This window comes from Vibrio sp. 970 (assembly GCF_033339075.1).
In genome coordinates, this window is the sequence record NZ_JAWOTW010000010.1 from 57,672 (window position 1) to 115,342 (window position 57,671).

The 57,671-nt window shown below is 44.8% G+C and carries 54 protein-coding genes and 1 tRNA gene (2 of these 55 cut by a window edge); 22 read left to right on the forward strand and 33 right to left on the reverse strand.

All coding sequences use genetic code 11. The features are described from left to right. The 6 genes in view from R7Q11_RS15565 to R7Q11_RS15590 are tightly spaced (at most 20 nt apart) and all read left to right on the forward strand, a layout consistent with a single transcriptional unit that may run on beyond the window. A protein-coding gene (locus R7Q11_RS15565) for an MMPL family transporter (protein ID WP_225466562.1) crosses the window boundary here: on the forward strand, positions 1-309 show its final stretch. The gene continues 2,034 nt to the left of window position 1, outside the view; 309 of the gene's 2,343 nt are visible here — the last part of the coding sequence; its start codon lies off the left edge, out of view; its stop codon occupies positions 307-309. Beyond that, positions 306-917: a DUF3261 domain-containing protein gene (locus R7Q11_RS15570; protein WP_054575211.1), complete on the forward strand. Its 612-nt coding sequence runs from the start codon at positions 306-308 to the stop codon at positions 915-917. Before R7Q11_RS15565 ends, R7Q11_RS15570 begins: the two co-directional genes overlap by 4 nt. 20 nt (positions 918-937) lie before the next feature. Continuing rightward, complete coding sequence (locus tag R7Q11_RS15575; protein ID WP_033906900.1) at positions 938-2,125, forward strand: beta-ketoacyl-[acyl-carrier-protein] synthase family protein; 1,188 nt, start codon at positions 938-940, stop codon at positions 2,123-2,125. Beyond that, positions 2,118-2,582 carry a hotdog family protein gene (locus R7Q11_RS15580; protein ID WP_033906901.1) on the forward strand — a complete coding sequence of 155 codons (465 nt, stop codon included), beginning with the start codon at positions 2,118-2,120 and terminating at the stop codon, positions 2,580-2,582. The genes R7Q11_RS15575 and R7Q11_RS15580 overlap by 8 nt, the downstream gene beginning before the upstream one ends. Next, positions 2,579-3,304, forward strand: a complete 726-nt coding sequence (gene fabG / locus R7Q11_RS15585; RefSeq protein WP_033906902.1) for a 3-oxoacyl-ACP reductase FabG — start codon at positions 2,579-2,581, stop codon at positions 3,302-3,304. The genes R7Q11_RS15580 and fabG overlap by 4 nt, the downstream gene beginning before the upstream one ends. Next, positions 3,301-4,524 carry a beta-ketoacyl-ACP synthase gene (locus tag R7Q11_RS15590; protein WP_033906903.1) on the forward strand — a complete coding sequence of 408 codons (1,224 nt, stop codon included), beginning with the start codon at positions 3,301-3,303 and terminating at the stop codon, positions 4,522-4,524. Before fabG ends, R7Q11_RS15590 begins: the two co-directional genes overlap by 4 nt. Positions 4,525-4,618: 94 nt before the next feature. On the opposite strand, the gene R7Q11_RS15595 is transcribed toward R7Q11_RS15590, so the two are convergent. After that, entirely contained in the window at positions 4,619-6,310 is a 1,692-nt protein-coding gene (locus R7Q11_RS15595; protein WP_225466563.1) for a class I SAM-dependent methyltransferase, read from the reverse strand. A gap of 163 nt (positions 6,311-6,473) precedes the next feature. Continuing rightward, a tRNA-Arg gene (locus tag R7Q11_RS15600) sits at positions 6,474-6,550 on the reverse strand. Between the two features lie 203 nt (positions 6,551-6,753). On the opposite strand from R7Q11_RS15600, the gene folD reads away from it, so the two are divergent. Further along, a complete protein-coding gene (folD, locus tag R7Q11_RS15605) occupies positions 6,754-7,614 on the forward strand; it encodes a bifunctional methylenetetrahydrofolate dehydrogenase/methenyltetrahydrofolate cyclohydrolase FolD (protein WP_005382297.1) in 861 nt (286 codons plus the stop codon). 67 nt (positions 7,615-7,681) lie between these two features. Here folD and R7Q11_RS15610 read toward each other — a convergent pair whose 3' ends face one another. From R7Q11_RS15610 to R7Q11_RS15625, 4 genes are all read right to left on the reverse strand, one after another. Continuing rightward, complete coding sequence (locus tag R7Q11_RS15610) at positions 7,682-8,881, reverse strand: NupC/NupG family nucleoside CNT transporter (RefSeq protein ID WP_005382298.1); 1,200 nt, start codon at positions 8,879-8,881, stop codon at positions 7,682-7,684. Positions 8,882-9,138: 257 nt separating this feature from the next. Beyond that, positions 9,139-10,083, reverse strand: a complete 945-nt coding sequence (locus tag R7Q11_RS15615; RefSeq protein WP_172563347.1) for a LysR family transcriptional regulator — start codon at positions 10,081-10,083, stop codon at positions 9,139-9,141. Positions 10,084-10,171: 88 nt separating this feature from the next. Next, positions 10,172-11,143 (reverse strand): lytic transglycosylase domain-containing protein, encoded by a 972-nt coding sequence (locus tag R7Q11_RS15620; protein WP_054578015.1) that lies wholly within the window; start codon positions 11,141-11,143, stop codon positions 10,172-10,174. Between the two features lie 48 nt (positions 11,144-11,191). After that, on the reverse strand, positions 11,192-11,473 hold the full coding sequence (locus tag R7Q11_RS15625; protein ID WP_005382303.1) for a YcgL domain-containing protein: 282 nt from the start codon (positions 11,471-11,473) through the stop codon (positions 11,192-11,194). A 197-nt stretch (positions 11,474-11,670) separates the two neighbouring features. Between R7Q11_RS15625 and minC the strand changes: the two genes are divergently transcribed. Genes minC through minE form a run of 3 tightly spaced genes read left to right on the forward strand, consistent with a single transcriptional unit; the run spans position 11,671 to position 13,429 of the window. Continuing rightward, positions 11,671-12,333 carry a septum site-determining protein MinC gene (minC, locus tag R7Q11_RS15630; protein ID WP_005382304.1) on the forward strand — a complete coding sequence of 221 codons (663 nt, stop codon included), beginning with the start codon at positions 11,671-11,673 and terminating at the stop codon, positions 12,331-12,333. Between the two features lie 17 nt (positions 12,334-12,350). Next, positions 12,351-13,163: a septum site-determining protein MinD gene (minD, locus tag R7Q11_RS15635; protein WP_005388331.1), complete on the forward strand. Its 813-nt coding sequence runs from the start codon at positions 12,351-12,353 to the stop codon at positions 13,161-13,163. 2 nt (positions 13,164-13,165) lie between these two features. Next, entirely contained in the window at positions 13,166-13,429 is a 264-nt protein-coding gene (gene minE, locus R7Q11_RS15640; protein ID WP_005388332.1) for a cell division topological specificity factor MinE, read from the forward strand. A gap of 77 nt (positions 13,430-13,506) precedes the next feature. Here the strand turns inward: minE and rnd are convergent, their stop codons facing one another. From rnd to R7Q11_RS15675, 7 genes are all read right to left on the reverse strand, one after another. After that, positions 13,507-14,625, reverse strand: a complete 1,119-nt coding sequence (gene rnd, locus R7Q11_RS15645) for a ribonuclease D (protein WP_031777213.1) — start codon at positions 14,623-14,625, stop codon at positions 13,507-13,509. A gap of 79 nt (positions 14,626-14,704) precedes the next feature. Then, a complete protein-coding gene (fadD, locus tag R7Q11_RS15650; RefSeq protein WP_005382216.1) occupies positions 14,705-16,396 on the reverse strand; it encodes a long-chain-fatty-acid--CoA ligase FadD in 1,692 nt (563 codons plus the stop codon). A gap of 106 nt (positions 16,397-16,502) precedes the next feature. Next, positions 16,503-17,357, reverse strand: coding sequence for an alpha/beta fold hydrolase (locus R7Q11_RS15655; RefSeq protein ID WP_064376303.1), 855 nt, complete (start codon positions 17,355-17,357; stop codon positions 16,503-16,505). 6 nt (positions 17,358-17,363) lie between these two features. Next, entirely contained in the window at positions 17,364-17,921 is a 558-nt protein-coding gene (locus R7Q11_RS15660) for a Slp family lipoprotein (protein WP_005382214.1), read from the reverse strand. 41 nt (positions 17,922-17,962) lie between these two features. Next, positions 17,963-18,268, reverse strand: a complete 306-nt coding sequence (locus R7Q11_RS15665) for a hypothetical protein (RefSeq protein WP_017819942.1) — start codon at positions 18,266-18,268, stop codon at positions 17,963-17,965. A 60-nt stretch (positions 18,269-18,328) separates the two neighbouring features. After that, positions 18,329-19,030, reverse strand: a complete 702-nt coding sequence (gene tsaB / locus R7Q11_RS15670; protein WP_064376304.1) for a tRNA (adenosine(37)-N6)-threonylcarbamoyltransferase complex dimerization subunit type 1 TsaB — start codon at positions 19,028-19,030, stop codon at positions 18,329-18,331. 29 nt (positions 19,031-19,059) lie between these two features. Then, positions 19,060-21,000, reverse strand: a complete 1,941-nt coding sequence (locus R7Q11_RS15675; protein ID WP_053303287.1) for an ATP-dependent DNA helicase — start codon at positions 20,998-21,000, stop codon at positions 19,060-19,062. Between the two features lie 218 nt (positions 21,001-21,218). Between R7Q11_RS15675 and purU the strand changes: the two genes are divergently transcribed. Continuing rightward, the gene (purU, locus tag R7Q11_RS15680) at positions 21,219-22,052 is read left to right on the forward strand and encodes a formyltetrahydrofolate deformylase (RefSeq protein ID WP_005382206.1); all 834 of its coding nucleotides are present in this window, start codon (positions 21,219-21,221) and stop codon (positions 22,050-22,052) included. 74 nt (positions 22,053-22,126) lie between these two features. Here purU and R7Q11_RS15685 read toward each other — a convergent pair whose 3' ends face one another. Beyond that, positions 22,127-22,726, reverse strand: coding sequence for a VOC family protein (locus tag R7Q11_RS15685; RefSeq protein ID WP_017634806.1), 600 nt, complete (start codon positions 22,724-22,726; stop codon positions 22,127-22,129). Between the two features lie 220 nt (positions 22,727-22,946). Between R7Q11_RS15685 and argS the strand changes: the two genes are divergently transcribed. The 3 genes from argS to R7Q11_RS15700 all read left to right on the forward strand — a co-directional run bounded on the left by argS (position 22,947) and on the right by R7Q11_RS15700 (position 25,905). Beyond that, complete coding sequence (gene argS, locus R7Q11_RS15690; RefSeq protein ID WP_025517318.1) at positions 22,947-24,680, forward strand: arginine--tRNA ligase; 1,734 nt, start codon at positions 22,947-22,949, stop codon at positions 24,678-24,680. Between the two features lie 124 nt (positions 24,681-24,804). Then, on the forward strand, positions 24,805-25,233 hold the full coding sequence (locus R7Q11_RS15695) for an HIT family protein (RefSeq protein WP_005382194.1): 429 nt from the start codon (positions 24,805-24,807) through the stop codon (positions 25,231-25,233). A 150-nt stretch (positions 25,234-25,383) separates the two neighbouring features. Beyond that, positions 25,384-25,905, forward strand: a complete 522-nt coding sequence (locus tag R7Q11_RS15700) for a YqhA family protein (RefSeq protein ID WP_005382193.1) — start codon at positions 25,384-25,386, stop codon at positions 25,903-25,905. Between the two features lie 108 nt (positions 25,906-26,013). Here R7Q11_RS15700 and R7Q11_RS15705 read toward each other — a convergent pair whose 3' ends face one another. The 5 genes from R7Q11_RS15705 to znuA all read right to left on the reverse strand — a co-directional run bounded on the left by R7Q11_RS15705 (position 26,014) and on the right by znuA (position 34,044). Continuing rightward, the gene (locus R7Q11_RS15705) at positions 26,014-26,244 is read right to left on the reverse strand and encodes a FeoC-like transcriptional regulator (RefSeq protein ID WP_005382192.1); all 231 of its coding nucleotides are present in this window, start codon (positions 26,242-26,244) and stop codon (positions 26,014-26,016) included. Continuing rightward, positions 26,241-28,517, reverse strand: coding sequence for a Fe(2+) transporter permease subunit FeoB (gene feoB, locus R7Q11_RS15710; RefSeq protein ID WP_033906911.1), 2,277 nt, complete (start codon positions 28,515-28,517; stop codon positions 26,241-26,243). The genes R7Q11_RS15705 and feoB overlap by 4 nt, the downstream gene beginning before the upstream one ends. After that, on the reverse strand, positions 28,517-28,744 hold the full coding sequence (locus tag R7Q11_RS15715) for a ferrous iron transport protein A (protein ID WP_005382190.1): 228 nt from the start codon (positions 28,742-28,744) through the stop codon (positions 28,517-28,519). Before R7Q11_RS15715 ends, feoB begins: the two co-directional genes overlap by 1 nt. 832 nt (positions 28,745-29,576) lie before the next feature. Continuing rightward, a complete protein-coding gene (locus R7Q11_RS15720; RefSeq protein WP_225466564.1) occupies positions 29,577-32,954 on the reverse strand; it encodes an AraC family transcriptional regulator in 3,378 nt (1,125 codons plus the stop codon). A 202-nt stretch (positions 32,955-33,156) separates the two neighbouring features. Beyond that, positions 33,157-34,044, reverse strand: coding sequence for a zinc ABC transporter substrate-binding protein ZnuA (gene znuA, locus R7Q11_RS15725; RefSeq protein WP_033906913.1), 888 nt, complete (start codon positions 34,042-34,044; stop codon positions 33,157-33,159). A 78-nt stretch (positions 34,045-34,122) separates the two neighbouring features. On the opposite strand from znuA, the gene znuC reads away from it, so the two are divergent. Further along, on the forward strand, positions 34,123-34,911 hold the full coding sequence (gene znuC / locus R7Q11_RS15730; RefSeq protein ID WP_017634809.1) for a zinc ABC transporter ATP-binding protein ZnuC: 789 nt from the start codon (positions 34,123-34,125) through the stop codon (positions 34,909-34,911). After that, the gene (znuB, locus tag R7Q11_RS15735; RefSeq protein WP_005382183.1) at positions 34,904-35,689 is read left to right on the forward strand and encodes a zinc ABC transporter permease subunit ZnuB; all 786 of its coding nucleotides are present in this window, start codon (positions 34,904-34,906) and stop codon (positions 35,687-35,689) included. The genes znuC and znuB overlap by 8 nt, the downstream gene beginning before the upstream one ends. A gap of 119 nt (positions 35,690-35,808) precedes the next feature. Here the strand turns inward: znuB and sucD are convergent, their stop codons facing one another. From sucD to sdhC, 8 genes are all read right to left on the reverse strand, one after another. Continuing rightward, positions 35,809-36,681: a succinate--CoA ligase subunit alpha gene (gene sucD / locus R7Q11_RS15740; protein WP_005382181.1), complete on the reverse strand. Its 873-nt coding sequence runs from the start codon at positions 36,679-36,681 to the stop codon at positions 35,809-35,811. Next, positions 36,681-37,847, reverse strand: coding sequence for an ADP-forming succinate--CoA ligase subunit beta (sucC, locus tag R7Q11_RS15745; RefSeq protein WP_005382179.1), 1,167 nt, complete (start codon positions 37,845-37,847; stop codon positions 36,681-36,683). The genes sucD and sucC overlap by 1 nt, the downstream gene beginning before the upstream one ends. Before the next feature lie 213 nt (positions 37,848-38,060). Further along, complete coding sequence (gene odhB, locus R7Q11_RS15750; protein WP_005382177.1) at positions 38,061-39,269, reverse strand: 2-oxoglutarate dehydrogenase complex dihydrolipoyllysine-residue succinyltransferase; 1,209 nt, start codon at positions 39,267-39,269, stop codon at positions 38,061-38,063. 28 nt (positions 39,270-39,297) lie between these two features. After that, the gene (gene sucA / locus R7Q11_RS15755; protein WP_005382176.1) at positions 39,298-42,123 is read right to left on the reverse strand and encodes a 2-oxoglutarate dehydrogenase E1 component; all 2,826 of its coding nucleotides are present in this window, start codon (positions 42,121-42,123) and stop codon (positions 39,298-39,300) included. Positions 42,124-42,294: 171 nt separating this feature from the next. After that, positions 42,295-43,005 carry a succinate dehydrogenase iron-sulfur subunit gene (locus R7Q11_RS15760; protein WP_005382174.1) on the reverse strand — a complete coding sequence of 237 codons (711 nt, stop codon included), beginning with the start codon at positions 43,003-43,005 and terminating at the stop codon, positions 42,295-42,297. A 15-nt stretch (positions 43,006-43,020) separates the two neighbouring features. Then, on the reverse strand, positions 43,021-44,787 hold the full coding sequence (gene sdhA / locus R7Q11_RS15765) for a succinate dehydrogenase flavoprotein subunit (RefSeq protein ID WP_005382172.1): 1,767 nt from the start codon (positions 44,785-44,787) through the stop codon (positions 43,021-43,023). Then, the gene (gene sdhD / locus R7Q11_RS15770; protein ID WP_005382169.1) at positions 44,788-45,132 is read right to left on the reverse strand and encodes a succinate dehydrogenase, hydrophobic membrane anchor protein; all 345 of its coding nucleotides are present in this window, start codon (positions 45,130-45,132) and stop codon (positions 44,788-44,790) included. Next, a complete protein-coding gene (gene sdhC / locus R7Q11_RS15775) occupies positions 45,126-45,518 on the reverse strand; it encodes a succinate dehydrogenase cytochrome b556 subunit (RefSeq protein WP_017634811.1) in 393 nt (130 codons plus the stop codon). Before sdhC ends, sdhD begins: the two co-directional genes overlap by 7 nt. Before the next feature lie 396 nt (positions 45,519-45,914). On the opposite strand from sdhC, the gene R7Q11_RS15780 reads away from it, so the two are divergent. Next, a complete protein-coding gene (locus R7Q11_RS15780; protein WP_005382163.1) occupies positions 45,915-47,204 on the forward strand; it encodes a citrate synthase in 1,290 nt (429 codons plus the stop codon). Between the two features lie 91 nt (positions 47,205-47,295). On the opposite strand, the gene R7Q11_RS15785 is transcribed toward R7Q11_RS15780, so the two are convergent. Then, complete coding sequence (locus tag R7Q11_RS15785; RefSeq protein WP_225466565.1) at positions 47,296-48,054, reverse strand: Nif3-like dinuclear metal center hexameric protein; 759 nt, start codon at positions 48,052-48,054, stop codon at positions 47,296-47,298. Between the two features lie 231 nt (positions 48,055-48,285). Here R7Q11_RS15785 and R7Q11_RS15790 point away from each other — a divergent pair, with 231 nt between their 5' ends. Beyond that, the gene (locus R7Q11_RS15790) at positions 48,286-49,059 is read left to right on the forward strand and encodes a DUF1853 family protein (protein ID WP_213915115.1); all 774 of its coding nucleotides are present in this window, start codon (positions 48,286-48,288) and stop codon (positions 49,057-49,059) included. Positions 49,060-49,120: 61 nt separating this feature from the next. Here R7Q11_RS15790 and pgm read toward each other — a convergent pair whose 3' ends face one another. Both pgm and seqA read right to left on the reverse strand, forming a co-directional pair. Beyond that, positions 49,121-50,767: a phosphoglucomutase (alpha-D-glucose-1,6-bisphosphate-dependent) gene (pgm, locus tag R7Q11_RS15795; protein ID WP_025766986.1), complete on the reverse strand. Its 1,647-nt coding sequence runs from the start codon at positions 50,765-50,767 to the stop codon at positions 49,121-49,123. A gap of 92 nt (positions 50,768-50,859) precedes the next feature. Beyond that, positions 50,860-51,402, reverse strand: a complete 543-nt coding sequence (gene seqA / locus R7Q11_RS15800) for a replication initiation negative regulator SeqA (protein ID WP_005382149.1) — start codon at positions 51,400-51,402, stop codon at positions 50,860-50,862. A 92-nt stretch (positions 51,403-51,494) separates the two neighbouring features. Here seqA and R7Q11_RS15805 point away from each other — a divergent pair, with 92 nt between their 5' ends. The 3 genes from R7Q11_RS15805 to fldA all read left to right on the forward strand — a co-directional run bounded on the left by R7Q11_RS15805 (position 51,495) and on the right by fldA (position 53,178). After that, a complete protein-coding gene (locus tag R7Q11_RS15805; RefSeq protein WP_017819953.1) occupies positions 51,495-52,262 on the forward strand; it encodes an alpha/beta fold hydrolase in 768 nt (255 codons plus the stop codon). A 112-nt stretch (positions 52,263-52,374) separates the two neighbouring features. Continuing rightward, positions 52,375-52,596: a DUF2788 domain-containing protein gene (locus R7Q11_RS15810; protein WP_005393038.1), complete on the forward strand. Its 222-nt coding sequence runs from the start codon at positions 52,375-52,377 to the stop codon at positions 52,594-52,596. 48 nt (positions 52,597-52,644) lie between these two features. Continuing rightward, the gene (gene fldA / locus R7Q11_RS15815) at positions 52,645-53,178 is read left to right on the forward strand and encodes a flavodoxin FldA (protein ID WP_005382146.1); all 534 of its coding nucleotides are present in this window, start codon (positions 52,645-52,647) and stop codon (positions 53,176-53,178) included. A gap of 52 nt (positions 53,179-53,230) precedes the next feature. Here the strand turns inward: fldA and R7Q11_RS15820 are convergent, their stop codons facing one another. Then, positions 53,231-53,734: a DUF4442 domain-containing protein gene (locus R7Q11_RS15820; protein ID WP_005382144.1), complete on the reverse strand. Its 504-nt coding sequence runs from the start codon at positions 53,732-53,734 to the stop codon at positions 53,231-53,233. A gap of 200 nt (positions 53,735-53,934) precedes the next feature. Here R7Q11_RS15820 and fcrX point away from each other — a divergent pair, with 200 nt between their 5' ends. Continuing rightward, complete coding sequence (gene fcrX / locus R7Q11_RS15825; RefSeq protein WP_005382141.1) at positions 53,935-54,384, forward strand: ferric iron uptake transcriptional regulator FcrX; 450 nt, start codon at positions 53,935-53,937, stop codon at positions 54,382-54,384. A gap of 222 nt (positions 54,385-54,606) precedes the next feature. Here fcrX and glnS read toward each other — a convergent pair whose 3' ends face one another. Together glnS and nagE are read right to left on the reverse strand one after the other, a co-directional pair. Then, positions 54,607-56,277: a glutamine--tRNA ligase gene (gene glnS, locus R7Q11_RS15830; protein WP_005382124.1), complete on the reverse strand. Its 1,671-nt coding sequence runs from the start codon at positions 56,275-56,277 to the stop codon at positions 54,607-54,609. Between the two features lie 276 nt (positions 56,278-56,553). Continuing rightward, a protein-coding gene (gene nagE / locus R7Q11_RS15835; protein WP_005384985.1) for an N-acetylglucosamine-specific PTS transporter subunit IIBC crosses the window boundary here: on the reverse strand, positions 56,554-57,671 show its 3' portion. It continues 376 nt past the right edge of the window; only the last 1,118 of its 1,494 coding nucleotides appear in the window; its start codon lies off the right edge, out of view — the gene reads right to left on this strand; the stop codon is at positions 56,554-56,556.

Here is a 57,671-nt window from a genome sequence, read left to right on the forward strand (position 1 = left end):
GCTTGCGCCTGCGGTCTGGCAACTGCTGTCGCGATGGGAACAACATTAAACCTGTTCAACTTGCTTGGCTTGGTGCTCATTCTTGGTATAGGGATCGATTACACTCTGTTCTTTGCCGAGAAAGCCCGCAGTGTGAGCACACTATTGGCGATCACCCTTTCGGCAATGACCACTGTGTTGTCATTTGGATTGCTGTCACTCAGCCAAACTCACGCGATTCACAGTTTTGGCATTACGGTGTTAAGTGGTATTTTTGTCGCTTGGCTGCTCTCTCCGATTGCAATTAAAACAGAGGAAACGACGTCATGATTTTCAATCACGCCTTTCGCTGCGCGACGTTATTCGCACTGAGCCTGTTTTTAAGTGCATGCAGCTTGGTCCCTCACCAATCGACGCCTCAGGTCGACATTGCCGAGCACACCCAAGTTAGCTTGCCCACTCCCGCAAGCTTGGGCTATCAGTTGTCTGCCAGTCAGTTAATTACGGCTTCTTGGGCAATAGATGGTAAAACCACATCTGAGCAACTTCCGGTACAACTGCAAGTGACCAACAACGAAGTGGTGCTGGCAGGCTTCTCATCCTGGGGGACAAGAGTACTCTCACTGTCTTACGATGGAGAACAAATTCAAACCGAAGTGCTCAACGGTTTACAAGGTTCGCTACCGCAGCCAGAACAGGTATTATTTAACCTGATGATCACGCTCTGGCCGAGTTCCGCTTGGGAAGGATCGTTAAATGAGGTAAGGTGGCGAATTATTGATAAAAATAATTCTCGCGCCATCTTTGATAGCGACGGTGAAAAGATCATTGAGATTCAATACAGCTCTTCTAACAAGTTAGAGGGTAAGATTGATTTTCATCACCTCAAACATCAGTTTTCAATTTCTATTCAAACACTGCAACATCAGATTAATTAAGAAAAATTTAGAATAACAATATGCCTATTCGCTCTTCTCAACCTTTGTATATTCAGGCCTGTGGCTTTCACTCTGCCATGGGACAAGATGATGCGCTCATCCACCAGTGTTTATCGGGAGCGAAGCCATCCAACATGGTGGTTGACCGAGATATTTTAAATTCAGGCCGCCAAACAGTAATCGGTCGAATCGCACAGACGTTACCGCAATTACCACCCGCACTCAGCCAGTTTGATACGAGAAACAACCGCCTCGCACTTTCGGCTTTGCAGCAAATCGAAGGCGACGTGCGTAACGCCATTGCTAAATATGGTCGTGACCGTATCGCGGTCGTGATCGGCACCAGCACATCTGGCATTTCAGATGGCGAAATCGCATTTGGTGAAAAGCTGGCAAACGGTAATTTTCCTGTCGACTACCATTACACCAAACAAGAGCTTGGAAACTGCAGCGATTTTATTGCCGCCTACTTTGATTTGAGCGGCCCACATTACTCAGTTTCAACCGCCTGTTCTTCTAGTGGTCGTGTCTTTTTAACCGCACAACGCCTGATTCGCTCTGGCATTGTTGATGCGGTTATTGTGGGTGGTGTAGATACCATTTGTCGCCTAACACTAAACGGCTTTAACGGTTTAGAAGCTCTATCCGATACTCTTTGCAAACCGTTTGACCAACATCGCAACGGCATCAATATCGGCGAAGCCGCAGCATTAATGTTGCTAAGCAAAACACCTGCGCCCGTTGCTCTTCTCGGAGCTGGCGACAGCTCAGACGCACACCATATTTCCGCACCACATCCAGAAGGGTTAGGCGCAGAAGAAGCGATGAAAAAAGCGTTGGCCAATGCAGGACTTACAGCGCAAGACATTGGTTACATCAACGCGCATGGCACAGCAACGCCGTTAAACGATGCGATGGAAAGCAAAGCCATTCATCGCTGCTTTGGAGACTACGTTCCCGTAAGCTCGACAAAGCCACTTACCGGACACACATTAGGTGCAGCAAGTGCTACGGAAGCCGCGATCGCTTGGCATATTCTCAAGTACAACCTTGATTTGCCAATACAACACTGCGAAACCAAAGCAGACGATATCCATATATCGTTAGTTGAGACGCCAACCAAACTGGGTAACAAAGCGATTCTCAGCAACTCTTTTGCTTTTGGTGGCAATAATATTAGTCTTATTTTTGGTTACGCTCATGACTAAATTTCCTCCCATCGAACAACTTTTGCCACACGACAAACCAATGATCTTGGTTGATCGTGCTTTGGATGTTCAACAAGATACGATTCACTGCCAGGTTGATATCGCAGAACACAACCCGTTCTTCGACTCGGCCTCTCAAACTGTGCCAGCTTACGTTGGCATTGAGTTTATGGCGCAATCTGTCGCGGCGTGGTCTGGTTACCACGCATTAATGAAAGAACAAGCGCCACCGATTGGCTTTTTACTTGGTAGCCGTCGATACACGTCTGAATGCGATACGTTTTCTCGCGGACAGGTGCTCGATGTGTATGCTGAAAAAGTTATGGAAGATAACGGTATGGCGGTTTTTTCAGCCCGTATTGAGCTACAAGGAACTGTTGTAGCGACTTGCCAATTGAACGTTTACGTTCCATCAGAAGAAAAATTACAAGAAATGAAAATCAGGAGTCAACAATGACCCGACAAGTCCTCGTTACAGGTGCCAGCAAAGGCATCGGTAAAGCCATTGCCGTTCAATTAGCCAAAGATGGTTTCCAAGTCATTGTCCATTACATGGGCGATCAACAAGGCGCGCAAGACACCCTAAACACCATCGAACAGCATGGTGGTAGCGGTCGTCTTATCCAATTCGACATCAGTGACCGTACAGATTGTCGTGAGAAGCTAGAAGCCGATATCGCCGAACACGGCGCTTACTATGGCGTCGTAAACAACGCTGGCATCACAAAAGATACCGCTTTCCCTGCGATGACCGAAGAAGAATGGGATGGTGTGATTCATACCAACTTAGATAGCTTCTACAACGTTCTTCACCCTTGTGTTATGCCAATGGTGCAAAAGCGCAAAGGCGGCCGAATTGTTACGCTTGCATCAGTCTCTGGCCTAATGGGGAATCGTGGTCAAACTAACTACAGCGCAGCGAAAGCGGGCGTAATTGGTGCAACAAAATCACTCGCGCTTGAACTGGCAAAACGCAAAATCACCGTCAACTGCGTTGCACCGGGACTTATCGACACAGGCATGGTAGACGAACACGTGAAAGAACATGCGATGCCGCAAATTCCTTTGCGCCGCATGGGAGAGCCAGAAGAAGTTGCTGGTTTAGTCAGTTACCTTATGTCTGACATCGCAGGCTATGTAACTCGCCAAGTCATTTCGGTAAACGGAGGCCTAGTATGAGCCGTCGAGTTGTTGTAACCGGAATGTCAGGCGTGACTGCGTTTGGTAACGATTGGCAATCTGTCGAACCAAAACTGCGTGACTGCCAGAACGCGACGCAATACATGCCTTCTTACGAACAGTATGATGGTTTGAACACCAAGCTCGCGGCACCAATTTTAGATTTTGAACTGCCAAAGCACTACAAGCGCAAGCAAGTACGCGGCATGGGGCGTGTTTCCAAATTGGCGACCGTCGCAACAGAAAACGCACTAAGCCAAGCAGGTTTGATTGGTAACGACGTACTCACCAATGGTCAAACGGGTATCGCATACGGCTCATCAACAGGCAGTACTGACGCAATCGGCGCATTTGGTGTCATGCTGAATGAGAAAACCACTAAAGCGATCACCGCAACGACTTACGTGCAAATGATGCCGCATACCACGGCAGTGAACGTTGGTCTATTTTTCGGTTTGAAAGGCCGAGTGATCCCAACCAGCAGTGCATGTACCTCTGGCAGCCAAGCAATCGGCTACGCCTACGAAGCGATCAAGCACGGCTACCAAACGGTCATGGTTGCTGGTGGCGCTGAAGAATTGTGCCCAACGGAATCCGCTGTCTTCGATACCCTTTTTGCCACCAGTCTGAAGAATGAAGACCCGAAAAGCACACCAAGACCTTATGACTCCGATCGCGATGGTTTGGTGATTGGTGAAGGTGCGGGAACGCTAGTTCTGGAAGAGTACGAACACGCCGTCGCTCGTGGCGCGAAAATCTATGCAGAAATCATCGGTTTTGCCAGCAACTGTGATGCCGCACACGTCACTCAACCACAGATGGAAACCATGCAAATCTGTATGGAAATGGCTTTGCAAAACGCGAGCATTCCTGCTGAGAAGATCGACTATGTATCTGCTCACGGCACAGCCACCGACCGCGGCGATATTGCAGAAAGTAACGCAACAGCGAATGCTCTGGGCAAAGTGCCAATAAGTTCACTCAAGAGCTACTTTGGCCACACACTAGGCGCGTGTGGCGCGATTGAAGCGTGGCTAGGTTTAGAAATGATGCACACGGGTTGGTTCAACCCAACGCTCAACCTAGAAAACCTCGACGAGCAATGTGGCGATTTAGACTACATCGCCGGACAAGGCCGAGAACTGGACGTGAAATATTTGATGAGTAACAACTTCGCCTTTGGCGGCATCAACACCTCCATCATCTTTAAAAAGATGTAATGCCCTTAGTAAATGCAAAAGCGCTGGTTAACCAGCGCTTTTTTGTTGGTTGCCTATCAGGTTCATATATCACGCTGTAACGGCAAACAAGACATTACCATTCCGCGATACAAAGGCGACTTTTAACACCACGAATTTGTAATCCCATCGCTTCAAAGACATGCTCAAAATCTTGACAAGATGCAGGCACATTAGGTAGCGACAATGAAGCCTCGGTAAAAAACGTCCGACTCAAATTATCCGTCTCTCCCCAAGCTAACTGCCACCAATCCAAAATTCGCGGCTTGGATGCGTTTAATCGATAGCTAGCAGGAATACGATCACGCTTGTTTAGGTTTTCAACCTTAGATGTTGGTAGTAAGTTCCACTTATCATTGTTGGGCCAATAAGCAAATGGCAAACAGTGATCAACGTGATACTCATTTCGTAATTTGCTTCCACTCCATGCACTGACAATGTCGCAATGGCTGAGCTTCAACTGTTCAATTCTCTTTCGCACGACTCGCGTATCATGGTCTTTATCAATCCAGACCAAACAATCATGATACGTTTGCAGTGGAATACCCCGCTCTTGATTAGACCGAAATCGTTGCATTTCCATAATCCATTGGTTGACCACCAGCGGCTCAATCCAAGAGTTATACAATCGAAAACAATCCCAAAGGCTTTCATCCAACACAAACAGCCCATAACCTTCGAGGAACTCGCTATCCACAACAATTGAACGTTTTGGCTTCTTAGCTGAACGAATCATTTCAAAGTAAGGGTTTGATTTATCACCTTGATAGGTAAAAGTGACGGGACCATCTTTTATGGTTTTTAAGCTGTCTTTTATCGCTTTATCAAGCGCCACTGCATCTTCACCAAAAAATGTCGTGCCTATAGCAAGATCATCAGGACTTAAATGGGAAAGTCTGCCCCAGCCATCGGGCTTTATAAAACCTAGCCCTTTAGACGAGTTCGAGCTTTGCTGGATGTTCTCTTTATCGATTAAACGCTTAAATTGACGAATCCAATATAAGCCAACTAATCCTAATGGGATTGCAACTTTACCTTCGCTGCGATCAACCACTGCACCAGAATGAGCGTCTGCAATACGTAGTAAAGTACGTAGTAGTGCGAGCTTATAGGTAGCCGATTTGGAATCATTGACGATAATGTGGCGAACCTTATTCAGATCACCGGAACCATCATCAGGCAAAGACATCACTACAGTTTGCCAAGATACACCCGTTCGCTTTAACTGATCGTCATCGAGAGATACGTTTCTCACCATTAAAGCGCTATTCTTTGCAAACTTTTCGAGCTCTTCAACCGATACGGGATAAGCTTTACGACCGTCAGAAAAGTCACCGTGACGAAGGCTAATCACCAATCGACCATTAGGCGCTAACAAATTTGCAAGTTTGCGAAATGCACGTTCACGGTGCGTAGGCGCAAGATGCATCCATACCGCACTGACAAGAATTAAATCGAAGCGAAAGCCAAGATTAATGGTTTTCTCAAGCTTAGGTAATGCATCTTCAAGCCAAGTAACGGAATCGCCACAGTAAGACTTACCAAGCCTTAGAAGTGCTTGAGCAGGCTCAATCGCAACAACTTCACACCCATGCTCAGCCATCCATTTCGCGTCTCGACCAGAGCCCGCGCCAACATCTAACACACGATCTCCAGCCTGGGGCCAGAAGACTCTCCAACTCGCGTGGACATCCTCAAACTGAATCGATGTGTATTGCTTCGCGAAAGAGTCGGCGTGTCGGTCATAAAAGTTAGAAGTGGCAGGCATAAAGGTTAACGAAAGGTAATTAATATGCGTCCATATTAATTGCTAGAAATTGCAATGGCTAGAATGCCATTCAAAAGTTGTAGATAGAGTGGCAATTACAGCCAAAAACCTAAAAACGACAAAGCCCCGACAACTCAAAGAGTTATCGAGGCTTTTGAATATATGGCACGCCCTGTAGGATTCGAACCTACGACCACATCCTTAGAAGGGACGTGCTCTATCCAGCTGAGCTAAGGGCGCGCTACAGGGACAGGATTATACGAGTTCAAACGGGTAAATCAACGGGTTTTCATAACATTCTGATCTGAATGCCTAAAAAAAGTCCATTAAAACGCTTAATGTTCAAAAACACCACAAAGCAAACGTTTGCGTATGGATGTTGATAAGAAATTCTGCGACAATGCGCCGCAGATAATCTGCCTTCTTAATTTATAAGGAAAGTCATGACTGCTCAAAATATAGACGGAACTCTCATTTCCCAAACTGTTCGATCCGAAGTGGCTGCACGTGTTAAAGCACGTGTTGAAGCTGGGCTACGTGCTCCTGGTTTAGCAGTGGTTCTAGTTGGTGAAGATCCTGCCTCTCAGGTTTATGTCGGTAGCAAACGCCGCGCATGTGAAGAAGTTGGGTTTGTTTCTAAGTCTTTTGACCTTCCTGCGTCTAGCTCAGAAGAAGAGTTACTAGCGCTGATTGATGAATTAAACAATGATGATGAAATTGACGGCATTCTAGTGCAATTACCCCTTCCTGCGGGCATAGACACAACACATGTTTTAGAGCGCATTCACCCAGAGAAGGACGTGGATGGCTTCCACCCTTATAACGTTGGCCGTCTTGCGCAACGTATTCCAAAGCTTCGCTCTTGCACGCCAAAGGGCATCATTACCCTACTCGACCGTTACAACATTGAGCTACGTGGTAAGCATGCGGTTGTGGTTGGCGCATCAAACATTGTTGGTCGTCCAATGACACTTGAGCTGCTGCTTGCGGGCTGCACAACAACAACATGTCACCGTTTTACCAAAGACCTAGAGAGTCATGTGCGTCAAGCTGACGTTGTCGTGGTTGCGGTTGGTAAACCTAACTTCATCCCTGGTGAGTGGATTAAAAAAGGCGCAGTGGTGGTCGATGTCGGTATTAACCGTCTTGATTCAGGCAAACTAGTTGGCGACGTGGAATACGACAAAGCACGTGAAAGTGCGAGCTTTATTACTCCTGTTCCTGGTGGCGTTGGCCCAATGACCGTCGCAAGTTTAATTGAGAACACGATGCTCGCTTGCGAACAGTTCCACACAGACAAATAACGTAAATTTCAGATACGAAAAAGGCTCCGCAAGGAGCCTTTTTGCTAATTGTTGATATCTATTTCAATTACAGACTTAAAATCACGCCCGCAATAGAAGCGCTCATTAAGTTCGCCATGACACCAGCGATAATCGCACGGAAACCATGCTTAGAAACAAATGCACGCTTTTCTGGTACCAAAGAGCCCAACCCACCAATCAGCATCGCCATGCTTGAGATATTTGCAAAGCCACACAAAGCAAACGTCACGATTGCTTGTGAGTGTTCACTAAGTTGAGACTTCACTTCTGCAAGCTGGATGAAAGCGACGAACTCATTCACCACAATCTTGTTACCAATCAGCGAGCCTGCTGTGGTTGCTTCTTGCCATGGTATACCCAACAACCAAGCGACTGGCGCAAACACAAAACCTAGGATGAGCTCAAAACTTAATGGTGTCCCAATCAGATCACCTATCCAGCCTAACATGCCGTTTAGCATTGCAATGACACTAATAAACGCCAGTAACGTACCACCGACCGATACAGCAATGCGTACACCCGCCATGGCACCATCGGCTAATGCTTCTACTACGTTGGTTGCACGTGGAATTTCAACTTGGCTAATGTCGATATCTGCTGCTTTATCCGTATCTTCTGGCATTAAAATTTTTGCCATCAACAAGCCGGCAGGTGCCGACATAAATGCAGCAGCAATAAGATAGTTGAGGTCGACACCCAGTGATGCGTAACCAACCAACGTTCCGCCAGCAACTGACGCTAAACCACCTGTCATAACTGCAAAGAACTGCGAGTCAGTCATGTGCTTTAGGTAAGGCTTTACCATTAATGGTGCTTCAATGGTGCCAACAAAGATATTCGCCGTAGCAGACAAAGACTCAGCACGACCGATACCTAGCAGCTTTTGAATACCACCACCGATAAAGTTAATGATTTTTGGCATCACACCAATGTGATAAAGACCTGAGATAAGAGAGGAGAAGAAAACGATGATACCCAGAACATTGATCGCAAAGGTGAAGCCCCCTGTCGCCAAATTACCGAATAAAAACGCAATGCCCTCTTGACCATAGTTGATCAAATTCGACACAACACTGCTCACTGAATTCAGCGCATCTCGTCCTGCTGGTACATATAAAACCAACAACGCAAACAGTACCTGCAAAGCAAACGCAAACGACACTGTTCTCAGCTTTATATTTTTTCTATTTGTAGAAAGTAGCCATGCTAGGAATAGTATGGCTACGATACCAATAATTGAGTTCATAAAATGAATCCGACAGAAGGGGGATATGGAAGGCACCGGATTGTATAGCGGACTCAAAATGCTGCAAGTTGAGGATGTTAACAGTGTGAAAAGTTTAAGCGACCAATAACTGACCAACAAAATAACCAATTGAATTTATTAAAGATAAACGTTTGCTTATTTTAATTATTTCCATATGGAAAATATGTTTCTGGTTCAGGAAAAATTTTTGTGAAGTGAATCACCTTATGTGTCGTTCTACAACGTCATTGATCCTGTTATTTAGGAATAGAGATGTAAGGCGCCAAACGTTGGTCCCAATGACAAGGGTTGCCGATCTTCTGTTTGATAAAGTTAATCACTGCGGATATTTTTTTTGGCATATGCTGGCGGCTTGGGTATACCGCATAAAACGGCATCGACTGGCTGGCTTTCCAGTCAGGTAACAGCTGTATTAACTTACCCGTTCTAAACTCATCCCCCAGCAAGTAAGTGGCAAGGTAGGCAATACCCCAACCTGCAGTAGCCGCATCCCGAACGGCTTCTGCCAGATCCACTGAATAGTTACCCGAGACTTTTACGTTCAATTCTTGCTGATCTTTGGTAAACGCCCACCCCGTATAGTCACGCTCCCAGCTTCTGTATATGAGGCAGTTGTGAGCAGATAGGTCATCCGGTTCTGCTGGCGTGTCATGTTTCAATAAGTAATCTGGCGATGCCGCAACAACAAACTGGCAATCCGTCAAACGCTGCGCAATGTAACCTTCAGGCAAATGCTCGTTGTTGGTTACCCATAAATCGAGCCCTTCGGCTAACATATCGACCTTATAGTCAAACAGATGTACTTCCACTTGAAGTTGAGGATATAGTTCGCGTAACTCTTGAATCGCTGGAATAATGTGTAAGGTACCAAATGATTGCGACAACCCAAGACGTACCAAACCTGCTACTTCATCCCGCTGGGTTTCCATCTCTAATGTGGCGCTGCTCACCGCTTGTACCACTTGCTCACAGTGATGAAAAAAGGTTTTCCCTGCCTCAGTCGGCGTAAAGCTTCGCGTAGTGCGTTGAACAAGCTTGATACCAAGAGACGCTTCTAACTGACTCAACTGTTTACTCACATGAGACACCGACACGCCTAAGCTCTTTGCAGCAGCTGTGAAGCTTTTGTGTTTAAGAAGAGCGGAGAAAATCACCATTTGTGCGGCACGTTCAGATAACACGCTTTACCTCGATTTGGTTATAGAAAAAACAAAGGGCTCCGAAGAGCCCTTGTATTGAAGACTGAATGCCAAATTGTTTGATGGCAGATCAGTATTTAATGCGGTCAGCCAAGTGACTCACAGCAAGTGCGAAGTAGTAAGAGCGGTTCCACTTCATCAATACGTTGTAGTTATTGTAAACCAGATACGTACGACCATTCTCGTCGTCCGGCATGATCAACCATGCTTTGATGTCTTCATCCAGTTTTGGCAACGGGCTACCGTCATATTTTGTGATACCTAATTGGCTCCACTCTTGAAGGTATTTGCCTTTTTCAGCCGTGCGCCCTTCCAGGCTGCGATCAATATTTTTAGGAACCTTAACTTGGCGACCCCAAGTATATTTATCATCCCAACCAGACTTGCTCAAATAGTTAGCGGTTGATGCAAACACGTCCGCTTCAGATTGCCATATGTCTTTTTTACCATCACCGTTGCCGTCAGCAGCAAAACGAAGGAAAGAGCTTGGCATAAACTGGCATTGACCCATCGCACCAGCCCATGAGCCTTTAAAGTTCTCTAGCTCAATATGGCCTTGATCGAGGATCTGCAGTGCCGACATGGCCTCTTTACGGAAAAACTCTTCACGACGGCCTTCAAATGCCATTGTGGATAGTGCATCAATCACTTTAAAGTTGCCGGTAAACTTACCAAAGTTACTTTCAACTCCCCAAAGTGCCACAATAAAGCGCGGGTGGACACCGTACTCATCGCCTATACGCTTTAGCTCAGTGTAATGCTCTTTGTAGAGTTGTCTGGCTTGCTTCACCTTCCATTCAGGCACCGCGCGAGGAATGTACTCATCCAATGTCAGTTTCTTTTCTGGTTGGTTTCGGTCCGCTTTTACTGCTCGCGGCTTGTACTCAACATTAGCAAAAGCAGCACTAATGACCTGCTCTGAGATACCTTTATCACGAGCTTCAGCACGCAGCTTATTCAAGTATTCATCAAAACCCTCGCTACTTGCAAAAGCCGAGGTACACATACCAACGCTAAGCATGGTAGCCAGTATCTTTTTCATATTGCCCTCCTTGAGCAAGGCAGAAATCCCAGATGAAAAACGATGACGTTATTCGCCTTTCTGCTGGGCTTTTTGTTCTTTGTACTTTTCTAATAGGTTCTCCGGCGGCGGTGGAACCTGAAGAAAGAAGCCATCATTTTGTAATGAAGCCTTCACTTTTTCGATATCAACTTGTGCCAATTTACGGCCATCAAGTTTAATCGTCATGACAGCGATAGGCTTACCGAACATCTGCATTAAGGTGTCAGGAACCTGTGAAAAATCATCCTTTTTCGGAATATAGAGATAAGTACCTTCTTTTTTCGAGCTTTTATAAATAGAACAAAGCATGACACGCCTTTTATGCTGATTTAGCCGCGTTGAGTGCGGATTAGGTTGAAAACGTCAAATTCTCGCAAACTTAATAGCAAATTTGAGATTAATTCACCTATTTGCCCACGAGAGAACTTGCTGCGTCAAAGGATGAAATATAACATGACATACCTAGTTTAAGGCAACGCTCTTTCAATAAAGGCAAGAAGTCCACGATGACCCATTCACCAGACCTTAAAGGTAGCAGTTTTACATTGTCAGTTTTACACCTTTCTGACAATGAGATCGCAAAGACTGTCGAATTTTTGCAAGAAAAAGTTTCTCAAGCACCTTCTTTTTTTGCATCCGCGCCTTTGGTAATCAATATAGCAAAAGTACAAGGCGACATTGATTTCCCTAAGCTTAAACAAGGCATCTCAGATGCCGGTTTTATTCCGGTCGGTGTAACGGGCTGTAAAGACAAGCGTGTACAAAACCTTGCTTCCGAAGCTGGCTTCGCCATTATGTCGGCGAGCAAATCGCCAAGCCAAGCACCTGCCAAAATGGCACCAACGAAAGTAGTTCGTACGCCTGTCCGCTCAGGACAACAGATCTACGCAAAAGATGGTGATTTGGTGGTGCTAGCGCACGTAAGTGCAGGTGCTGAAGTCATTGCTGACGGCTCTATTCATATCCATGGCACACTTCGAGGTCGTGCGATTGCAGGAGCAAGTGGTCAGCAGGAAGCGCGTATTATTTGCCACGATTTACAAGCAGAACTGGTATCCATTGCGGGTGACTACTGGTTAAGCGATCAAATTGAAAGCGAGTACTGGCAAAAGAAAGTAATGATCAGTAAAGCCGATGAATCATTACATTTAGAAGTTCTCGCGATTTAATCTAAAAAGGAAAAAAAATGGCACGCATTATTGTAGTAACGTCTGGTAAAGGTGGCGTTGGTAAAACCACTTCAAGCGCAGCCATCGCCTCTGGTCTAGCTCTTAAGGGAAAAAAGACCGCGGTGATCGATTTTGACATCGGTTTGCGTAACCTCGATCTAATCATGGGCTGTGAGCGCCGCGTCGTGTATGACTTTGTGAACGTCATTAACGGCGAAGCGACATTAAACCAAGCGCTGATCAAAGATAAGCGCACGGACAACCTATTTATTCTTCCTGCTTCTCAAACTCGTGATAAAGACGCACTGACAAAAGATGGTGTTCAGCGCGTATTCGGCGAACTTGATGAAATGGGCTTTGATTTCATTATTTGTGATTCACCAGCAGGTATCGAGCAAGGCGCGTTAATGGCCTTGTACTATGCCGATGAAGCCATTGTCACAACGAACCCAGAAGTCTCTTCTGTACGTGACTCTGACCGCATTCTCGGTATTTTAGATTCTAAGTCACTGCGTGCAGAGCAAGGGCTAGAGCCAGTAAAACAGCACCTGTTACTGACTCGCTACAACCCATCTCGCGTCACTCAAGGCGAAATGCTAAGCGTTGAAGACGTAGAGGAGATCTTACATATTCCACTACTGGGCGTGATTCCAGAAAGCCAAGCCGTGCTTAACGCGTCAAACAAAGGTGTGCCAGTCACTTTTGACGATAACACCGATGCGGGTATGGCTTATTCTGACACCGTTGATCGCTTATTAGGCAATCAGGTTGAATTTCGTTTCCTTACTGAGGAGAAGAAAGGACTCTTTAAACGACTCTTTGGAGGCTAGACATGTCATTATTAGAATTTTTCCGTCCACAGAAGAAAACTTCTGCGAATCTAGCTAAAGAGCGTTTGCAAATCATTGTCGCAGAGCGCCGCAGCCAAAATGATCCTGCGCCGTCTTACTTGCCTCAATTAAAAGAAGACATCTTGAAGGTGATCAGCAAGTACGTGGCAATTGATCCAAATATGGTTGACTTAACATTTGAGCACAAAGACGACGATATCTCAGTTCTTGAGCTGAATGTGAAGCTACCAGACGAAGAAAAGTAATCAGTTTCTCTCGCCAGACGAATGCTCTAATTAGAACGAAAAAGGTTGGCATCGAGGCCAACCTTTTTCATCTTTCATTACTTTAATGCTTTATTCATCTTGTCGCCGAGTAAATCCAAACGCCACCCTTGCATCAAATCAGGCAATACTTCTGGGTCACGATCTTTTTTCCAAACCCAACTGATCAACTGATTGATCTGCTTTTTAGAGGCAAGGAACTCCGTGGCTAAACCTGACTTCTGCGAAGCCGATTTCACCAAGTCTTTCATATTTTTGAAGACCTGCTTGTAACCCGGATAGTCCATTAAACGCTCAATTTTCGCAGGATACTCTTCAGAAGGTGTTTGCTTCGCTTGCTTAACAATCGCGGCAATCTTCGCGCCATGGCGGTTAATCGCTCGGATATCAATATCTTCTGCTTCCATCTTCTTAAAGTTCGTTAAACCAAGACGAGCGACCGTTAATAGATCACCTTCTTTGAAGATAAAGTTCAGCGCTAAATCTCGTTTGATTGCTTCACGATAACGCCACGTCGCCAATGGCTTTAAAATAGCCAGCTCAGAAGGTTTTAATTGCCAAGCGCCCTTAATATCAAGGTAGGCATTCTCTTCATTGGTTACGCGAATACGTTTCGAAACGAGTAAATCACTTTCTTGCTGTACAGCTTCCCACCAACCTGCTTGCGTCACCTTATCGAACAGCTTTTCGTATAACGGTAACAAGTAATGAACATCTGCGGCAGCATAATCTAATTGCTTTTGTGTCAGTGGACGAGCCATCCAGTCGGTACGTGATTCACTTTTGTCGAGCTCTACGCCTAAATATTCTTCCACCAGCGATGCGAAGCCTGTCGATAGGCCGTGACCGAGAAAAGCGGCCATCAGCTGCGTATCCACCATAGGGAATGGTGTACAACCAAAAGCGTTTTGGAAAACTTCTAAATCTTCACCACATGCGTGCAGCACTTTTAGCACAGAAGTATCTTTTAATAGCGCTACAAACGGCGTCATATCCGTTAATTCAGTCGGATCAATCAGCGAGAGGCGATTACCATCGAAAAGCTGAATCAGACCTAACTGCGGGTAGAAAGTGCGAATACGAACGAATTCGGTATCCAGCATCACTACGTCTGCCTCTCGGGCATGAGTGCAAACCTCTTCTAGGTCTTTGTTTTTAGTAATAATTTGATAGTTCACATACTTCTCGCTATAAAAAATGCCAGCAAAACGCTGGCATTCTATCATTTTTTAAATCTCTCGACTCGACGAAATCGGCTTATGCGCTTTTCTTCGCAAGTTCAGCGTCATTCTCTTCGCGTAAAACACGACGCAAGATCTTACCGACATTGGTTTTAGGTAAGTCTTCGCGGAACTCAACCAACTTCGGAACTTTGTAGCCAGTTAGGTGTTCTCGACAATGCGCGATCACTTCGTCTTTGGTCAAGCTCGGATCGCGTTTCACGACATAAATCTTCACTAATTCACCAGACACTTCATGCGGCTGACCAATAGCAGCAACTTCAAGTACTTTGCCGTGAAGTGCTACAACGTCTTCGATTTCGTTCGGGTAAACATTAAAGCCTGATACTAAGATCATGTCTTTCTTACGGTCAACGATATGCAGGAAGCCTTCGTCATCGAACTTAACGATGTCGCCAGTTGATAGCCAGCCGTCTTCGTTAATCGTATCTTTCGTTGCTTCAGGTCGTTGCCAGTAACCTTGCATAACCTGAGGACCACGAACTTGAAGTTCACCAGTTTCAGTATTCGCAAGAGCGTTGCCTTCTTCATCCACGATACGAACTTCTGTTGATGGTACCGGCAGACCAATAGAGCCATTGTATTCAACAAGATCATGCGGATATGCCGCCACCAACGGAGAACACTCTGTTAGACCGTAACCTTCGAGCAAATAGCAACCCGTGGTCTTTTGCCATCTTTCTGCCACTGAGCGCTGCACTGCCATGCCGCCGCCAACGGCTAAACGTAGATTACTGAAATCCAACTCGTGGAAATCTTCATTATTGACCAATGCATTAAATAAGGTATTCACGCCCGTAATCGCAGTAAACGGATGCTTTTGTAGCTCTTTCACGAACCCTGGAATATCTCTTGGGTTGGTAATAAGTAAGTTACGACCACCCATTTCAACAAACAGCAGACAGTTTACGGTAAGAGCAAATACGTGGTACAGCGGTAACGCTGTCACGACTAATTCACGCCCCGGAGATAAAACCGGTCCGTACGCGCCTTTTGCCTGTAGAACGTTCGCAATCATGTTGCGGTGAGTCAGAATCGCGCCTTTCGCGACACCTGTCGTCCCCCCCGTATATTGCAGGAATGCAATGTCATCCCCAGACATAAACGGTTTAACGTATTGTAGACGACGACCTTTACGTAGAGCCTGACGCATTGAGATTGCACCAGGTAAATCGTACTTAGGCACCATGCCCTTAACGTACTTCACGACAAAATCGACAATCGTACCTTTCGCTCGTGGCAGCATTTGACCAAGACTGGTTAACACTACGTGTTTGACTGGTGTTTTATCGACAATTTGTTCTAGCGTGTTCGCAAAGTTAGACACAATCACAATCGTCGTCGCACCTGAGTCATTCAATTGGTGTTCAAGTTCACGAGGAGTGTAAAGTGGGTTAACGTTTACGGCGATACAACCTGCACGCAAAATACCAAATAATGCTACTGGGTATTGCAGTAAGTTTGGCATCATCAGAGCAACGCGGTCACCCTTTTGCAGTTTTAACTCGTTTTGCAGATACGCTGCGAATGCGCGACTACGCTCTTCCAATTTACGGAAGGTCATAACCGAGCCCATGTTCATGAATGCTGGTTGGTCTGCATATTTTTGTACAGACTGTTCAAACATTTCTACCAAAGACTCATATTGCTCTGGATTAATGGTTTCAGGTACGTCACTTGGATAACGTGAAAGCCATGGTTTATCCACGATGTTACTCCTCGTTTATAACTGGCTAAAAAATAGCGTCCTTTTTATTTTGAAAGCTATTACAGCACAGCGAACGTGCTTGAGCACGCAACTCTCAAACACTTGTTTAAATTTTGTTAACTACACCAAGAATTCGCGTTGCGACCTCGAGTATTTGCTCTAAATGACAGTGATGACCACCCTTGACAGAAACCACTTGCGGTGGGCTCTCTCCCCAATCAGCTTGGTTAGATGGTAAATTCTGAAATCCTTGATCGCCTAATACAATCAAATGAGGACAACGTATTTGGCTGGTAATCGAGTTAGCATGCGCTTGCGCCATTCGGTAAAGCGACGCACATTTTAACTTGGCGTCATGCCGCCAATACCATTTATCTCCTCGCTGCTCTGTTCCACGCTCGACTATCGGTAGAAGCTGCTCAGCGGTTAATTGGTTGGCTTGCATGCGTAATTTTAACGCCAGATCGAAGGAGGCAATGGCTCGCTCTGGCTTGTTTTGCTGTCTTATTCGACTTAAAACGCCATCGCGAAGACGAGGCAAACTGTTAATAGGCTCTTCAGTAAGAGGTCCTGCTCCCTCAATTTGCACAAGACCTTCGACCTGCTCTGGAAACGCAGCACTATAGCAACTTGCGATTAAAGCACCAAGTGAATGCCCTACTAATATCAGTCTGTTTGGTGATAATTCGTCCAAAAACTGATACAAATCGGCAATATAGTCGTGAAAGGGGTAATAATTATCGTGAGATTTATGACTCGATAAACCGTGACCAAAATGATCGATGGCGAGGAGGTGTAAGTGAGGATTAAGTTGATTCAACTGCTCCATGAGCGCTTTAAAGCTGCCCGCATTATCTAACCACCCATGAAGAAAAACGACTGACAAGTCAGCCGTTTTCTCGTTCCCTATCTCAAGGGCTGCCATTTTGCCGGCAGGAAGCTCGAATTGACGCTCATGCATCGCAGATTATTTGACCTGTTTTATCACTTTACCGTCTTGTGGGAAATCATTACGCCACATGCGGCAGTTAATCGAGTAACATGGGTAAAAGTAGGTTGGCGAGTCATACATGCGTACACGTTCTTCAATTTTCCATAAACGGTACCCTTCCCCCTTTATTACCGGGAAGATGTAACCGTGCTCACCGATCTTTCCTTCTTCTTCCCCTGCTCCTTTGCCTACAACCGTCACCAAACGGCCTTCACTAAAGGCGACAGGCTCTAAATAGCCATCAAAATAGGCGACAAAACGTCCCGTAGGCTCTTCATCGATATCAGGTTTACCAGACTTACTGATAGGAAGGTTTACAATCTCTAGACGCGTTTTATCTTTAAAGTTATCCACTTTAGCGATGATTCCACCAAGGCGAACATCTTCACTCACTTGCCCCTGAGACTCAGCAAAAGCTTTATAGTCTGTAACGACCAATTCTGTGCTTGCATTTAGCTCCTCAGGCAACGAGCTACACGCAGACAAACCAACCGTAGCAAATAATGCGAGAAAAAACCGTCCAAAAACCTTCATAAACCACCTTTCAATATTAGTAACCCCAAGCTGGGGAGATCTCACACGTAAATATCGACACCAAGTAATTGAGCCAGTTCCTCTTTTTTAGCTCGATTCATGACATCCATGTACTGCTCCATTGCTTTACGTGCGCCCCCTTCAGGAAGGTCATATTGCACTTGAGCTCGGTGAATTTGGGACTCATCCACGTGTTTTATGGAGTGCGCCACGGCGTTAGCAACCTTTGAAGGCTGACCTACAGGCTGCTTTGTTTGTGATTTATTTACCTGCTTCTTTTGACTGGCTTTATGAGTGCGATTTGCACCGGGAATCAAAGAAGGAGGCAAGCCATTAATCGACGCCATAGCACTCCATAAAAATACAGGGCAAACGCCCTGCTTTTTGTCAGGTTAATGAAAAACGGACTATTCGCGACCAGGAAGTTTTTTCCATGTCACATTATCACGTAAATAAACAGGGCTCGAATCTTCGACCGGCACGGTATTACCCTTTTTAAATTCTTGTTCAGCAAGAATCACGATGTCTTGTGAATCAGGGTACAGAACGTCACCATGCGTCAAATTAAACGGTAGGCCTGCTAATACTTCTTGGTAAGCATCCCAACCAGTACCTGCTGTCGTCCACGTTTTGTCGTCTGCTTGTGCTTCTTCAACGAGACGTGCTGGTGGAATTACGCACTCTGCATCCACCCCTGCCCACTCACCGTTTGCTTGGCGAGTGTAACGTGCCCAGTAAACTTCACCCATACGTGCATCAATGGCCACAGCGACATCGGTCACACCATGTAAGCGATAGCTACCTTGAGCCATTGCAGCCAGCGTTGAAACGCCGATCATAGGTAAGTCAGCACCGAACGCCAAACCTTGTGCGATACCAATACCGATACGAACGCCAGTAAAGCTACCTGGACCACGTCCAAACGCTAACGCATCCAGCTCTTGTAGAGTCAGGCCAGCTTCTTTGAGTACTTCATCAACCATTGGCAGTACTTTTTTGGTGTGATCGCGTGGTGCAACCGCGCTACGTGAAATCACTTGATCATTAGCCAACAACGCAACTGAACAGTTTTCAGTCGCTGTATCGATAGCAAGAATTTTTGCGCTCATTTAACTCTCTACAACTCTCATTTATTGGGTTATGCCTCAGCACTTGCGTCTGTGACAGATTGTTCTGCTTTCAGGAATGCTTTGATTCCATCTAAGTCTCGCGTCCTTGGGATAGGTGGTAGACTTCCGAGGAAAATACCACCATAGTCTCGCGTGACAAGGCGATTATCACAAATGATCAACGCACCGTGATCCTTCTGATCTCGAATTAATCGCCCGACTCCCTGCTTTAACGTAATCACTGCATCCGGGATTTGTACTTCAGCAAATGGTTCACCGCCACGTAATCGACAATCCTCGATACGGGCTTTGAGTAACGGATCGTCAGGGGCGGTAAACGGTAATTTGTCGATAATAACACAGCTCAGCGCATCACCTCTAACATCAATCCCTTCCCAGAAAGCGCCCGTCGCCACGAGTAAAGCGTTACCCAGTTCCATAAACTCCGCCAAGGTTTTCTGCTTACTCATCTCCCCTTGCATTAACACAGGCAGCTCAAGTACTTCTCGGAACTTCTCACCTAGTTCACGCATCATGCTGTGCGAGGTACATAAAAAGAAGCAGCGACCATCATTTTCTTCAATCACCGGAGCAAGCATTCGGACTAACTTATCCGCTAAGCCGTTACTGTTTGGCTCTGGCAAATACCTTGGCACACAAAGGCGCGCTTGTTTTTGATAATCAAAGGGGGACGGCAGAGAAAATTGCTTTGTAGGCTTGAGGCCAAGGCGCTCAGTAAAGTGCTTGAAGTCGCCCGATACAGCTAGGGTTGCTGACGTGAAAATCCACGCGCCTTGTTTAATCTCTATTTGCTCATGGAACTTGTCCGCGACAGAAAGAGGCGTAATGTGCAGAGCGAAATGACGAGGCGAGGTATCGTACCAGTATGAGTAACCGGTAATATCGACATCACAGACGCGGTCGATGCGGCCTTTGATCAAATTGGCTCGTTCAAAAGCGGTATCCAGTAATTGACTGCGCCCTAAAGCTATTTTGAGTACATCAATCGCCAATTCGAGGCTGTCAGTTAAGCGCAATAATTCTCGCTTAATAGAACCTGATTGCAACGCCTCACGCCAGTTGCCACGAAAGCCTGGCTCACCTAATACAATCCGCATGTCCATTGCGCTTTGCATGAGTTTGTCGCCCACTTTTTGCAATTGACGCATATCTTTGGCTTCGGTGCGGTAGGCTATTTCAATGTCTTTGGCAAGATCGTGAATTTGGCGGCTTGAAACTGACTGGCCGAAATATTCGCTCGCAATATCTGGCAACTGATGAGCTTCATCAAAAACAAACACATCGGCTTCTGGAATCAGTTCACCGAATCCTGTTTCTTTGATCGCTAAATCAGCAAGAAACAAGTGATGGTTCACTACAACAATGTCGGAATCCATGGCTCGCTTACGCGCTTTCAATACAAAGCAATCGGTGTAGCTCGGACACTCTTTACCTAAACAGTTATCATTGGTTGAGGTGATGGTCGGAATGATCATGCTGTCTTCTGGCAGATCATCACAATCACCAAGGTCACCTGTTTTGGTTTCTGATGACCAAGCACGCACTTTAACCAGTTGAGTTAATAACGTCGGGTCAGATTCATTAGTGTGGCTTTCGACCATTTGGCGGCTCAAACGATCCAAACACAGATAATTAGAACGCCCTTTTAATAATGCCACTTGACCATAAAAACCAAGCGCATTGACCATGAGCGGTAAGTCCCGATGGTACAACTGCTCTTGCAAGTTTTTCGAGCCTGTACTGATAATCACTTTTTTACCGCTCAACAGCGCAGGGACTAGGTATGCGAAGGTCTTACCGGTTCCGGTTCCTGCCTCCACCACCAACTGGGTTTGATCTTTGATCGCACTGCTGACGGCTTCCGCCATATCGATTTGTGGCTGACGAGCTTGAAAGCCAGGAATGGCCTTACCTAACGCGCCATCAGAGGAAAAAGTTTTTGCGATCATGCTTGGTATTGAGTTTGAAAAATTATCGAGAGTATATCAGAGGAATAGGAGTGACATCAGCCCACAATCTGACCAGCTTGCGGCGACACAAGGATATTTTGTTGAAACCAACGTAAGAATAGATTATTTATGGTGAAACATGGCAGTACAGTTACACCCGCCAGGGAATAATAACAAATTCGTACGCTAAAATATTAATGCATGGAAGTACCTGATTTATGGAAAAGAAAACACTGTTGACCCACTGTTCTGACGCCCCGGGTCTCATCTCGAAAATTACTAATATCTGTTACAAGCACCAACTCAACATCGTTCACAATAACGAATTTGTTGATAATACCAGTGGCCACTTTTTCATGAGAACGGAGCTAGAGGGATACTTCAACGATCAAACGTTTCTTGCCGACTTGGACCAAGCTCTCCCGCAAGGTGCTAAGCGTAAATTGGTTGGCTCTCGCCGTAAGCGCATCGTCATTCTCGTCACAAAAGAAGCGCATTGTTTAGGCGATATTCTGATGAAAACCTACGATGGAAGCCTAGATGTTGAGATCGCCGCTGTGGTGGGGAATTACGACAAACTGCAAACTCTCACTGAACGCTTCGACATTCCTTACCACCATGTGACCCATGAAAACCTTAGCCGTGAAGAACACGAGCAGAAGATGCTAGAAGTGATCGATCAATACGATGCTGACTTTTTGGTGCTAGCTAAATACATGCGCGTATTAACGCCGACGTTTGTTGAGAAATATCACCACAAAATCATTAATATTCATCACAGCTTCTTACCTGCTTTTATTGGCGCGAAGCCATATCAACAAGCTTACGATCGCGGTGTGAAAATCATCGGTGCAACAGCACACTTCGTGACTAATGATTTAGATGAAGGGCCGATCATCAAGCAAGACGTAATTCCTGTCGACCATACATTCAATGCCCAAGATATGGCGCAAGCGGGACGCGATGTAGAGAAGAACGTATTGAGTAAGGCTTTGAATAAAGTGATCAATGACCACGTCTTTGTTTATGGGAATAAGACAGTGATCCTTTAAGTTCATCGCTTTTGAATGAAAGAAAGGGTTGCTCATTTGCAAACCTTTCTTCTTTCTAGTCGTTCAAAACTTGCTTATTCAGCCTGCTCAGACTCCACAATACGCTTAAGTGAATGCGGGTGCAGTTTGATACAAATGTCTTGGTACTTAAACGCCACCGTTGGGTTGTTCAAGCGTTCGCCATCCCCTTTCGGGCTCGACAGTTTGATCTTCACACCCAGCTCTTCCAACTCATTAAAACGCGCCCCAAACGCTGGGTAAGTGTGTTTCAAATCAGCAAGAAACTCGTCTGCAGTTTCGGCATGAGACGGAATAACAAACTCCACATGTTCCCAGCTTTCAGTTGAGTAGATTTTGCCTTCCGCAGGGTATGGCAGTTCCAGACACTCAATCTTCCAGCCACGACTTTCCAACGCTTTATCGAATTCGATAACGATGATTGGGCGACCGTTGATTTTCGCTTGTGAAATCACCTTACCGTATTGATTCCATGCTTCATGCGCGGCTTTTGCTGTTTCAGTATCATTAATTCGCAGCGCAATATGGTCAGCTTGAGCAAAGCTCAGATCCAGTTTTAACAGGGATGCAAGCTCTTCAATCTTCGCCATAAATGCATCCAGATCTTGGATCATCAATTTAGGCGCTAGGCGTTTTTCAACTAGTTGAGTCGTCATTGTGGCTCTCTTTTGGGGCGATTTATCTCATTACTCTGAGCGCAATAGTAAACTCAAACCAAACCACATTTCCATTCAATCGAAAAAGTATAAATTTCCCCAATTCCTCTCTGTATGAAAAGCAATAAAGTTGTTATCATTAGCCCCATTTTTGTGAACTCCAACAGAACTCGGCACTTACTTCGCCGAGTTCTTCGTCCTTGAATTGAAGGAAACGCGTGTGAATATCCAAGCACTTATTAATGACAAAGTATCTCAGGCTCTAGAAGCCGCTGGCGCACCTGCAGGCAGTCCTGCGGCAGTACGCCAATCAGCAAAGCCACAATTTGGTGACTACCAAGCAAACGGCGTAATGGGCGTTGCTAAAAAACTGGGTACTAACCCACGAGAATTTGCACAGAAAGTACTGGATGTTCTAGACCTAGATGGTATTGCAAGCAAGACAGAAATCGCTGGTCCTGGTTTCATCAACATTTTCCTAAGCGAAGAGTTCCTAGCAAAACAAGCGGAAGCAGCACTGGCTGACTCACGTCTTGGCGTTGCAGCAGACGAAGCTCAAACTATCGTTGCCGACTACTCTGCACCAAACGTTGCTAAAGAAATGCACGTTGGTCACCTACGTTCAACCATCATCGGTGATGCGGTAGTACGTACTCTTGAGTTCCTAGGTCACAAAGTGATCCGTGCGAACCACATCGGCGACTGGGGTACTCAGTTCGGTATGCTTATCGCAAACCTTGAGCGTGTACAACAAGAGTCTGGCGAAGTTTCTATGGAACTTGCGGACCTTGAAGGCTTCTACCGCGAATCGAAAAAGCTGTACGATGAAGATGAAGAGTTCGCAGTAAAGGCGCGAAACTACGTGGTAAAACTGCAAAGCGGTGACGAGTACTGTGCAGAAATGTGGAAAAAACTCGTTGATGTAACCATGATCCAAAACCAGCGCAACTACGACCGTCTAAACGTGTCACTGACTCGTGACGACGTGATGGGCGAGAGCATGTACAACGACATGCTTCCTAAGATCGTTGCAGACCTAAAAGAACAAGGTCTTGCCGTTGAAGATGATGGCGCGCAAGTTGTATTCCTAGATGAATACAAGAACAAAGATGGCGAACCAATGGGCGTTATCGTTCAAAAACGCGATGGCGGTTTCCTATACACAACAACAGACATCGCATGTGCAAAATATCGTTATGAAGAGCTAAGCGCAGACCGTGTGCTTTACTTCATCGACTCACGTCAACACCAGCACCTAATGCAAGCTTGGACAATTGTTCGTAAAGCAGGCTACGTACCTGAGTCAGTATCTCTTGAGCACCACGCGTTCGGCATGATGCTTGGTAAAGATGGTAAGCCATTCAAGACTCGTGCGGGTGGTACCGTTCGCCTTGCCGACCTTCTAGATGAAGCAGAAGTTCGTGCAGCACAACTGATCGAATCTAAAAACCCTGAGCTAGATGCGGAAGAAAAAGAGAAGATCTCTAAAACAGTTGCAATGGCAGCGGTTAAATACTCTGACTTATCTAAACACCGTACGACTGACTACGTGTTCGATTGGGACAACATGTTAGCGTTTGAAGGTAACACAGCACCATACATGCAATATGCCTACACTCGCGTAGCTTCTATTTTCGCTAAAGCTGGTGTTGCTATGGACGCTCTCCAAGGCGACATCAAAATCACTGATGAGAAAGAGAAAGCACTTATTGCTAAACTTATGCAGTTCGAAGAAGCGGTTCAATCTGTCGCTCGCGAAGGCCAACCGCACATCATGTGTAGCTACCTATTCGAACTAGCAGGTCAGTTCTCTAGTTTCTACGAAGCGTGCCCTATCCTAGTTGCTGAAGACGAAGCTGTGAAACAAAGCCGTCTGAAACTAGCTGCGCTAACAGCGAAGACCATCAAGCAAGGTCTGTCTCTACTAGGTATTGATACTCTAGAGCGTATGTAATCCGCTTTTACGTAGGTAGCTTAAGTAGCACAAGCTAAATGATGACAAAGGTTGACGTGAAAGCGTCAACCTTTTGTTTTATCTGGCGTATACTGATGTCATTCAATTCAAATCGGACAACATAATGAGTTTTGAACTGCACCCTCAACTGGCAAAAGACACCACCGTTATCGGCCACTTCCCACTGTGTGTGGCGCTTCTGCATAAAGATAACGCCGTGCCATGGGTTATCTTGGTCCCTAAACGTGCAAACCTAAAAGAGCTTCACCACTTGCCAATGCAAGAACAGCAACAGTTTTTGCTAGAGTCTCAAGCGGTAAGCCAAGCACTGGAAGCAACATTCCGTCCAGACAAGCTAAACCTTGGTGCGCTAGGTAATATGGTGCCACAGCTGCACATTCACCATATTGCTCGCTTCAAAGATGACGTAGCATGGCCGGGACCGGTTTGGGGTAACACCAAAGGTGAATTCCGTACAGAAGAAGAGCAAAACGAATTGCTTGGTCGCATTAAAAATGTGCTGTCACTGAGTTCTATTTTCCAAAAAGCATAAGCACTGCTAGCGAAAATAATTCGCCTTTGAATACGGCTGAAATAGACAGAGAAAGATTAATACGTATTTGTAACAATCTTTCTCATTTTTCTGGGATTATCACTAAAATAAAACTTGTTTAGACTACCAGCTCAGTTAGAGAGGGTCATCATGAAACAAGTCTTCAACACATTCCGATACGTCAGCTGGATCGCCATTATCTGTTCTATGGCTGCTTCATTCTTGCTTTTTCTTATGGGTGCAGCAAAAACCTATTCGGCATTTGCGGTCTTCATTCTCAATCAAACACCTCCAGAAGCACTCGCACATTTAGATAAAGCAGACATCGCGATCGCTTATTTGATCAAGTCACTGGATACGTTTCTTGTCGCACTAGTTTTGTTCATCTTTGCTCACGGCATCTACACACTATTTATTTCCAACAAAGCTAAAGCGAAAACACAAGAGCAGTCGGTTTTGCATTGGATCAGAACCCCAAACATCGGCCATCTAAAAAACATTTTGGCTGAAGTCATCATCGTGATCTTGTTTGTGAAGTTCTTAGAGCTCGTGCTGATTAACTTCGACAGCTTAGATTGGACGATCTTAACATTACCTATTTCGATTTTAGTTTTAAGTCTTGGTTTAAAGTTCCTAGAGTTAGGCGCGACTAAACACTCTGAAGAACATTAATTTCGCTGTATTCACAAACAATAACCAGCAAAATAAAAGCCGCATCATTGCTGATGCGGCTTTGTCGTTTTTACGTGATAATTTTTAGGTGACTAATTTTGATAGTCGCTACATGGTGACTGTCAGAGACAAACCATCTTGTTTAGTCACTGAGTAGCGAACACGAGTCACGTCATGAGCTTTATTAGTGTCGACTAGGCGGCTAATTTTGCCCTTCTTAATCCACACGTTTAACATCGCGTCGGCGCCATCTTCACTCATCCCAAACTGTTTAGCCAGATCTGACTGGGAGACGGTTCCTTTGTCTGCAATGTATTGATAAAGCTCTTTTAAAATCATGCTACTTGCGCCTCTAATGCACCGTTTTGTTTCTTACCAACTTGTTTGAACACACGGTATGTGCCAAAGAAGATAGCTACGATCACAGCCATCCAAATACCACTTGTTACTGGGCTATCTGCGAAATGCGTCAATTGGTTGTAGAACGTCGCACATAGGTAAGCCAAGCCCATTGTCCAAACCGCGATAAAGCGTGCGAACTTATGACCAAACTCACGTACGTAAGCACCCATCGCCGCCACACAAGGAGTGTACAGTAGGATAAAGATTAGGTAAGCAAATGCGGCATTGCCAGAAGCAAACTGCGATTTAATGTTACCGAAGATAGAAGCATCGACTTCTTGTTCTTCGGCAACGGCATTTGAGTCAGTTAAGTCACCCACTTCAATACCTAGTGGATCTGAGTAGCTCAAACCGGCTAAGTTTTCAGGGATACTCATTACTGCCTCTTCTAGGCTGCCCATTAGATCAAATTCTGCGTCTTCACCGTCACTTGGCGTCGTGTATAGACTGTTAAGCGTACCAACTACCGCCTCTTTTGCGAAGATACCAGTAATGATACCTACCGTCGCTGGCCAGTTATCTTCTTGAACACCGATTGGCGCGAATACTGGAGTTACAACTTGCGCAGCTTTAGAAAGCACCGAGTTTTCGCTGTCTTCATTACCAAAACTGCCATCAGTACCCAATGAGTTGAAGAAACTCAGAATAGCAACAACGATAACGATGGTTTTACCTGCACCAAGTACAAAGCGCTTTAGCTTTTGCCAAGTTTTGATCACCACGTTTTGTAGCGTCGGAAGCTCGTAATCTGGCATTTCCATCACTAGGCTATCGCTGCTACCTGGGTAAAGCGTGTGCTTAAGGAAAAGACCTGTGAAGATCGCTGCCACAATACCAAGTAGGTAAAGTGCGAATACAATGTTCTGGCCAGAACCTGGGAAGAATGCCGCAGCGAATAGCGCGTATACAGGCAGACGAGCACCACATGACATAAATGGCGCCATAGATGCAGCCAGTTTACGCTCACGTTCTTGGTCTAGAGTACGAGTTGCCATGATTGACGGAACGTTACAGCCAAAACCAAGAACCAACGGTACAAATGCTTTGCCCGGTAGGCCGATCTTCTGCATCACTTTATCTAGTACGAATGCTGCACGAGCCATGTAACCTGAGCTCTCAAGTACCGCTAGGAACAGGTACAAACACGCGATAACCGGAATGAAGGTTGCAACCGTCTGGATACCACCACCGATACCATCAGCAAGAACCGTCACTAACCACACAGGCAAATGACCGTCTAACAAGTGATGCCCACCATCAACCAACAATGCGCCCACACCAATGTCAAAAAAGTCGATAAATGCACTACCGATGTTAATCGAGAACATAAACATCAGGTACATAACAACAAAGAAGAAAGGAATTCCAATCCACTTGTTCAAAATAAACTGGTCGAGTCTTTCAGTCACACTACGACTTAACTTGCCTTCGCTTCGGCGAACTTTTTTACACTGTTCATGCAGATGCGTGTACTTAGTATCCGCGACATGCAAATCGATATCCAAATCTAACGTCGTAATGACTTCCAAGACTTTGCTTCTATCAATATCAGAAAGACTATTGAGCACCATTGTGTCTTTTTCAAGCGCACGAATCGCTAGTGCACGATGAGCGACGGTTTGGTCGTTAAAAAGTGCGGAAACCGTTTGAATTGCCGACTCCATCTTCTCACCATAATGCAAAGACAATTCTTTAAGTGGCACTCCTTGAACGATGGATTTATGGAGCTTTTCTTTAAACTCTGCCACTTGAGTTTTATTGGTTGCAGATAAACTGACAACCGGACAACCTAACGTTTTCTCAAGCTCTGCAACGTTAATCATCTGACGTTCACGCTTTAGCGCATCCATCTTGTTGAGGACAACAATCATAGGGCGACCAAGTTCGCGAAGTTGCAGCGTCATATATAAGCTGCGCTCTAAACTTGTAGCATCCACCACGTTAATAATGAGATCAGCAGGATGAGTTAGAACCGCACGCGATGCGATGGATTCATCAATACTATTACTATCATTACCACTGTCTAATGAGTAAATACCCGGAAGGTCAGTGAGCAAAAACTCATCCCCAGCATGCTTGAATTGTCCCGTTTTCTTTTCAACCGTGACGCCTGCCCAGTTACCAACTTGCTGTTTTGCGCCAGTTAAACCATTAAATAGCGTCGTTTTACCACTATTAGGGTTACCTACGGTTAGCACTTGATATTGCATTACACTCGCTCCACTTCAATTTTCTGAGCAATTGTTTCTCGCAATGCGACAGACACACCACGGACTTCGACTTGTAAAGGATCGCCCATTGGCGCACGTCGAATCACTTTGACTTCTGTATTGGGAAGCAGCCCCATTACCATGAGTTTCTTTCTGATATCTGATGAAAGACCATCTAACAACCGAATCGTCACCGTATCGCCAGGATTAATCTCTGATAACTTCATAGTGGCCCTTAAGAGTATTGCTAATGAGAAATATTATTATTTAATAAGTTTAGGTTGCCAATATTACTCCCCTATACCCCTTCAATCCTTGTGTGAAATCAAAGATTCCGTAAATGTTTTCACGCTTTCAAACGTTAACTTCGTAAATTTCCTCTCGTTATTTACGTCAAAATTAACAATTAAAAATGACACCTAACGAAACAAAAATGTCACAAACCAAGATAGAAAACAAAAAATGCAAATTAAAACAGTGGGTTAATTAAAAAACAAAACGTTGTCGCTTTTCTCATATAAACATGGCGTTATTTTTATAAGAAAAATAAGTAACCTCTCGTATAGTTACTCCATCGAGAGGGCAACCTCTCTAATAAATTCCAGAGGTGGCATGGCAACATGTCACTCCGGCAGCAAGCGAAGGTGTCCTTGACACCCGTGGTATAGTCCCCCCGGCTATACCACGATATTTTTTTCACCTCTTTCAAAACTTCTTTACCTTATCCATCTTTTCAACACAGTTTTCGTTTTCACGAATGTCGCATGCCATCACTCCCCCAAATGAACAACGCTCTTTTGATACAGCAATACAACTGTCATTTATTTGTTGCAACTATCAGTAAATCATTCTCTTGAAGCCATTTATGCTTATTGCTATGAACATCGCGACTAACAGATAGAACGTGATCGTGCTTACGTGTTGAGAATGGATTTGTAGGCTAGATGTGATGAAGAAACAATGAAACTTACTGCGTTAGCAACTGCAGCAATAATAGAGCACTGTATGCAGCTCCCCAGCATCTTAACTATTAACTAGGGAGCGTATAATGAAGGTTTTCTAGTTAATTTCTTGGCTTTCTTGAGTCAAAGCAAACTTGGATGGGGGCAAACCAAAATGCAGCTTAAACTTTTGGCTAAAGTAAGATGGATCATTAAAGCCAGAGTTAAAGGCGACTTCACTGATTTTCTCACCCGCCAATAACTTTTCACACGCCGTTTCCAAACGAACCTCTGTGACATAGTCTTTTAACGTTCTTGACGAGGCAGATTTAAAACGTCTCTGCAAAGAGCGTTCAGACATATACAGCATTTTAGCGGCTGACGCAGTGCCAAATTCAGGATCATGGTAATGCTCTGCCACTAATTGATAGACTTTTTGCAACCACTCTTTCTCTGGTGTGACTTGATCTTCTGCAATAGTTACAGGATTGAGTTCTTGCTGCGGTTCATCCAGATAACTCCTTTCCTTCGCAGATGGCCATGTAATCTCGACTTTGTTTTGAGCATCAGAAGAGAAGACAGCCAAATAACCACCACTCGTTGTCACTAGTTGGGCAAGGTGGTCAATACTCAACTCAGAGTGATTTAAGTTAGATGGAAGCCCAGTCACGACTTTATTAGGTAATTGCGTCCCGTAATCAAGAAAGCTCAATGACACAATATCATGCCCCTTTTCTAGCATAATTCTAACCGTTTGACCTCGGAAAGAGCGCTTGATGATATTGGCAAAAATGCTATTGAAAATAACATCAAGATTAAAACTTTCCAGAGCAACCCGGCTCTGCTTGCTCTCATCTTCTAGCTCTACCAAAATACCCGCTTTTGCAAAGTCATCTTGCCATACATCAACCACTGACTGAGTTATCTGACTCAAGTCGTAGTTCTGACTCCCACCACTTACATCACTTGGAACGCTTTTGAGTTCATTTAACTGCCAATTCGTTTTAGCCAAATGATCCTCTGTCGCAGTGTCCAGAGGCATAGGTAGTTTCGCCACAATAAAGTCGACGCTTGATTTTATGGATAGAGCTACATGGTCTACGAGTAGGTTTCTAACTTGAATCTGTTTACGTAATTGCTGGTTGCTCGTAAGCAACACTCTACTTTGATGTCTTAACTGATTCGTTTTGAGAGTCACTTGAGCTGCTAGATCACGGTTAGCCTGTACAACGTAGCGAGAGCGCCAGAAAACAAGTAATGCGACGACCGCAATACTAGCTACGACAAAGCCTAAAATAGCAAATCGCGATAGATACCAAGGATGAAGGACGATAAAGTGAGATTCTAAACCAACGACTCCAGCGGCAACTTGAGACGCATTACTGACCTGCAAGTGATATTCACCGGAACTAAGGTGCTCGAGTGTCAGTTGGCCCCCCTCTAACGTTTGCCATGGGTCATCGTTGTTCAATCGATAGTACAAATTTTGACTGTCTGGTTTTGGCATCACACCGAATAAAAAACTCAGCGAAGATCCATATGGCAGTGTGAGCCCATTCAGATCGGCACTACCAACTTGCAGAACTTCATTTTCAAGCACAACTTGGCTAACAATAAACTTAGACTCTGGGGGATTAGATACAAGCAGCTTGGATGCTTCTGCTTTTACGAGTCCGTACTTCGACCCCAGAACAAGCTCTCGCTCACCAATTTCTGTCTGCTGTATAACGCTACAAATACCAGGGAGGAACTCATTGTTCATTAAGCCTGATGACGATGAGTAATGTTTCACTAACTCACCCGAAAGGTGGTAATAGCTTAAACCGACAGAGGAAGCTAACCATACACCTTGCCTGTCTCTGATCAAGCAAGCAGGTCTGGCGTTGGGTTCACTCATTTCAACAACACGTTTTTCATCGCTTCGTGTATCAGTTTTAAACACACCATAAGATGAAGCAAACCACTGGCTGCCATCAACCGCCGTGGTCATGTCTAATGATTCACCAAACTTTTCTGAAAAACGGATAAACTGGATGTTGTCATTACTGTATTGGTATACGCCATGATCGGTGCCTATTAATAGGGCATCTTCAATATCATATAGGCGCGTAACCTTAGCAGGCAAATACTGACTTACTAGCCACTCACTTCCAAAGTTTCGTACGCTTTGTGCAGCAGTATCAACATTGTAAAGATGGTATCCGCTTGATACCCAAAGACGGTCATCACCATCAACGGTCACATGCTCTACGGCATGTCCGGCCATAACCTGTAAATAAGGAAATGTAATCTTGTTGAGACCATTTAGATCAAATATTTCCAGCCCTTTTGAGGTTGCAAGCCAAAGCATGCCGTTTTGAAACGCAAATTCATTGATCTGCGACTCCAACTCTAAGACTTGGTTAATCCCACTCTTTCCTGAACGATAAATCTTTCGGTCATCAGCAAACCAAAGCGCACCATCAGGACCTTCAATAGTTTGCCGAATTCGTCCTGATAGGGTGTGTGAGTCATAACTACTAAAGGTCACTCGTTCAAATTTTTTACTAAATAGCGAGTAATAACGAATACCTTGGTTAGTCGCAATCCACATCCCTCCTATATTGTCGCTCAACAACGAATAAATCTTCGTGTTGTCTAACTCTAACTCAAGAAAACTTGCAGGCGCGACTTCGGTGACCTCACCTGAAAAAAATGAGTACAAATAAAGGCCATGCTCTGTCCCCACCCAATACTCTTGATTTGTCTCTGCGAATGTCAAAACATGTGAGCCGCCAATTCTAATCACTTCTTTATCAGGCTGGTAAATGTTGAAAATTAAAGCGCCACGCAATGTACCTATCAAAATTTCTCTTCGCGTGTGTGAATAATAGACTTTCTCAATGTAGTTTTGACCTGAGGCAGCGACATGGTCAAACTTATCACCTTCAGAAAGATAGAAGCCGGAAGTCGTTGCTAGTGCCCACTTCGTTTCAACTAGCACCGCATCATTAATGTAAACGTAGCTATTATTACTATGTTGATAGAGCTGCAATAGAGAGAAAGAGTTTAATTCGCTAGTGTCGATATTGTAGGTATAGAAATGCGCGCCATCACTCACCCAAATATAGTTCTTTGAAGACCCTATTTTTCTTATTTGTGAGCCTGGATTTAAACTAAAGACTAAACGTCGTTCCTGATTTGGATAGGTTCGATAGACCTCATTTTCAATAAAGGTCCAAAAAGCACCTTTATGATAAGCCAACTGCTTAGCCGACGTTTGTAGGAAGCTACCTGATTTAGGTAATATAGTTTGACCATCGTAAAACAGGACTCGTCCGTGTACGTCATGAATCCACAAACCGCCCTTTTCACCCAAGAACAACTTTTTAGCCGCGATAAAAGTACCCTTTGCCTGAGTTGGCAAAGGGTAAAAGATTGCATTTGCATTATGAAGCGCAAATGCTTGGTAGGATAAGACAAAGCCCAACAGAGCAAGGGCTAATTGGCGTAGCAAGACGAAAACCTTTTGTATCAATTTGTGCTCGGAAAGTGACCGTTCATCGTTTGTAAAGCATGGATTGATACGGTTATTTTGAGCTGATAATTATTGGTAATGATATCTCAATTACTTTCTGAGAAAAGGCTCGCCTTACCAAAGGTTGTAATTCTTACTACTGGATCACGTTAAAAAGACTACTCCTACATTACGACAGCACTTAATCTGACTTTTTGTTCAAGCATTGCTCAAAACTATTCGCCATATTGTTGAGAAAAGTAAAGTAACTGCCAGGTTTTGCTTCAATTGTACTCCCTAACGGGTCAAGCTCGCCTTTAGCGACGTCACTGCCTCTCATTACGCTCTGAACGACAGCCGGGGTAAACTGAGGTTCAGAAAATACACAAGCCACATCTCCACCACTTAGCTTTTGACGAATTTGAATTAAGGTCTTCGCTCCTGGCTTTCGTTCTGGGCTCACAGTAAAATGCCCCATTTGATTTAGTTCATAACGATCTTCGAAATAACCGTAAGCATCATGGAATACAAAGTAACCTTTGTTTTTTACTGGTGCCAGCTTCTGCTTTATCTGTTGGTCAGTGTCTTTTAGCTCGAGTTCAAACTTTTTGAGGTTCGCTTGATATTGAGCTGCATTTTCCGGATCAAGTGATACAAGTTGATTCACAACAGCCTTGGCCACTTGTTGTGCTTGGCTTACACCTAGCCAAAAGTGCGGATCATGTGAGCCATGATCGTGCCCATCATGGTCATGGTTGTGCTCACTATCAAATTCACGCAATTCTAGATTTGGAATTTGACTAATAGTCAAAGTATTCGATCTATCCGAAACAACTTTCTCTAGAAACGGTTCAAGATCATGTCCGTACCAAATAACCAAATCAGCCGAAGCGACCTTTTTAACATCCGATGGACGCAAAGCATAGTCATGGGGTGATGTGTTAGACTGCAATAGCACGTCTGGTGAAGTTACTCCTTGAGTAAGCTCTGTTACTAACAACTGAATAGGTTTGATACTCGTCAGTACCGTTACTGCCTGTGCTGGAAGTGTTAACATTGCTGAGGCAGCAAGAATTAATGCTCTTTTCATAGTTTTACTTGGGATATGGCGTGGAAAGTGAGATAATGTTACATTATAACATTATTGATTTGCAAATGAGTTTCATTCATGTCTTCCTTAGTCCATCTTGAGCAGTTATGCGTCGAGTTCGATGGCCGCAGAGTTCTCGATAACATTAGTATGGAATTAGAAAAGGGCAAAATAACTACCCTAATTGGTCCCAATGGAGCGGGAAAATCAACGTTAGTCAAAGTTATCTTAGGTCTTCAAAAGCCAACTAGCGGCAAGTTGAACCGACAAAGAAAACTGAAAATTGGTTACGTTCCTCAAAAGTTGAAGCTCAATGACTCCCTTCCATTGAATGTAACCCGCTTCCTAAATTTAGCAGGAAAATACAGTAAGCAGGAGTGCATTGATGCATTAAGGCTTGTTGGCGCTGAACATTTACTTAATAGTAATATGCATCGCTTATCCGGTGGTGAAAACCAACGAGTGTTACTGGCGCGCGCTCTGCTTCAGCGTCCTCAGCTGTTGGTATTAGACGAACCAGCTCAGGGTGTGGATATCCAAGGTCAAATCGATCTCTATGACTTAATTGAGAGCATTCGTCACCGCTTTGATTGTGGCGTATTTATGGTGTCGCATGACTTACATTTAGTGATGGCGAAAACGGACGATGTTATTTGTCTGCATCACCATGTTTGCTGCTCAGGTTCACCTGCCACTATTACTCAGCACCCTTCTTACATCGCACTATTTGGCAATGCAGCGAGAGAGTCTCTCGCGTTTTATCATCACGACCATGAGCACCATCATCACGATTTATCCGGAACGCCAGTAAGCGGTGATGCGATATCATGCTCCCACCATAAACACGGACATCACCATCATGATTGAGTTTCTCCTACCTTCTATTCTTGCTGGTATTGGTATCGCGATCATTGCCGGTCCACTTGGGTCATTTGTCGTTTGGCGTAAAATGGCTTACTTCGGAGATACCCTAGCTCATGCATCGTTAATGGGCCTAGCGCTGGGCTTCTTGCTCAACGTAAATCTCTACCTTGCGCTACTCGTCTGCTGTTTAGCTCTGGCCGTTTTGCTTGTCACTCTGCAAAAGCAACAACTTGTGGCTACAGACACGTTGTTAGGTATCTTGGCACACAGTGCACTCTCTATCGGTTTAGTATCGGTTAGCTTTTTGGAAAACGTGCGCGTCGATTTAATGAGCTACCTATTTGGGGACTTACTTGCCGTCTCTCCACAAGATCTGATGTTTATTTACGCAGGTGTTGTTGCGGTGAGTGCGTGTTTGTACGTCTTCTGGCGCCCACTGCTTTCTAGCACTGTTAGTGAAGAACTTGCCGCTGTTGAGGGCGTGAATACAGACTTAGTTCGATTGGTGTTAATGCTAATGGTGGGTGTAGTAATCGCAGTAGGTATGAAGTTCGTTGGCGCGTTGATCATGACTTCGCTCCTAATTATCCCAGCAGCAACAGCACGTAAAGTCTCTTCATCACCAGAGCAAATGGCATTGTTCGCATCTATTATTGGCTCAGTGGCAGTACTGATGGGGCTTAGCCTATCATGGCACTTCGATACACCGGCCGGCCCTTCTGTAGTGATCAGCGCAACATCCTTATTTATGCTGAGCCAGCTGATTAAAAGCAAAGCATAATCGCATTGAGCATTAAACGCGAAAGACCTTGCTAACAACAAACATAAACCCACGGAAACGGAAAAAGAAAAGCCTGCGAAGTCGCAGGCTTTTTAATACTTATTAAGTAGTGTGGTCGATTACCAACCCGTCACTTCACGTAGACCTTGGCCAATCTCTGCTAGAGATTTCACAGTTTTAACGCCAGCCGCTTCTAGTGCAGCAAATTTGTCTTCAGCAGTACCTTTACCACCAGAGATAATCGCACCAGCATGGCCCATACGCTTACCAGGAGGTGCAGTTACACCAGCAATGTAAGAAACCACTGGCTTCGTTACATTTTCTTTAATGTATGCTGCTGCTTCTTCTTCTGCAGTACCACCGATCTCACCGATCATAACGATCGCTTCTGTCTCAGGGTCTTCTTGGAACAGTTTTAGGATATCAATGAAGTTTGAACCCGGGATTGGGTCACCACCGATACCAACACAAGTAGACTGGCCGAAACCTTCGTCAGTGGTTTGTTTGACTGCTTCGTAAGTTAGAGTACCGCTACGAGATACGATACCTACTTTGCCTTTCTTGTGGATGTGACCAGGCATGATACCGATCTTACACTCATCAGGAGTGATAACACCCGGACAGTTAGGACCGATCATGCGAACGCCAGTTTCTTCTAGCTTCACTTTTACGTCGATCATATCTGTAGTAGGGATACCTTCAGTAATCGTTACGATTAGCTCGATACCCGCGTCAATCGCTTCTAGGATTGCATCTTTACAGAAAGGTGCTGGTACGTAGATGACTGTCGCTGTTGCGCCAGTCGCTTCTACTGCTTCGCGTACTGTGTTGAATACAGGTAGACCTAGGTGAGTTTGGCCGCCTTTACCTGGAGACACACCACCAACCATTTGCGTACCGTATGCGATAGCTTGCTCTGAGTGGAAAGTACCTTGACCACCAGTGAAACCCTGACAGATTACTTTAGTGTCTTTGTTAATTAATACAGACATTATTTAGCCTCCGCAGCAGCAACAACTTTCTGAGCAGCATCAGTTAGCGACTCAGCAGCAATGATATCAACATCAGAATTAGCAAGAACTTCGCGACCTAGGTCAGCGTTAGTGCCTTCAAGACGAACAACAACAGGTACGCTTACGCCTACCTCTTTAACCGCGCCGATAATACCTTCTGCGATCATGTCACAACGTACAATACCACCGAAGATGTTAACAAGTACCGCTTTCACATTGTCATCAGATAGGATGATCTTGAATGCTTCAGCAACACGCTCTTTCGTCGCGCCGCCACCTACATCTAAGAAGTTAGCTGGTTTGCCGCCGTGTAGGTTTACGATATCCATCGTACCCATTGCTAGGCCTGCACCGTTAACCATACAGCCAACGTTACCGTCTAGTGCTACGTAGTTCAGCTCCCACTGAGCTGCGTGTGCTTCACGCTCATCTTCTTGTGAAGGATCGTGCATTTCACGAAGCTTAGGCTGACGATACAGTGCGTTTGAGTCGATGTTGATCTTACCGTCAAGACATAGCAAGTTGCCTTCACCAGTAATCACAAGTGGGTTGATCTCTAGCAGAGCAAGATCGTACTGAGAAAACATAGTGCCAAGACCCATAAAGATCTTAACGAATTGTTTGATTTGGTCGCCTTCAAGACCAAGTTTGAACGCTAGCTCACGACCTTGGTAAGCTTGTGGACCTACTAGTGGGTCAATTGCTGCTTTGTGGATGAGTTCCGGCGTTTCTTCCGCAACTTTTTCAATTTCCACACCACCTTCGGTAGAAGCCATGAAAACGATCTTACGGCTAGCACGGTCAACTACCGCACCTAGGTATAGTTCGTTCGCAATATTTGAAGCTTCTTCAACAAGGATTTTTGTTACTGGCTGACCGTTAGCGTCAGTTTGGTAAGTCACTAGGTTTTTACCTAACCACTTCTGTGCAAACTCTTTAACGCCTTCTTTTGTATCGTGTAGCTCTACGCCACCCGCTTTACCACGGCCACCAGCGTGAACCTGACATTTAACTACTTTCTTGGCTGTACTAATACGGCCTGCGGCTTCAAAAGCTTCTTGTGGTGTATCACACGCGTAGCCTTCTGGCACAGGCAAACCGAATTCTGCAAACAGCTGTTTGGCTTGGTATTCATGCAAATTCATTTCGATATTCCGTTTGTTTTTCCCTTAAGGGATTTATTATTTCCATAACGCTGCAGTCTTGGCTGCTTGTACGTCTGTAGGGTCTTCTCAAATCAATCCTTCATCATGAGTTCTCATACTGAAGGATTCAAATGAAGGCCAAACGTTGAGCTAGTCTAGCCATTGAAATTTTTAACGTCTAGCTACCTACGATAACTAGACGTTTTAGCGATATTAAACGTCTAATAGGAGACGTGCTGGGTCCTCTAGTAACTCTTTAATCGTTACTAGGAAGCCAACTGATTCACGACCATCAATTAGGCGGTGATCGTAAGATAACGCTAGGTACATCATCGGCAAGATTTCAACTTTGCCATCCACTGCCATCGGACGCTCTTGGATCTTATGCATACCAAGAATCGCTGATTGAGGTGGGTTGATGATTGGTGTAGACATTAGTGAACCGAACACACCACCGTTTGTGATAGTGAAGTTACCGCCCATTAGCTCGTCTACCGTTAGCTTGCCATCACGACCTTTAATAGCCAGCTCTTTGATGCCTTTTTCAACATCAGCGAAACCAAGCTTGTCACAGTCTTTTAGGACAGGTGTAACTAGACCACGTGGAGTTGATACCGCCATGCTAATGTCGAAGTAGTTGTGGTAAACAATGTCATCGCCATCAATCGAAGCATTTACTTCTGGGTAACGCTTAAGCGCTTCTGTTACTGCTTTCACGTAGAAAGACATGAAGCCCAAACGAATACCGTGACGCTCTTCGAACTGATCTTTGTACTGCTTACGAAGGTCCATGATTGGTTTCATGTTCACTTCGTTAAACGTCGTTAGCATTGCCGTGTTGTTCTTCGCTTCTAGCAGACGGTTAGCGACTGTCTTACGAAGGCGAGTCATTGGAACACGCTTCTGACTGCGAGCCGCTGCCGGCACGTCAACCACTGCTGGCGAGTCTTCTTTTGACGCAGATTTAGCGTTCGCAAGATGCGCTTCAATATCTTCACGCGTAATACGACCACCAACACCAGTGCCTTTCACTTGGCTTGCTTCTAAGCCATGTTCAGCCAACAAACGGCGCACTGCTGGGCTTAATGCGTCATTACTTTCTTCGCTAAGCGCAGCTTTGTGACGCTTATCAGGAGATGCTTCAGTACCTTCTGTTTTGTCTGCAGTTGGTTCACCTGCAACTGCGCCTGGCTTCAATTTAGCAATGATTTGTTTAGAAAGTACTGTCGCACCTTCTGCTTCAACAATAGCTTCTAAAACGCCAGCTTCCGGAGCTGGAACTTCTAGCACAACTTTGTCTGTTTCGATGTCAACCAAAACCTCGTCACGCTCTACTGCGTCGCCTGGTTGTTTGTGCCATGTCGCTACGGTTGCGTCAGCAACTGATTCAGGTAAATCTGGAACCAGAATTTCAATTGTCATATCTGTTTCTTCCTTTAACTTCTAATTCTTAATTCGAAGTTTTTGAGTTCACGTTCAGAGCGTCTTCAACCAACGCTTTTTGTTGTTTCAAGTGCACCGACATGTAGCCAACTGCTGGCGAAGCAGAAGCTGGGCGACCTGCGTATTTAAGATTTGCACCTGCAGGAATAGCGGCACGGAAGTTATGTTGGCTACAGTACCAAGCACCTTGGTTCTGAGGTTCTTCCTGACACCACACGAAGTCTTCAACGTTAGTGTATTGAGCAATTGCTGCTTGTACTTCTTCCATTGGGAATGGGTAAAGCTGTTCAATACGCACGATAGCAACATCGTCTTGCTCGTTGTTACGGCGCTGCTCTAGTAGGTCAAAGTAAACCTTACCAGCACAGAACACGACACGTTTCACTTTGCTTGGTTCTAAATCATCTACTTCTGGAATTGCAGATTGGAATGTACCATCCGCCAAGTCTTCAATCGTTGAAGTACATAGAGGGTGGCGCAGCAAAGATTTCGGCGACATAACAATGAGAGGTCGACGCATTGGGCGTACAACCTGACGACGAATCATGTGGTACACCTGAGCCGGTGTTGAAGGAACCACAACCTGCATATTTTGCTCAGCACAAAGCTGAAGGTAACGCTCTAAACGTGCAGATGAGTGCTCAGGGCCTTGACCTTCATAACCATGAGGTAGAAGCATAGTAAGACCGCACAAACGCGCCCACTTTTGCTCGCCTGACGAGATAAACTGGTCGATAACAACTTGTGCACCGTTGGCAAAATCACCAAACTGTGCTTCCCAGATAGTTAAACCACCTGGTTCGGCTGTTGCGTAACCGTATTCAAACGCCAACACAGCTTCTTCTGACAATACTGAGTCAAAGACTTGGAATGGCCCTTGGTTGTCATGAATATTCGCTAATGGAATGTAAGTGCTTGCATCGGTTTGGTTATGAAGAACCGAGTGACGGTGGAAGAAAGTACCACGACCCGAGTCCTGACCAGAAAGACGAATACGCTTGCCATCGTCAACCAATGTAGCATACGCCAATGTTTCAGCCATACCCCAGTCAATGGCTTTTTCACCGGTCATCATTGCTAGACGATCGTTGTATAGCTTATTAACACGGCTTTGCAGTTTATGGCTTTCTGGGTACTGACACAGACGATTGCCTAGCTCAATAAGGCGTGTCTTGTCGTATTTTGAATCCCACTCCATATCCCATTCGTGCCCTAAGTAAGGGGACCAGTCTACAGAGTGCAACGCCATTGGACGCCATTCTTTAACAACCACTTCACCGCGATCTAATGCATCGCGATACTCATTGACTAACTGAGTCGCTGTCTCGATATCTGATTCATTTTTATCGATCAGAACATCTGCATACAATTTGCGTGGTGTAGGATGCTTTTTGATTTTCTGGTACATCAAAGGCTGAGTCGCATTTGGCTCATCCGCCTCATTGTGGCCGTGGCGACGGTAACATACAAGATCGATCACGACATCGCGCTTGAACTCGTTACGGTAATCCAACGCAATGCGAGTAACAAAAGCAACTGCTTCTGGGTCATCTGCATTTACATGGAAAATTGGCGCCTGCACCATCTTCGCGATATCGGTACAGTACATCGTAGAACGCGTGTCACGAGGATTAGACGTCGTAAAGCCTACTTGGTTGTTGATGACGATACGTACCGTACCACCGACTTGGAACCCACGAGCAAGAGACATGTTGAACGTTTCGGCAACCACACCCTGACCAGCGATTGCAGAATCACCGTGGATGGTGATAGGAAGCACTTTGCTACCTTGATTATCACCCAAGCGATCTTGACGTGCTCGAACTGAGCCCATGACTACTGGGTTTACGATTTCTAGGTGCGACGGGTTAAATGCAAGTGCTAAGTGAACATCACCGCCAGGAGTCGCAAAATCAGCAGAGAAACCTTGGTGATATTTCACATCACCCGTACCCCAAGTTTCGTCGTGTTTACCGGCGAACTCATCAAACAGGTCTTGAGGTTTCTTACCAAGTACGTTCACCAGCATGTTCAAACGACCGCGGTGAGCCATACCGATAACCACTTCACGCATTCCACTTGTACCCGCATGACGGATCAACTCTTTCGTCATCGGAATCAGCGCATCACCACCTTCTAAAGAGAAACGTTTTGCACCTGGGAATTTCGCCCCGAGGTAACGCTCCAAACCTTCAGCGGCTGTTAGCTCTTCTAGGAATGTGCGCTTCTCATCTTTGTTGAATGATGGCTGGCCTACGACAGACTCAAGGCGTTGCTGAATCCAACGCTTTTGCTCTGTGTCAGTCATGTGCATGTATTCAGCACCGATGGAACCGCAATAAGTTTTGTTGAGGGCTTCATAGATATCTTTCAACTTCATGGTTTCTTGCCCAACAGCAAAAGAACCTACGTTGAAAGTTTCTTCGAAGTCATCTTCGGTAAGATTATGAAAAGCAGGGTCTAACTCCGCCACTGTTGGGCGTTGCCATAGACCTAGTGGGTCTAATTCTGCAGCTTCATGCCCGCGGAAACGGTATGCGTTGATTAGCTGTAGAACTTTTACTTGTTTTGCATCGACATCTGGGTCACTAACTTGGACATTGTAATGCTTTGTTTCTCTAGCGAGTCGTCGGAAGTAGTCACGGACACGTGAATGTGGTTGTTCTGCCACTTCTTCTGATGGCTTAGGCAAGCCTTCAAAAACACGTTTCCACTCCTCACTTACCAGATCGGGATCACTTAGATACAGTTCGTAGAGGTCCTCTACATACGTTGCATTGGCGCCAGCCAAGTGTGAAGACTCGAGCCATGCCTTCATCACGCCGTTGTGCATATTTTCCCTTAACCAGTAGTTTTCACGTTTGCTTCGGTCTTTGCCGAGCTATAAGAGCCGACTAAAAATACGGTCGGCAATTTTTGTATTCTTTACTCGAATATTACTGAAGCAGTGAAGCGGTCATATCGGGTGATCCGCAACACTGCGACATTCCTAAGAGCGAGTAAATTAAACCGAACGATTAACCAACATCGACTTAATGTGACCGATGGCTTTCGTCGGATTTAATCCCTTAGGACAAACACTTACACAATTCATGATGCCATGGCAACGAAAAACGCTAAATGCATCATCAAGATCAGACAAACGTTCATCTGTTGCCGTATCGCGGCTATCAATTAGCCAACGGTACGCTGCGAGAAGACCAGCTGGGCCGATGAATTTATCAGGGTTCCACCAGAATGATGGGCAAGACGTTGTACAACATGCACACATGATACATTCGTACAATCCATCTAAATGCGCACGATCATCAGGCGATTGTAGGTTCTCACGTGATGGTGGTAATGCACCATCATCAATCAAGAATGGTTTAACTTTCGCATAGTTATCATAGAACTGCGTCATGTCAACGATAAGATCGCGCACGACAGGTAACCCTGGTAGTGGACGAATAACTATCTTATCGCCTTGTAGAGCAGATAACGGTGTGATACACGCTAGGCCGTTTTTACCATTCATATTCAAACCATCAGAACCACATACCCCTTCACGGCATGAGCGACGGAACGCGATGCTTGGATCTTGCTCTTTTAGCAGAATCAATGCATCAAGCACCATCATGTCTGAGCCTTCGTCTACCTCAAGGGTATACTCTTTCATGTAAGGCTTGGTATCCACATCCGGATTGTAACGGTATAAAGAGAAGTTTAATTTCATAGTCGTATCCTCCCTTTAGTATGTACGTACTTTCGGCGGGAAAGCTTCACGATGCGTTGGCGTCATGTTCACATCACGCTTAGTCATCGCTTCTGTTTCCGGATTGTAGATAGAGTGGCATAGCCAGTTCTCATCATCACGCTCAGGGAAATCGAAACGAGCATGTGCGCCACGACTCTCTGTACGGTAGTTTGCTGCAACGGCAGTTGAAAACGCGGTTTCCATCAGGTTATCAAGTTCTAGACACTCAATACGCTGCGTGTTGAACTCTGAAGACTTGTCCGCTAGATGCGCATCTTTCAAACGTTCGCGAATCACTTTCAACTCTTCTAGACCGGTTGCCATCGCATCGCCTTCACGGAATACCGAGAAGCTGTTTTGCATGCATGCTTGTAGGTCTTTACGAATCTGAACTGGATCTTCACCACCAGTGCTGTTTTCCCAACGCATAGTACGCGCTAGAGACGCTTCAATATCAGATTCTGTTGCAGGACGAGCTTCTGCTTGCGCTGCTAGCGTTTCGCCAAGGTGCAAGCCAGTAGCACGACCAAATACGACCAAGTCTAGTAATGAGTTGCCGCCCAGACGGTTAGCACCGTGTACCGATACAGAAGCAATCTCACCACATGCGTAAAGGCCTTGTACTTCCATCTCGCTACCGTCGGCCTTCTGCTTAATTGCTTGGCCAGAGACTTGAGTAGGTACACCACCCATCATGTAGTGACAAGTTGGAATTACTGGAATTGGCTCTTTCACTGGGTCAACGTGTGCAAATGTACGAGACAGTTCACAGATACCTGGTAGACGTGATTCAAGTACTTCTTTACCAAGGTGATCAAGTTTCAACTTGATATGTGGACCCCAAGGACCATCACAGCCGCGGCCTTCACGAATTTCAATCATCATTGAACGAGCAACCACGTCACGACCAGCAAGGTCTTTCGCGTTTGGTGCGTAGCGCTCCATGAAGCGTTCACCATCTTTATTTAGAAGGTAACCACCTTCACCACGACAACCTTCCGTCACTAGAACACCCGCGCCAGCAATACCTGTTGGGTGGAACTGCCACATTTCCATGTCTTGCATTGGAACGCCTGCGCGAAGTGCCATACCAACGCCATCACCCGTGTTGATGTGCGCGTTAGTGGTCGATGCGTAAATACGACCTGCACCACCTGTAGCTAGAATGGTTGCTTTCGATTTGAAGTAACAGATTTCACCCGTTTCCATACAAATCGCAGTACAACCCATGATTGCGCCGTCTTGGTTTTTCACAAGATCCAAAGCGTACCACTCCGAGAAGATGGTTGTTTTGTGTTTTACGTTTTGCTGGTAAAGCGTGTGAAGAAGTGCGTGACCAGTACGGTCTGCAGCAGCGGCTGTACGAGCAGCCTGCTCACCACCAAACTCTTTAGATTGGCCACCGAATGGACGTTGGTATATGGTACCGTTATCAAAACGAGAGAATGGAAGACCCATTTTTTCAAGCTCGATAACTGACTCAGGACCATTTTTACACATGTATTCAATCGCGTTCTGGTCACCGATGTAGTCGGAACCTTTAACGGTATCGTACATGTGCCATTGCCAATCGTCTTTGTGCGAGTTACCCAGAGCAACGGTAATGCCGCCCTGTGCAGACACAGTATGAGAACGTGTTGGAAATACTTTTGACAACAAAGCACATGATAGGCCTTGCTCTGAAATTTGTAGTGCAGCGCGCATACCTGCACCACCAGCGCCGATTACTACGGCATCAAACTCACGAACTGGAATAGACACTTACGCACCCCACAGAATAAATAGACCAGAGAAGACATAGCCGAATAGCACGGCAATAACACCAAGTTGTAGTGCGCCACGTAGTTTCGCGCACTTAATGTAATCAGTTAATACTTGCCACAAACCAACCCAAGCGTGAATCAGGATCGAGACAAGTGCCAACATGGTGAATACTTTAGTGAAGGTACCACCAAAGAATTGGGTCCAAGATGCGTAAGAGATATCTGAAAATGCACAGAAGCTAATCAGATAAATCGTGTATAGCGTCATAATGATTGCAGTTGCACGAATTAGTAGGAAATCGTGTACACCATTACGACCAAATGAAGATACGTGTTTTACCATACCAAGATCCCCGCCAATAATGATAATACTGCTGTTGCACCAAACGCGACTTTAGCGCTCATCGTGCCTGAATCTAGTTCTTCAAAGTGACCTAGATCCATCAATAAGTGACGGATACCACCTGCGATGTGGTAGGCAAGTGCAGTAAGAATTCCCCACAGGATGAATTTTACGAAGAAGCTATCGACGATGTCAGCGGCTTCCATAAAACCCATTGGGGATGACAGAGAAATGGATAGTAACCACAGTAATATACCCACCGCAACAAACGTAATTACCCCAGACACACGGTGTAGGATGGATGCGATTGCTGTGATAGGAAAGTGGATGGTCTGTAAATCTAAATTAACAGGTCTTGACTTTCTTTCTTTCACGGGCTTGCTCACTCAGCTCCATTGAGCATTTATTGTTATAACCAATTTCAGCTTCCAAACGTACAAAAGTTAACATCTATTTAACAAATATCGCGAGTAACCACTCAGATAATTGTAAACAAGTTGTTAACAAACGGAATCCAGCAACAAACCTCACTCTTTGTTTCTAGTCCCGAATTTATAAGGATTTAACTAAAATTTTCTTTGCCAATATACGGCGAGCAACATTCTAATACAATTGGTGTAACAAATTATGCTACATAGAACAGATTTTTAACGATTTTCATGAGAAAAATCATAACAAGTGCACACAAAGATGGAGAAAAATTGACTTTAAGCTTTAACAACAGTACAAAAATGGCACATAAACATCCTGGACGGATTAAATAATAAACAAAGGAGATTGTTATGGCGGATAAGAAAGCGACCCTTCATGTTGAAGGTCAAGCGCCAATCGAACTGCCAATTATGGACGGTACGCTAGGTACACCTGTAATTGACGTTCGTAAGCTGGGAGCCAATGGTTACTTTACTTTTGACCCAGGTTTTCTTGCCACTGCATCTTGTGAATCATCAATCACGTACATCGATGGCGGCAAAGGTATTCTTTTGCACCGCGGTTTCCCGATTGATCAATTAGCCAATAACGCAGATTACTTAGAAGTATGTTACATCCTTCTTTATGGTGAAGCCCCTACCCGAGAACAATACGAGCAATTCAAAACGACCGTTACTCGTCACACAATGGTACACGAGCAAATCGCAAGCTTTTTCCATGGCTTCCGACGCGATGCTCATCCAATGGCGGTAATGTGTGGTGTAGTTGGAGCACTTGCAGCCTTCTATCACGACTCTCTTGACATTAACAACGACGAACACCGCGAAATTGCAGCGTACCGTCTGCTGTCAAAAATGCCAACACTGGCGGCGATGTGTTACAAATACTCTATCGGTCAGCCATTTATTTACCCTCGTAACGACCTTAGCTACGCAGAGAACTTCTTGCATATGATGTTCGCAAACCCTTGCGAAGAGTATGAAGTAAATCCTGTGGTTGCCCGTGCGATGGATAAGATTTTCACTCTACACGCGGATCACGAACAGAATGCGTCGACATCAACTGTTCGCCTAGCTGGCTCTTCTGGTGCGAACCCGTTTGCATGTATTGCCGCTGGTATTGCATCCCTTTGGGGGCCTGCTCACGGTGGCGCAAACGAAGCCTGCTTGAGAATGCTAGAAGAGATTGGCAGCGTCGATAACATCCCTGAATATGTAGACCGCGCGAAAGACAAAGATGACCCATTCCGCTTAATGGGCTTTGGTCACCGCGTTTACAAGAACTACGACCCACGTGCGACAGTAATGCGCGAAACGTGTCATGAAGTTCTCAAAGAGCTAAACATTCAAGACCCTCTGCTAGACGTTGCAATGGAACTTGAGCGCATTGCGCTTTCTGATGAGTACTTCGTGTCTAAGAAGCTGTACCCGAACGTAGACTTCTACTCAGGTATCATTCTTAAAGCGATTGGTATTCCAGTTTCTATGTTTACGGTTATCTTCGCGATTTCTCGTACCATCGGCTGGATTGCTCACTGGAACGAAATGCATAGCGATCCACTGAACCGCATTGGTCGTCCTCGTCAGCTATACACTGGCGAAACACAACGTGAGTTTTCTCCACTTCACGAACGTGAATGATCTTTTAGTACGAAGATAGACAAACAAAAGGGTTGAGATTTTCGTCTCAACCCTTTTTCTTTTCAGCACTTAACGTTACGAATAGCGAACGTTAAACCGGATTATCTATATCGATAAACTCCACATGTAGGCCGTATTCATCCGCTAGCCATTTGCCTAAGGCCTGAACACCATAACGCTCAGTAGCATGATGACCTGCAGCAAAGTAATGAATGTCCATTTCACGAGCGGTATAAGTGGTGCGCTCTGAAATTTCTCCAGAGATAAATGCATCCAGCCCGTGCTGTACAGCAAGTTCAATGAAATCCTGCCCTCCACCAGTGCACCAGCCGACTGTCTCAATCATCTTATCGGTATTCTCTGGAGCGATATGCAGAGGCTCTCTATCAAGAACTTGGTTGATCTTACTCGCAAATTCAACACCAGACATCGGCTTTTTCAAGCACCCAAACATAGCAACTGACTGAGGGTGCCCTTCAAGCCCACCTTCTACTTCGATTTCAAGTAAGCGAGCTAATTCAGCGTTGTTGCCTAGCTCTGGATGAATATCTAGAGGAAGGTGATAACCATATAAGTTGATATCATTTTTGATCAGGCTACGAATTCGTTTACCTTTCATGCCACGAATTGGCTCAGGCTCACCTTTCCAAAAATAGCCATGATGAACAAGTAATGCGTCTGCATTAAGCTCAATCGCTTTATCGATTAAGGCTTGAGAGGCGGTTACGCCAGTGATAACACGCTTTACCGCTGATTTCCCTTCTACCTGTAACCCATTTGGTGCGTAATCTTTAATTAACTGCGGTGACAGTTTGTCATTAAGAATCTGTTCTAGCTTTAAGTTATTCATTATTACTTCCAATTTCTAGCGCATGTAAACCTAAATAACCTCTCGATGGAATCAGACGAAAGAGTGCAACCTAGTTGATACAACAACGTTTTGACATCTGGCACCTTGATATCATTTAGGTCTTTGAAGTGTATCTCGAACCCTAATATCGATGCTAGCCACCCTACCCTCAAAAGCAAATTTAGTTACAATAACAAAGCTTGTCGCCTCACCATAAATTTAGGGATACGGATGAACCAACTGCAACGCTTTTACCAATGGATCGCCACTTCACCTCCGCTTTTCAAGTTACGCCCTCCGTTTGCTACCTTAGAAGATGTCTCGGTCAAACCTTTGAATAGCTCAGAACAATACAATGGTAATCCGAGACTGGGTTTTTTATATCAGCACCTATGCACTGCGGCTCTTTCTAATTCAGAACGATATCAGATTATTGCCGAAGAAATTCAGTTAAACGACGCTGAAGGTAAGACCATTGGTGCTGTCGATTTGGTGTTGAGGAATACAGAATCAAATCAGATAGAACATTGGGAAGTGGCGATTAAGTTTTATCTTCTTTACAACGGCATTTGGTATGGCCCGAATGCTCACGACCAGTTACATGCGAAATTGGATAGAATGCTCACGCATCAACTGAAAATGAGCGATCGCCCGGAATTTCAAAAAATAATTCCTTTAAACGACTCTCCAGAAGAGCGCCTAATGATGCAAGGACGACTCTATATTAATCCGTTTACTCCAGAGCCAACTCCTAAGGAGTGCTTGGGTTATGAATTAAATCCAAGTCAGATTAGTGGTTACTGGTGCTATCAAAGTCAATGGGATTTAATTAGTAAACCCCTTTATCATTTACATAAACCATGCTGGGCGACCGGTACAGACGATTTCTCTCAACCTATTGAAAAGCCTTTAGATCGATTCATACACGCACAAACGGAAGACGGTCAATTCTGGTTTGTGGTACCAGATTCATGGCCCGGAGATAAAGCTGTTCGGGGCACTTAAACATGAAAGGGTTGATGTTTTCACATCAACCTTTTGCTAGATACATTGACCATTGGATGTTTTACAAACCAGCGGCTGCAAACACTTGATTAACGATCTCTTGTGCTTCTGCTTCGATTTGTTTCAGATGTTCTTCACCTTTGAAGCTTTCACAGTAAATCTTGTAGATGTCCTCTGTGCCTGATGGACGAGCAGCGAACCAACCGTTAGCTGTCGTTACTTTAAGGCCGCCAATCGCAGCACCATTGCCTGGTGCATGCGTTAGACGAGCAGTGATAGCATCACCTGCTAGAGTTTCAGCCGCAACCATTTCTGGTGACAACTTCTTCAATACGTCTTTTTGTGGGCCATTTGCTACAGCTTGAATACGGTTGTACTTCGACTCACCGTGCTTCGCCGCTAGCTCTTCATAGTAATCTTGAGGGTTCTTACCCGTTACCGCAGTGATCTCTGCTGCTAGAAGGCATAGCAAGATGCCATCTTTGTCTGTTGACCAAGGCGTGCCATCTTTACGAAGGAAAGACGCACCAGCACTTTCTTCGCCGCCGAAACCAAACTTACCAGTGTACAGACCGTCTACAAACCATTTGAAACCAACAGGCACTTCACATAGCTCACGACCTAGATCCGCAACAACACGATCAATCAGCGCACTTGAAACTAGTGTTTTACCAACAGCGACGTCTTTACCCCACGCGTCACGATGACGGTACAAGTAGTCAATACAAACGGCTAAGAAGTGGTTCGGGTTCATCAAACCTTTTGGCGTAACGATACCGTGACGGTCGTAGTCAGGATCGTTACCAAATGCTAAATCGTATTCGTCTTTCAGTGCCAATAGACCCGCCATTGCGTAAGGAGAAGAACAGTCCATACGCACAACGCCGTCTTTATCTAGCGACATGAATTGGAAAGAAGGATCGATCGATTCACTTACTAGCGTTAGGTCTAGGTTGTATGCCTGACCAATTTGACGCCAGTAATCGATACCGCTGCCACCCAATGGATCTACACCAATCTTCAGGTTCGCTTTTTGGATTGCTTCCATATCGATAACGTTCACCAGGTCATCAATGTATGGCTTCACCAAGTCCATCTCTACAAACAGATCCGATGCTTTTGCTTCTGCTAGTGGTAGGCGTTTAACACCTTGTAAACCTTCAGCAATCAATTCGTTCGCACGATCTTCGATAGCTTGAGTCAACTCAGCTTCTGCAGGACCACCATGTGTCGGATTGTATTTGATTCCGCCGTCTTGTGGTGGGTTATGTGATGGGGTAATAACGATACCGTCTGCTTTTTCATCGTGTTTGATGTTGTAAGTCAGAATCGCGTGTGAAATACCCGGTGTTGGCGTGTAACCGTTGTCTTGCTGGACAATCACTTTCACACCATTTGCAATCAATACTTCAATCACACTTGAAAAAGCAGGCTCAGATAGCGCATGCGTGTCTTTACCCACAAACAACGGGCCAGTTGTGCCTTGCTCAGCACGAACTTCTGCTACCGCTTGAGCGATCGCTAAAATGTGGTTTTCGTTAAAAGTGTGCTTGTCTGCAGTACCGCGGTGGCCAGAAGTACCAAATTGAACTTTGTGTTCTGCGTTTGCCGCGTCTGGTTGAAGTAAGAAGTAGTTAGCAACGAGTGCTGGGATATTGTGAAGATCTTCCTGCTGCGCTTTTTGCCCAGCACGAGGGTGCATAGCCATGTTTGACATCCTTTCTTTAAATACAAATAAAATTAAAAAAGCCTCATAATATCCGCTCACTGCGACGCATTATGAGGCTTCTATCAGGTTTCTTAGATTGAACCTGTTACTTTTTCTATTAAGTCAGGTTGGAACCCCATGTGTGCCATCACTTGTTCAACCATCTGTCTTTTACGACTTGTATTGTTATTCGTGATAACCCAAAACGGTGTGCCAGGAATGGCTTTTGGCTTGGTCGTATTACCGTTTGCTAGCAAGGTTTCTTCATTATCTGCAAAGTACACGCGTTTGCGTCCTTTTACATTCGTAGCCTGGGCGAAACCTTCTGGATTCAATTTATGTAAGGTCGATAATACCAACATAAAGCGATCAATCGCTTTTTTTAGACCGGCAAACTCATCAGAAATAAGCAGCGAACGCATTTCTTTCACTACATCAACAGATTCCGTTTTACCCGCATCTTTACTTACTACAATCCCTTGTGGCTTCTCTACTACAGGCGCGGCTTTAGCTTCCTGCAACTGACCATCAAGGTTTAAAAGGCGTCGCAAAATATCCGAGGCGCTTTCACCGATATGCTTAGTTTGACTAGCTATATAACGGTATAGATCCTCATCAACCTCAATTGTTTTCATTCGCTTTTCACATTCTCAATGTTTAAACTCTGGGGGATTATAACGAGATCCACGCGGATACTCCACGTTAAACCCATCACGAATAAGATAAAATGTCAGCATTACTCAACTATAAGCAGGAAGGCCAAGGCCAAACAGTTGTTTTGATTCACGGATTGTTTGGTAGTTTAAGTAATCTGGGTCTACTCGCCCGCGATCTTATTAAAGATCACACGGTGATCAGTATTGATCTGAGAAATCACGGCCTCTCTTTCCACTCCGAAGTCCATAACTATACCGATATGGCAAAAGATGTGGCTCAGCTCCTTCAGCACTTAAACGTTGAGCCATCTATTGTTATTGGTCACTCCATGGGCGGAAAAGTCGCGATGGCTCTTGTGGACATTGCTCCAAATGTAGTCAAGCAGTTAGTCGTTCTCGACATGGCGCCTGTAGCCTACACTACGAACCGTCACGATAATGTTTTTAACGGCTTACATGCTGTTATTAATGAAAAACCAGCAAATCGACAGCAAGCCATGGATATCCTAGCTCAACATATTGAACTCGATGGTGTAAGACAATTTCTCTCTAAATCACTGTACAAAAATGGCGATAAGATGGATTGGCGGTTTAACGTACCGAGCCTTTTTGAGAATTATGACCAAATTATTGGCTGGCAAGAAATCACACCAACAGATATCCCAACTTTATTTATCAAAGGCGGCGACTCTGACTACTTAATGCCAGAACATCAGCCGGCAGTGAAGCGACAATTTAACCATGCTAAAGCACACATTATCGCTGGCACTGGTCACTGGTTACACGCCGAGAAACCGACAGAAGTAATGAGAGTCATTCGAAAATACATTTCGAGTTAACAAATTCGAAAAGCAACACTAGATTATTGAAATAACCCTTCTTGTAGTGCATTAACTTTACCGTTTAACAGTGGTATAGTGCGCCCAAGATTTTTCGGCATGAAGGGCTAAAATGCTTTACGACTATATGGATATGCTCGAGTCTATTGGGCTCGATCTTCTTTTTGCTGCTATCTTTTTTTTCATCGGGATGGCGATAAAAGATGTGCTAAAGCAAGGCAATGTACCTGTTTTTGGTCGTCGTATTGTGTGGTTAGTCCTTTTCCTAGGCTGTGCTGGCTTTATTGCAAAAGGTGTAATTCAGCTAACTTGGGAAGGCTCAGGGTTAGGTTAAACCCTTAGTGGCATCGCCAATAACAAACAATGTAAAGGTATAGACTCTATGGCAAGTGTAGGTATCTTCTTCGGTAGCGACACAGGTAATACTGAAGCCGTTGCAAAGATGATTCAAAAGCAACTAGGTAAACATCTGGTTCACGTTCAAGACATCGCGAAAAGCAGCAAAGAAGACATTGATAACTTCGATCTTCTTCTTCTAGGTATCCCAACTTGGTACTACGGCGAAGCACAATGTGATTGGGATGACTTCTTCCCTGAACTTGAGCAAATCGACTTCTCTACTAAGCTAGTGGCTATCTTTGGCTGTGGCGACCAAGAAGACTACGCAGAATACTTCTGTGACGCGATGGGCACAGTCCGTGATATCGTTGAATCTAAAGGCGGCACAATTCTTGGCCATACCTCGACAGAAGGCTACGAATTTGAAGCGTCTAAAGCACTTGTTGAAGGTGACGAAAGCCAATTCGTAGGTCTATGTATTGATGAAGACCGCCAACCAGAATTGACTGACGAGCGTGTTGAAAGCTGGGTTAAACAGATCTATGAAGAGATGTGTTTAGCTGAGCTAGAAGGCTAATCAAATTGAATGATGCAAAGACCTCCACTTGGAGGTCTTTTTGTATGTATTGTCACACAGCATCGGTAAGTACTTCCTCTTCGCGATACTGAGGTTTCTTTCTTACATAAAGCTTGCGTTGAACCTCTGAAACCACATTCCCCTGTTTATCTTTTACATGAGTAATAAACTCAGGAAAACACTTTTCTCCATTCCGTGTCATTTGATAAATGTTTTCCAGCATCCCTTCAGTGACCTCAAATTCTGCAAACAAATCACTTTGCCCCGGCTTAATAAAGTTAATGCTTGCCTCTTTATCCCACACATAATATTCCTCTCGTAGAATCCCCATCAGCATCAACGAGTAAATAGGATCAGTTAAAGAGAAAATACTGCCGCCATATTGGGTGCGATTGGCATTTTTATTCCACCAGCGAAGCTTTAAACGTACCTTTACAGTACGGAAGTCTTGAGAAATATGTAAGATTTTAATACCCGCCCCCCAAAAAGGAGGCCAAATATTGAGTGCGAACTTTACAATTCCTGGTTTGTATATCTTCGCTAGTCGCCTATTCATCGCTATCCCTGCCCTCTCCAAGCTTAATGTTACACAATTGTAACTGGTCAGAGCTGTAATATAATGGACCTGCTTCTAATTTACAAAAAGATTCTATTAACCCTTTGAAGTTCGTGGTTTAATGTTCCGAACGCTTATCCTATAATGGTAGGAAGATTGAATTCTGTTAAATCGCTGCAGATGATCCAACGGGAAAGTATATGTCAGATAATAATCAGGCGCTGAAGGATGCGGGTTTAAAAGTAACCCTTCCGAGGCTAAAAATTCTAGAAGTACTTCAGCAGCCAGACTGCCAGCACATCAGTGCTGAAGATTTGTACAAAAAGTTGATTGATCTAGGTGAAGAAATTGGCCTAGCAACTGTTTACCGAGTTCTAAACCAGTTCGACGATGCTGGTATTGTAACTCGTCACCACTTTGAAGGTGGAAAGTCAGTCTTCGAATTATCGACTCAACATCACCACGACCACCTAGTGTGCCTAGACTGTGGTGAGGTAATTGAATTTTCTGACGATCTTATTGAAGAACGTCAAAAAGAGATTGCAGCTAAGTACAATGTCACACTAACAAACCACAGCTTATACTTGTACGGCAAGTGTAGCGATGGTGGTTGTAAAGACAATCCAGATGCACACAAACCGAAAAAATAAGGGTTTGTTAATTTAAAAAGTAAACGTCAGCACATGCTGGCGTTTTTTGTTTCTAGAAGTCAGTACCTTAGACGTCAGTACTTTGGTTACAGAACAAAAGCTACTAAACACCCATCTTTTTTCTCCACAGTTTTGCACATCTATATAGCACTCTGTGGGATTAGGTATAAAAAATGCCAGCGTTTGCTGGCATTTTTTCATCGTTCTCAGCATTAATTGAGATTATTGATTCTCAATTTTCGCCCAGGTATCACGTAGACCAACCGTGCGGTTGAATACTAGATTATCTGCTGAAGAGTCTTTCGAGTCTGCACAGAAGTAACCCATACGTTCAAACTGGTAACCTTTTTCTGCTTCTGCAGAAGCTAGGCTAGGCTCGACGAAGCCATTGATCACAACTAATGATTCAGGGTTGATAGTAGAAGCAAAATCTTCCGCTGCGCCTGGGTTTGGCACCGTAAATAAACGATCGTACAGCCGAATTTCCGCTGGAAGAGCTTTATCAGCTGACACCCAATGAATAACGCCTTTCACTTTACGACCATCTGCTGGGTTTTTACCTAGCGTATCTGCATCGTAAGAGCAGAAGATCGTTGTGATGTTGCCTTCGGCATCTTTTTCAACGCGCTCAGCTTTGATCACGTAAGCACCACGTAAACGAACTTCTTTACCTAGCACTAAACGCTTGTACTTTTTGTTCGCTTCTTCACGGAAGTCTTCACGCTCAATCCACAATTCACGCGTGAATGGCACTTCACGCACGCCCATTTCTGGTTTATTTGGGTGGTTGGCAACTGTCAAGTTTTCTACTGCGCCTGCTTCAAAGTTTTCGATAACAACTTTAACAGGATCCAGTACAGCCATTGCACGCGGAGCGTTCTCGTTTAGGTCATCACGAATACAAGATTCTAATGAACTAAACTCGATCATATTTTCTTGCTTCGTTACACCAATACGCTTACAAAACTCACGAATAGATGCAGGTGTGAAGCCACGACGACGCAGACCTGAGACAGTCGGCATACGTGGATCATCCCAACCATTAACCAGTTTTTCAGTAACTAGCTGGTTAAGCTTACGCTTAGACATCACTGTATATTCAAGGTTTAAACGACTGAACTCGTATTGATGTGGACGGCTTTCGATCGTGATGTTGTCTAGAACCCAATCGTACAGACGACGGTTATCCATGAATTCAAGCGTACAAATAGAGTGCGTAATGCCTTCTAATGCATCAGAAATACAGTGCGTAAAGTCGTACATTGGGTAAATGCACCACTTATCACCAGTTTGGTGGTGCGTAGCAAAACGCACACGGTATAAAACTGGATCGCGCATGACCATGAATGAAGAACCCATGTCGATTTTAGCACGAAGACACGCTTTACCTTCTTCAAATTCACCAGCGCGCATTTTTTCAAACAACGCCAAGTTCTCTTCAACAGAACGGTCACGGTATGGACTTGGTTTACCTGGCGCCTTTAGTGTGCCGCGGTATTCACGAATTTGCTCTGGACTTAGCTCATCTACGTACGCTAAGCCTTTGTTAATCAATTCAATTGCATATTCGTAAAGCTTATCGAAGTAGTTTGATGAGTAACATACTTCACCACTCCACTCAAAGCCCAACCAGTTTACATCTTTCTTGATAGACTCAACGTATTCGATGTCTTCTTTTTCAGGGTTTGTATCGTCGAAACGCAGATTACATTGACCCTGGTAGTCCTGAGCAATACCGAAGTTCAAACAGATAGACTTAGCATGACCGATATGCAGGTAGCCATTTGGCTCCGGCGGGAATCGAGTATGCACGCTAGTGTGTTTACCATCCGCTAGATCTTTATCAATGATCTGGCGAATAAAGTTTGATGGACGAGCATCAGCTTCACTCATCTATAGCACCTCAAAAATATTAGTATTGTCAGAGAAAACGGAACCCTGTATCCAAGTATGGTTTCACAGAGTACATTGTTCCTAATGATCCACAATTCTAAGCAATTAGACAACAAGAACTCGCTCTAAAACGACAATATTTATCGAGTTGGCGTGAAAGCAAAGCAGATTCAAAGGGCCTAAACGAAAAAAGGCCTCCTGCGGAGGCCTTTTGCGATGTTGTAGTATCAATTGTTTGCAATACCAATAACAAACAATCGCACCACTATTAAACAGTTAAGCTGGTAACTGAACACCACTTAAGTCTTCATCTTTAGATACATTCTTCATCTCACCAGCAACAATCTCTGCTAGTGGACCAAGGATAACTTGTAGGTTGTTTGTACCTAGCTTCACAACTCCCATAGCTCCAAGATCTTTCAGAGTTTTCTCATTGATAACGCTCATATCTTTCACAGAAAGGCGCAAACGAGTAATACAGGCATCGATAGAACTTAGGTTGTCATGACCGCCAAGTGCTTTCAAGTACTGACGAGCAAGCTCTGAAGAATTGCTTGATCCAGCCACGTTAGATGAAGCTTCTTCATCATCTTCACGTCCCGGTGTTTTAAGGCCAAACTTAACAATCACGGTACGGAACACGAAGTAGTAAACCGCAAAGAAACCAAGACCTTGTACAATGAGCATGTACCAATTTACCGCTAGCGGGTTACGAGTCGACAATACTAAGTCGACTAAACCAGCAGAGAAACCGAAACCTGCAATCCACTGCATTGATGCCGCGATATAAACTGATAGACCAGTCAGCGCTGCGTGAAGAACGTACAGTCCTGGAGCAAGGAACATGAATGCAAATTCAAGTGGTTCTGTTACACCTGTAAAGAATGAAGCAAACGCAGCTGCAATCATGATAGATGCCACTTTCTCTTTATTCTTTGATTTCGCAGTATGGTACATCGCTAGAGCAGCGCCTGGTAAACCAAACATCATGATTGGGAAGAAGCCCGCTTGGTACATCCCCGTAACACCTACCGTTGCCGTGCCTTCAGCTAATGATTTCGCACCGCCAAGGAAGTTTGGAATGTCATTAATACCAGCAACATCAAACCAGAACACTGAGTTTAGTGCATGGTGCAGACCAACAGGAATTAGAAGACGGTTGAAGAATGCGTAAACACCTGCACCTGCTTCACCCATACCTTGAATGCTTTCGCCAAAACTGACCAGACCGCCGTAAACTGATGGCCAAACGTACATCAGGATGAACGCAATAACGATACCAGCAAAAGACGTTAGGATAGGTACAAGACGCTTACCAGAGAAAAACGCCAGTGCTTTGTGCAGCTCTACGTGAGAAAAACGGTTGTACAACTCAGCAGAAACAATACCAACCA

What these genes read in the sequence shown, in the direction of transcription:
- R7Q11_RS15705 (WP_005382192.1), bottom strand. Translation starts at nt 26,244, where the DNA reads ATGATTTTAAAAGAGCTTTATCAATACATTGCAGACAAAGGAACCGTC.
- znuC (WP_017634809.1), top strand. Translation starts at nt 34,123, where the DNA reads ATGTCTTCCTTAGTCCATCTTGAGCAGTTATGCGTCGAGTTCGATGGC.
- R7Q11_RS15655 (WP_064376303.1), bottom strand. Translation starts at nt 17,357, where the DNA reads ATGCATGAGCGTCAATTCGAGCTTCCTGCCGGCAAAATGGCAGCCCTT.
- R7Q11_RS15695 (WP_005382194.1), top strand. Translation starts at nt 24,805, where the DNA reads ATGAGTTTTGAACTGCACCCTCAACTGGCAAAAGACACCACCGTTATC.
- minD (WP_005388331.1), top strand. Translation starts at nt 12,351, where the DNA reads ATGGCACGCATTATTGTAGTAACGTCTGGTAAAGGTGGCGTTGGTAAA.
- pgm (WP_025766986.1), bottom strand. Translation starts at nt 50,767, where the DNA reads ATGGCTATGCACCCTCGTGCTGGGCAAAAAGCGCAGCAGGAAGATCTT.
- R7Q11_RS15665 (WP_017819942.1), bottom strand. Translation starts at nt 18,268, where the DNA reads ATGGCGTCGATTAATGGCTTGCCTCCTTCTTTGATTCCCGGTGCAAAT.
- minC (WP_005382304.1), top strand. Translation starts at nt 11,671, where the DNA reads ATGACCCATTCACCAGACCTTAAAGGTAGCAGTTTTACATTGTCAGTT.
- purU (WP_005382206.1), top strand. Translation starts at nt 21,219, where the DNA reads ATGGAAAAGAAAACACTGTTGACCCACTGTTCTGACGCCCCGGGTCTC.
- R7Q11_RS15590 (WP_033906903.1), top strand. Translation starts at nt 3,301, where the DNA reads ATGAGCCGTCGAGTTGTTGTAACCGGAATGTCAGGCGTGACTGCGTTT.
- R7Q11_RS15780 (WP_005382163.1), top strand. Translation starts at nt 45,915, where the DNA reads ATGGCGGATAAGAAAGCGACCCTTCATGTTGAAGGTCAAGCGCCAATC.
- fabG (WP_033906902.1), top strand. Translation starts at nt 2,579, where the DNA reads ATGACCCGACAAGTCCTCGTTACAGGTGCCAGCAAAGGCATCGGTAAA.
- R7Q11_RS15625 (WP_005382303.1), bottom strand. Translation starts at nt 11,473, where the DNA reads ATGCTTTGTTCTATTTATAAAAGCTCGAAAAAAGAAGGTACTTATCTC.
- R7Q11_RS15675 (WP_053303287.1), bottom strand. Translation starts at nt 21,000, where the DNA reads ATGATCGCAAAAACTTTTTCCTCTGATGGCGCGTTAGGTAAGGCCATT.
- R7Q11_RS15760 (WP_005382174.1), bottom strand. Translation starts at nt 43,005, where the DNA reads ATGAAATTAAACTTCTCTTTATACCGTTACAATCCGGATGTGGATACC.
- R7Q11_RS15570 (WP_054575211.1), top strand. Translation starts at nt 306, where the DNA reads ATGATTTTCAATCACGCCTTTCGCTGCGCGACGTTATTCGCACTGAGC.
- R7Q11_RS15575 (WP_033906900.1), top strand. Translation starts at nt 938, where the DNA reads ATGCCTATTCGCTCTTCTCAACCTTTGTATATTCAGGCCTGTGGCTTT.
- R7Q11_RS15810 (WP_005393038.1), top strand. Translation starts at nt 52,375, where the DNA reads ATGCTTTACGACTATATGGATATGCTCGAGTCTATTGGGCTCGATCTT.
- R7Q11_RS15820 (WP_005382144.1), bottom strand. Translation starts at nt 53,734, where the DNA reads ATGAATAGGCGACTAGCGAAGATATACAAACCAGGAATTGTAAAGTTC.
- R7Q11_RS15610 (WP_005382298.1), bottom strand. Translation starts at nt 8,881, where the DNA reads ATGAACTCAATTATTGGTATCGTAGCCATACTATTCCTAGCATGGCTA.
- R7Q11_RS15685 (WP_017634806.1), bottom strand. Translation starts at nt 22,726, where the DNA reads ATGACGACTCAACTAGTTGAAAAACGCCTAGCGCCTAAATTGATGATC.
- seqA (WP_005382149.1), bottom strand. Translation starts at nt 51,402, where the DNA reads ATGAAAACAATTGAGGTTGATGAGGATCTATACCGTTATATAGCTAGT.
- fldA (WP_005382146.1), top strand. Translation starts at nt 52,645, where the DNA reads ATGGCAAGTGTAGGTATCTTCTTCGGTAGCGACACAGGTAATACTGAA.
- tsaB (WP_064376304.1), bottom strand. Translation starts at nt 19,030, where the DNA reads ATGAGCGCAAAAATTCTTGCTATCGATACAGCGACTGAAAACTGTTCA.
- glnS (WP_005382124.1), bottom strand. Translation starts at nt 56,277, where the DNA reads ATGAGTGAAGCTGATGCTCGTCCATCAAACTTTATTCGCCAGATCATT.
- minE (WP_005388332.1), top strand. Translation starts at nt 13,166, where the DNA reads ATGTCATTATTAGAATTTTTCCGTCCACAGAAGAAAACTTCTGCGAAT.
- znuA (WP_033906913.1), bottom strand. Translation starts at nt 34,044, where the DNA reads ATGAAAAGAGCATTAATTCTTGCTGCCTCAGCAATGTTAACACTTCCA.
- folD (WP_005382297.1), top strand. Translation starts at nt 6,754, where the DNA reads ATGACTGCTCAAAATATAGACGGAACTCTCATTTCCCAAACTGTTCGA.
- odhB (WP_005382177.1), bottom strand. Translation starts at nt 39,269, where the DNA reads ATGACAATTGAAATTCTGGTTCCAGATTTACCTGAATCAGTTGCTGAC.
- R7Q11_RS15790 (WP_213915115.1), top strand. Translation starts at nt 48,286, where the DNA reads ATGAACCAACTGCAACGCTTTTACCAATGGATCGCCACTTCACCTCCG.
- R7Q11_RS15595 (WP_225466563.1), bottom strand. Translation starts at nt 6,310, where the DNA reads ATGCCTGCCACTTCTAACTTTTATGACCGACACGCCGACTCTTTCGCG.
- R7Q11_RS15700 (WP_005382193.1), top strand. Translation starts at nt 25,384, where the DNA reads ATGAAACAAGTCTTCAACACATTCCGATACGTCAGCTGGATCGCCATT.
- R7Q11_RS15620 (WP_054578015.1), bottom strand. Translation starts at nt 11,143, where the DNA reads ATGAAAAAGATACTGGCTACCATGCTTAGCGTTGGTATGTGTACCTCG.
- R7Q11_RS15715 (WP_005382190.1), bottom strand. Translation starts at nt 28,744, where the DNA reads ATGAAGTTATCAGAGATTAATCCTGGCGATACGGTGACGATTCGGTTG.
- fcrX (WP_005382141.1), top strand. Translation starts at nt 53,935, where the DNA reads ATGTCAGATAATAATCAGGCGCTGAAGGATGCGGGTTTAAAAGTAACC.
- sucD (WP_005382181.1), bottom strand. Translation starts at nt 36,681, where the DNA reads ATGTCTGTATTAATTAACAAAGACACTAAAGTAATCTGTCAGGGTTTC.
- sucA (WP_005382176.1), bottom strand. Translation starts at nt 42,123, where the DNA reads ATGCACAACGGCGTGATGAAGGCATGGCTCGAGTCTTCACACTTGGCT.
- znuB (WP_005382183.1), top strand. Translation starts at nt 34,904, where the DNA reads ATGATTGAGTTTCTCCTACCTTCTATTCTTGCTGGTATTGGTATCGCG.
- sucC (WP_005382179.1), bottom strand. Translation starts at nt 37,847, where the DNA reads ATGAATTTGCATGAATACCAAGCCAAACAGCTGTTTGCAGAATTCGGT.
- R7Q11_RS15785 (WP_225466565.1), bottom strand. Translation starts at nt 48,054, where the DNA reads ATGAATAACTTAAAGCTAGAACAGATTCTTAATGACAAACTGTCACCG.
- sdhD (WP_005382169.1), bottom strand. Translation starts at nt 45,132, where the DNA reads ATGGTAAAACACGTATCTTCATTTGGTCGTAATGGTGTACACGATTTC.
- R7Q11_RS15805 (WP_017819953.1), top strand. Translation starts at nt 51,495, where the DNA reads ATGTCAGCATTACTCAACTATAAGCAGGAAGGCCAAGGCCAAACAGTT.
- R7Q11_RS15580 (WP_033906901.1), top strand. Translation starts at nt 2,118, where the DNA reads ATGACTAAATTTCCTCCCATCGAACAACTTTTGCCACACGACAAACCA.
- R7Q11_RS15660 (WP_005382214.1), bottom strand. Translation starts at nt 17,921, where the DNA reads ATGAAGGTTTTTGGACGGTTTTTTCTCGCATTATTTGCTACGGTTGGT.
- feoB (WP_033906911.1), bottom strand. Translation starts at nt 28,517, where the DNA reads ATGCAATATCAAGTGCTAACCGTAGGTAACCCTAATAGTGGTAAAACG.